This window comes from Verrucomicrobiia bacterium, assembly GCA_035946615.1.
Taxonomy (GTDB): Bacteria; Verrucomicrobiota; Verrucomicrobiia; order Limisphaerales; family UBA8199; genus DASYZB01.
Genome location: DASYZB010000036.1, coordinates 1 through 51,512, shown reverse-complemented (window position 1 = coordinate 51,512; position 51,512 = coordinate 1). Strand labels below are relative to the sequence as shown.

Genomic DNA, 51,512 nt, shown 5'->3' with positions numbered 1-51,512 from the left:
CCGACAGATCCGCATCGACTTTGGTCACCACTTGCGGTAGCAGTTGATCCGCCAGGTAGCACTGGCACAAGTTCTCTAGCTTCTGAGTTTTCACACCTTACGAAGCAGAGAAAACCCCCGCGAAGGCAAGCCTTCACGGGGCTTCCTGTTTAAAGCATCAGCGCGGTTTCAGGAATTTCGAGGGGTATTTCCGCTTTCCGTCACAATCTACGACCGCTATCCGCCACCTGAGCCTCGCTTTGCGAGGCCACGCTCAATTCCGTTACGCGGGCGTCTATCCAGTCGCGGCACTTGGGCGCCAGGCCGCATTTGTCGGCAAAATCGTATTTGTCCTGGAAACTATATTGGGGATGTGTAGCGCAGTACGCCCGCGCTTCCTTCTGCAACATCTCGATGACCGGTCCGGCGTTCCATTCCTCGTCGAATGCGCGCGCCCGGTTATAGGCGCGCATCACGGACGGAAGCAACAGGGAGGCCAGGATGCAAAGGATGGCCAGCACACAAAGCAACTCGATCAGGGTCACACCACTTTTGGCGCCCCTCTGGCTTTCGCATCTTAGCGGCTCAGAGGTTTCGGGCTGCAATGTTCTGAGGCTCACACTTCCTTTGACAATGCGGAGCGGGACTCGTCACGTTTTATTCGGTTGAACATCGACGGGATGGACACTGCGCCCGGGATGGGCCCACTCCTGGCTCCCGCACTTCTTTGCACCTGCCCATTGCCACCAAAGCCAAAACCGGCTACCTAATCACGCGATGATACAAGAGTTCTCCGCCTTGGATGGGGCAATCCTGCTGGACAAACCGGCGGGTCCGACTTCCCACGATGTAGTCGATGCCATCCGAAGACAGTTCCGCATTAAAAAGGTCGGCCATTGCGGCACACTCGACCCGGCCGCTACCGGCCTGCTGGTCATCGTCCTGGGACGTGGCACAAAGCTTTCCGAGCGCTTGATGGCCGACGATAAAGTTTATGAGGGCACAATGAAATTTGGCGAAGCCACCGATTCCTATGACGCGGACGGTGAGCTGGTTTCATCACTCCCCGTGCCGCCGCTGACGGTTGAAGACCTCAACAAGTTGGCGGCGGAGTTTGTCGGCGACCTGATGCAGACCCCGCCTATGGTTTCGGCAATCAAAATCGGCGGTGTCCCCCTCTACAAACTGGCCCGCAAAGGGCTGGATGTTCCGCGTGAGCCGCGCCTGGTGCACATTTACCAGTTTCGTTTCAGCTCATATCAGGAGCCGGTGGGCTCTTTCAGGCTGGCTTGCACCAAGGGAACTTACGTGCGCACCGTGGCGCATGAGATGGGCCAAAAAATCGGATGCGGCGCTCATTTGGCCGCTCTTCGGCGCATTACCTCTGGCAAATTCGATGTGGCCTCGGCGCTTCCGTTGGAGGAAGTGCTCAAGCTCTCACCACGCCAGCTTGAAGAACGTGTGATCCCGTTCCTCAAATTGGCTGCCGCCTGACGCGATGCCCATGCGCATCCTCCATGCGGCTAATGAACTGGGACAGGGCCCGCGCAAAGTTTGCCTGGCTATCGGCTTTTTTGACGGCGTGCACCTGGGACATCAGCAGATTCTTCGGCAGACCCTTACCGACGCGCGCCAGCATAATGGGCTGGCGGTGGTCATCACCTTCGATCAGCACCCAAACACGGTCGTTGCTCCCCACCGTGTGCCGCCGCTTATCTATTCCCTCCCCAAAAAATTGCGGGTCATTGAGTCCCTGGGAACGGATGCCTTGCTTCTCATACATTTCGATAAAGTCTTCAGCCGGTTAAGCGCCGAGGAATTCATCCGCACTCTCACACGCGAGTTCGCGCCGACCCGCTGTATATGCGTCGGCGCCAATTTCCTCTTTGGCCACCGGCGGACTGGCAACGTGGACTTGCTGCGCGCGCTGGGAAAGGAGCTGGGTTTTACCGTGCATGGGCTGGCCTCGGTATCATTGGATGGCAAGGCCGTGAGCAGCACCCGGATTCGCGAAAGGATCCTTGCCGGCGACCTGGACGCCGTCAGCCAAATGCTTGGCCGCAGTTATGCCTTGTGCGGAAAAGTGGTGCATGGAGAGGGGCTGGGGAGACAGCTTGGGTTTCCTACGGCCAATATCGATTGCGCCCGCCTGGCCCTGCCGCCCGGGGGCGTTTATGCCGTCCAGGTCCAGGTTGAAGGCAGAATCTATCCCGGAGTGCTCAATATTGGCACCCGGCCTACGATACAGCAGCCGGTCCCGCAACTCCGCGTGGAAGCGCATCTGTTGGATTTCTCAGGGGACTTGTATGACCAGGAGGTCGAGATCGCCTTCGTCGAAAAGCTCAGAGACGAACAAAAATTTGCCTCGACCCTCGAACTGCGCGCTCAGATTGCCCGGGATATTCTTGAGGCAAAGGCAAAGCTGTGAAGAGTGCTCATTGAACAGATTTTCTGGTTTTCGTGTCCATCGGTGGGTAGAGTGTTAGTCCAATGAATACTGGAATCAGTGCCATTAACGATGCAGTGCAGGAGGCCGGCGCGTTTGTCAGGCCGCTCTTCGGGGAGTTGAGCAAAGTTATTGTGGGACAAACCTATCTGGTCGAGCGGCTGGTCATCGGGCTGTTGGCCAATGGGCATGTCCTGCTCGAAGGCGTTCCCGGCCTGGCCAAGACCCTCTCGGTCAAATCGCTGGCCAATTGCCTGCGCGTCAAATTCTCCCGCCTGCAGTTCACGCCGGACATGCTCCCCGCCGATGTCATCGGCACGCAAATCTATAATCCCCAATCGGGCGCGTTCACCACCCGCAAAGGCCCCATCTTTGCCAACCTCGTGCTGGCCGACGAAATCAACCGCGCGCCGGCCAAGGTACAAAGCGCCTTGCTCGAAGCCATGCAGGAAAAGCAGGTGACGATCGGCGAACAGACCTTCCGGCTCGAAGAGCCTTTCCTGGTGCTGGCAACCCAGAACCCGATCGAGCAGGAGGGCACCTATCCGCTCCCTGAAGCCCAGGTCGATCGCTTCATGCTCAAGCTCAAAATCGGCTACCCCTCCCGCGCCGAGGAGCGGCAAATTCTCGACCTGATGGCGCGCACCTCGGGCGCCCCCCAAGCCCAGCCCGTGGTCGATCCGCAGCAAATCCTTCATGCCCGCGAGGTCATCAACGACATTTACGTGGATGATAAGGTGAAGGATTACATTGTGGACCTGGTCTGCGCCACCCGTGAACCCGAGGCGCACAAAATCGACGTGAAGGACTTCATCCAGCTTGGGGCCTCGCCCCGCGCCACCATCTCACTGACCCTGGCCGCCAAGGCCTTTGCCTTCCTGCGCGGTCGCGGTTACGTCACGCCTCAGGATGTCAAGAGCATCGGCATGGATGTGCTGCGCCATCGCGTCGCCATTACCTACGAGGCCGAGGCGGAGGAAAAGACCAGCGAGACAGTGATTCAAAAGATTTTTGACGAGTTGCCCGTGCCGTGATCCCGCGTGAGATTCTTAAAAAAATAAGGCAGATCGAGCTCCGAACCAACCGGCTCGTTACCGAGACCCTGGCCGGGCAGTACCACAGCGTATTCAAGGGCCAGGGGATGAATTTCGAGGAGGTCCGCGAATACCAGCCCGGCGACGAGGTCCGCTCGATTGACTGGAACGTCACCGCGCGGATGAACCATCCGTTCGTGAAGAAATTCGTCGAGGAGCGCGAGCTGACCCTGATGCTGATGGTGGACGTGAGCGGCTCGGGTTTGTTCGGCTCGCGCGCCCAATCCAAGCGCGAGCTGGCGGCGGAGATCGCTTCGGTGCTGGCCTTTTCTGCCATTCGCAACAACGACAAGGTCGGCCTGATCCTCTTCAGCGACGAAGTCGAGAAGTTCATTCCGCCGCGAAAGGGCCGCCGGCATGTCTTGCGGGTCATTCGCGAAGTGCTTTTCTTCCAACCCCGCCGGCAGGGAACAAACCTCAATGGAGCGCTTGAGTTCCTTTTGCGGGTCACGCCGCACAAGGCAATTGTGGTGGTAGTCTCGGATTTCATCGGGTCACCGGCCAGCGCTGACAGCCGAAGCGGCAAGTTGCGCCCGCAAATCATGCTGCTGGAATCATTGGCCCAGGCCTCCTACCCGATGCTGCGCCATGCCAATCGCCGGCACGACCTGGTGGCCGTTCAGATCGCCGACCCGTATGAATTGGAACTGCCACAACTGGGGCGATTAGTCCTTCAGGACGCCGAGACGGGCGAGATCGTCGAGGTGAACACCGGTGACCCGCGCAAACGGGCGGCCTTTGCCCAGCGGCAAACCCGCGCCCAGGCCGACCTGGGGCGCCTGTTCCGTTCAGCCGGGATCGATGCGATCCAGTTGCGCACCGATCAACCCTATGCCGCCGAGTTGGGCCGGTTTTTTGAAAAACGCGAGAAACGCCGCCTGCGAGGGTAACCCGATGACTCCGATGACCAGATCCATTCCAAACCTCTATAAGACAGTCTGTAGGAGACGACGTAAGGAGTCTCTGATCAGAAATTTCCCCGCGCAGCAGAGGCAGGTGGCAAACAGTTGTTATCAGAGACTCCTTACGTCGTCTCCTACAGCGGGAAATGAGCAGTTCAAAGTATGACCAACGTCTCTCCCCTCATTTTTCCTGGCTTGCAAAGGACTGGCACCAACGACCTGCGCGATATCCGCCCGCCGGTGCCCATCCCCAATTTCTGGCTCTGGGTTTGGGCGGCCCTTGGGGCGCTGGCCTTGGCGGCCGCCGTATTTCTTCTTTGGCGATACTGGCAGAAACGGCGCGCCATGATTCCACCCATCCCGATCATCCCACCCCACGTGCGCGCGCGGCAAAAGCTCGAGCAAGCACTGGCGCTGCTCGGCCAGCCCCGCGAGTTCTGTATCCTGGTCGCCGACACCATCCGTGGTTACTTGGAAGAGCGCTTTCAGTTTCACGCCCCCGAACGCACGACGGAAGAATTCCTGTGTGAATTGCAAGGAACCAATCTCTTGACACCCGATCAGAAGAGCTCGCTTGGCGAGTTTTTGAACCGATGTGACCTTGTCAAATTCGCCCGATATGAGCCGGGCGAGCCCGAGTTGCGCGGCCTCCATGCTTCCGCGTTGCGGCTGGTCGAGGAGACTGAACCGGCGCCCAATGTCCCGGATGTGGAGGTCCGGTCTGCACCGGCCAATGCTGGCGCAGAGCTCGGCGCGCCAAACACTGCGCTGAAATGACATTTGGCCATCCTTATTTTCTAGCGCTGCTGTTGCTGCTGCCTTTGCTGGCCTGGCTGAAGGGCAGGCGGGGCGATCCGCCCGCTTTTGTCTATTCCTCGGTTCAGTTGGTCCGAGGCATTGTCAACATCACCCGCACACGCGCCGGTGGTTTCCTGTCTGCCTTGCGCTGGGTGGCCCTGGCCCTGTTCGTGGTCGCCATGGCCCAGCCGCGCCTCACCAAGAGCGAGACGAAAGTGACAGCCAGCGGCGTCGATATCGTCGTTGCCCTGGACATGTCGGGCAGCATGATCTCCGAGGATTTCGAAGTGCGCGGCCAACGAGTTAACCGGTTCGATATGGCCCGGGCGGTGTTGAAGCAGTTTATCGACAAACGCCCCAACGACCGCATCGGCCTTGTGGTCTTTGCGGCCCAGGCCTTCATTGCCACACCCCTGACACTCGACCATGATTTCCTTCAGGAAAATATCGACCGCCTGAAGATCGGCGACATCGACGAGAACCGGACCGCAATCGGGTCCGCCCTCAGCACCGCCCTGAACCGCCTGCGCGAGGTCAAATCCAAGAGCAAGATCGTCATCCTCATGACCGACGGCCAGAACAATGCCGGCAAAATTGCGCCGCTGACCGCCGCGGAGGCGGCCGAGGCGCTGGGGGTCAAGGTCTATACCATCGGCGTGGGAATGCGCGGGATGGCCCCAATGCCCGTTTACTTCGGCGGCCAGCGGGTCGGCACGCGCACGGAGCCGGTCGATATCGATGAGGATACGCTGCAAAAAATCGCCCAGCGCACCAACGGGCGGTACTATCGAGCCGACAACGCCGAGAAGTTTCTAGCCATCTACAGCGAGATCGATAAGCTGGAAAAAACGGAAAAAGAGGTAAAAAAGTTTTCCCAACATCGGGAGCTGTTTGCCTGGGTGATAACCCCGGGATTAGGCCTGGTCTTGCTCGAGATGCTGCTGCGCCACACCCTCTGGAGGAGGCTGCCATGAACAAAGCAAGTGCGCTCCGGGATGGGAACAAAATCTTACTGCAGGTCTCTGAAATTGGTGACTTGGCATTCGATTAGCCCCTATGCGCTTTGCTCATCCACAAGTTCTTTGGCTGCTGCTGGTCTTTCCTCCGGCGCTGCTCCTGTTTTTTTGGTGGTCCTGGCGCCAGCGCCAGCGGCTGATGACTCAATTTATCCAATCCCGTCTGTTGCCGGGCCTGTTAATGGGCATCTCTGCTGCGCGGCAAAAGATTCGGCTGGCCTGCATTGTCCTGGCAGTGGCTTGTGTGATTGTCGCCCTGGCACGGCCACAATGGGGGTTCACATGGCAGGAAGTCACCCAACGGGGAGTCGATATCGTGGTCGCCATTGATACCTCCAAAAGCATGCTGGCCCAGGACATCGCCCCCAACCGGCTCGAACGCGCGAAACTCGCCGCGCTCGATCTGATGCAACAGGCAAAATCCGATCGGCTCGGCCTGGTGGCCTTTGCCGGAAATGCGTTCCTCGAATGCCCGCTGACGATCGACGACTCAGCCTTTCGCCAGAGTGTCGAGGCGCTCGATGTCGGCGCTATCCCTCAAGGCGGCACCGCCATTGCCGAGGCCATCGACACGGCATCAGCCGCGTTCAAAGAAGGGGATAATCACAAGGTGCTGGTCCTGATGACCGACGGCGAGGACCACGATTCGGGCGCGCTTGAAGCGGCCCAAAAAGCGGCCCAGGCCGGCTTGCGAATTTATACAATCGGCATCGGCACCGCTGAAGGAGAATTGCTCCGCGTTGCCGACGCCCAGGGCCACACCGATTACGTTCGCGACGAACAGGGCAACGTCGTTAAATCGCACCTCAACGAGCGCCTGTTACAGGAAATCGCCGGCGCTTCCCAAGGAGGTTTTTATTTGCCGCTGCGCGGCGCAAAGACCATTGACGCCCTTTACGAGCAGGGGCTATCAAAACTGCCTAAAGGCGAAAATCAGGAGCGGCTTGTGAAACAATACAATGAACGTTACCAATGGCCCTTAGGAGTGGCGGTTCTTCTGTTGGTGGTGGAAGTGCTGCTTCCAGAGCGCAAGCGGGAGGCGCAAACCGCCGGTGGGGCGGCGGTCGCAGCCAGGCCGCTGACTGCCGGGGCGCTGGCTCTTATCCTGTTTCTTGTCTTGCCTCGAGCGGCCCTTGGCTCGCCCGCCAGCGCGTTGCGTGAATATAAATCCGAGAATTATGACCAGGCCCTCAAACAGTACGAGCAGTTGCTCCAACGCCATCCGGATGACCCGCGCCTGCATTTTAATGCCGGCGCCGCCGCTTACAAAAACCACCGGTTCGATCAAGCCGTCAAACAGTTCGACGCGGCAGCGGCATCACCCGATTTAAAGCTCCAGGAATTGGCCTTTTACAATCGCGGCAACTCCCTGTTCCGCCTCGGCGAGCAGAACCCAGACCCCAGCAAGAGGACCGAGGCATGGGAAAAATCGCTCGACGACTACAAACTAAGCCTCGGCCTTAATCCGCAGGACACCGACGCAAAGTTCAATCAGGAGTATGTGAAGAAAAAGCTCGAGGAACTCAAGAAACAGCAACAACAGCAGAACAATTCCAAGCAGAATAAATCGGATAAGCAGGACAAGAATCAGCAGCAGCAACAGAACCAGCAACAGCAGCAGGATCAGAAACAGCAGCAGGATCAGAAACAGCAGCAGGATCAGAAACAGCAGCAGGATCAGAAACAGCAACAGGATCAGAAACAGCAACAGGATCAGAAACAGCAACAGGATCAGAAACAAAACCAACAACAGCAGCAGCAATCAAAGCAGGATCAGTCGCAGCAACAACAGAATTCTCAGCAGAAACAGCAGGAAAAGCAGGCCCAGCACCAGGGAGCCCGGCCCAAGGACCAGAAACAGCAGCAGCCCCAGCCAGGCCAGGAGAAGAATCAGGACGAGAAGGATAAGGACGCCGCCGCCTATGCGGCCGGTCAAATGACTCCCGAACAGGCCCAGCAACTATTGGACTCACAAAAGGGTGAAGAAAAATTGCTCCCCGCCAAGCCCGAGGGCAAACCACTCGATCCAAACCGCCCGATCAAGGACTGGTAGCTCCGCCATGTCTCATCAAGCGGCTTGCCAAATCATTATTCCTATTAACCCCGCCCCGCAGCGCCGGCTGGCGTCGGCGCTACAGAATTAGTCCGGCACCTGCGGGTTGTTTGCTGGCGCACCGCTGAGAGTTAACGCCCCTTGCAAAACCATCCGCCCATTGACCCACGCGGTTGCATTGGCCTGGATGAGGTTGCCGAGCCGGCCACTGACTGCGGCTTCCAGACGAATGACTTCGCCGGGGCCGGCTGTTCCAACGATCTTCATACCACGCAAGGCCGTGAGCTTGAGGTCCGGCAAGGGCTCGATGCTCGGATCGGATTGTGCGACCACTCCGGCCAGTTGCGCGGCGGCCTCGATGAGCAACACCCCGGGAAAGAGCGGGTGGCCGGGGAAATGGCCGCGCAAAAATGGCTCGTCACCACGCACTCGGTATTCACCGGCCCCGCTTCGTCCCGGTTCGAGGCTCACGAGCCGATCGAGAAAGCGGAATTCCGCCCCATGCGGCAGGAAGGTCAAGGCATCTTGCAGAGGATCACGCACGCACTGTGGTTACCGGTTTTTGAGGGGCTCGACCACTTTATAATCAGAGGGGATTTCAGGGGAAAACAGTTGCGGGTCCAACTTGGGATTCAAAACGGGGTTTTTAAAGTCATTGCGCATGGTTGAGCCGTCGGCAAATTGCAGTTCGGTGCCTTTCAAGGAAAAGTCCTGAGTATCAAAATCGATTTTGATTTGGGGCATCATGCGCCGGGCGGCGGCTGATTTGGGCTGCAGGGTTAGCTCGAAAGTGCGGCCCTGCACGCGTTGGCCCAGAATATTATATTGGGATTCCAGTTGAGCCTGGCTCCGGGGAAACCCGGCTTCGAGCAGCGAGAGGGCATCGCGCCAGGGTCCGGTCTGCTGGCCGGTGAGGGGAAATTTTTCAACCCGTTTGAGCCGAGGGTAAATGATCAAGAGTTCCTGCGGCGCGCGCACCGCGACGGTCTGGGCCGGATGCCCCAACTCCCAGCGGAACCGGTTGGGGGCCTCAAACCAGACATGGCCGGTGGCCGTGAGCGGTTGCGTCAGCGATTTTAATGCGCGGGTTTGAACAAAATCAGCCGACCAGGATTGGATATTCGTTTGCGCCGCCAGCCAGGAAGAGAGCAAGGCATTCAAGTCGGCGCCGCGCGCGCCAGCGGCGCCGAAAATCAGAATGAGTGATATAAGGATCGGAGCGTGTTTAGAGAATGATGGCAGACGGCGCCTAAGGGCGCGCGACCTGCAAGACCCGCCCGGAATCCACAAGCCCTGCAGGGCCGGTTCCCTGACCGGGCGCTTTTTAAAAAAGCTTCTGAAAGAACGGAATTGCTTCATAAAAATTCTCCTTGCTGAAGTGTTCCCCGATTTTGCAGGGTCTGCAATGTGTTTTGATGGATACCGCGGCTCCCCTCTCCTCCACGGGAGGAGAGGGGTTGGGGGAGAGGAGGCCGTCTCGCTGGCAGCCGCCAGTCACGGACGCGGCAATGCAAAAACTGCACGGTGCCGCCCCTGACCCTTGTTTTCGAAAGCCCTGAAACATCGAGGACGACGGACGAGGACGAAAACGAGGAGGAAGGGGAACTGGCCATTTTCAAAAAGCGTTTTTGGGCCAAACGGGCACGAAATGGTACCACTGGTCGGCATGCTTTTGGATGAGGGGTTCAAAGGCGCGCATAATTTCCTGGGTGAGTTGCTGGCGCGCCTGGCGGTCTCGGAGTGCCTGGCGCGTGTAAGGAATTTCCGGCAGGATATGCGCCTGGTACTGGCTGCCCGTGCGAGGCAGATAAACGGGCAGCAACGCGCAGCCGGAGGCGCGGGCCAGTTCGGCGGCGGCAACTGACGCCGCAAAGGGTTGTCCGAAAAGGCTCACCTCAATGGCGCTTGGGGTGGGTGGCCGGTCCATCAGCAAGGCCACCGTGGCGCCATTTTCCAGGCGTCGTATGATGTCCACAAACGCCAGAGGATTATCGCCAATCACCAGCGTCTCGATGTTCCAGCGGGCGCGTGAGTCCTGCCGCAGTTTGGTAAAACCGCGTCCGGGCTCGGCGAGTGTCAGGACTTGGAGGGCCACGCCGCGGCGCGTCAGGAGCGGCCCGCCGAATTCCCAATTGCCCAGATGCACCGTCACGACCAGCACACCGCCATGATGGCTCTTGGCCTGGACGAAGTGCTCCCAACCGGTGGTCTCGCCGAAGAGGTCGTCGATTGAAAGGCCCGATTCATAGCGCCACAAATCGGTCACCTTCAGGGCGAATTGTTGAAACAGTCTCTGAGCCGTTCGCTGCGCGGCAGCCCGGTTTCCTTCCAGCACAGGCAGAAGGTTTTGAAGAACTACTTCGCGCCGGCGCCTGGCCAGCATCCAGTAAAGGCCGGCACAGAATCGGCCCAGCCCGGCGCAGGCATTGCGGGGCAAAACCCGAGCGAGTCGCAAACCGAGCCGCCAGATTTCCGGACGATAAAGCGAGGAGGGGGTCGAGACGAGCGGAGTAGCCGAACGAGTTTTGATCGAGACGGCTTCGGGCTGGGCTGTTGTTAAGGCTGGCTTCATCTGCCAGTTTTGGCGATGCGCCACCAGGTTGGGAGCAAAAAGATTGCAATCAGCATATTACTGGCGATGCCAATGGCGCAGACCTGGCCCAGACTGGCCATCCCGGCGTTGCTGGACCAGGCCAGCGAGCCAAAGCCGGCGATAGCCGTGCCGCCGCACAGCAAAAGAGCCCGGCCCACGGCACGATAGGCCAGGACAAGATCGCCCTGATGACGTCGCAACGCCAGTTGCATGAAAATGCTGTAATCCACCCCGGTCCCCAACACCAGCGGAATGGCCATCAGATTGAGCAGGTTCCACGACCAACCCACCAATCGCATCACCGTCAGCAAACATAACCCGCACACCAGCAATACCGCCAGACTGAACGCGATTTCCAAAGCCCGGCGGAAAGCTAGAAGCAGTGAGAGCAACACCAGGACAATCATCGGGGCCAGCACTTTCCACATGTTGGCCTTCACCCGGCCAAAAATGGCGCTGCCCAGCAGTTCCCATCCTGAAAGCCACACATCCTTGTGTGGCAACTCGGATTCCAACGCCTCCATTCGCGCCTGCGGCCCGGTTGGACCTGCATTGGAAATGGGAGTAACCAACCCGAGCACAAAGAAATTCGTGGGAGCGCGAGCGGCGAACTTTTCGAAAATCCATTGGCTCATTGGATTGGTGGGCCAAAATACGCCGGCACTTCGTCCCGCTCGATTCCAAACGTCGAGCATTCTTTCCGTTAAACCGAGCGAACTGGGCGCAAACCCGTTCGTTTCCGCCACGGTGCGCAGCAGTTCACGTTCGCCCGCCAACTTCAGTGCGATTGACCGATTCGCGGCCTGGAATTGGGGTTGTGGCCAGAGCGGAGCCGGGAGCTTGAAATCGGCGATTAAATGGTTCGACACGGCGTTGGCCAGCACGGTTTGGGTTTGATCCAACCTTTGCGCGACGGCTTCGACGCTTGGCCCACCGATAATCAACCAAAGCGCCTCTCGCTTTTGATTGAGCTGGGCCTGGATTTCGGCCACTGCTGCGTAGGCGGCGCTCCCGCGCGGGCGCAACGAATTGGCGGTTGAGTCAATTGCGGGGAGCCCGAACGCCAGGACGATGAGCGTGCAGGTGACGACCGCCCCGGTAATCGTCAGGATCAGCCAAACTCGACTCCGGCTCAGCCGATAGCTGCCCAGGGTATCATCCCCCTCAGTATCCATTCCGGTGTGCTCGCCTTCGGACGGCTGAGGTCCGGCTGTTCGGACCACCGGCTCGTTCCTGGGCTCGTTGCGGCCAGGAAAAAGGGGTGGGAGGAATTCAAAAATCATAATGGTGGCTGCCAGCGCCACGCCCAGTCCGACCAGGGTGCCTAACTGGCCCAACCCAGGCAACCCGCCGAAGTTCAGAACCAGGAAGGCAGTTATGGTGGTGGTGGCCGCCCAGAAAATGCTGGGAGCAATGGCGTGGCGAATTTGGGGAATGGTAAGGTTCGGGTGAGCGAGGGCTTCCTGGTAATGCACGACCGCGTAATCGACAGCCAGCCCCAGCAGGATAGCGGCGAATCCCATGCTGATGACGTTAATCTTGCCGAAGATCAAGCCGCCCAGCGCCAAGGTGCTGCCTAGAATCAGCGCCAATAACGCCAGCAACCATAGCATCGGTTTGACCCTTCTATGGGCCAGCCAAAAGAGCACCGCGATAATGGCTGCCGTTCCGCCAACCGATACCGTAATATCGTGCTGCATCCCGCTGGCTGTTTCCGCCACAAATGCTGGCCGGCCAGTGTAGCCCAGAGTCACAACCCCTGGACCAGGCTGGCGCGCGGCTTGGTTGGCCAACTCGCGCACCGACTCCAGCCATTGCTCGCACTGGCTGTATGTTCGCAACTCAGGACGGGCCTGCACGAAAATGATCCGAAATGTCCCGTCCTTGGAACTGAACATCTCTTCGCCCTGGCCGAACGAGGGGGCCGCGCCCGCGGCGCTTTCGGGCAGCCGGGTCAGGCCAAAGGGGTCGTAGCTCAACCGCGCAATGGTGTCCGGCGAGAGGGAGGTGGCCAACTCGGAACGGGCATCGGCCAGGGTTTCGGCCAATTTGTCCGGAGCCAGCCGGTTTGTCAGCTCATTGAATCTGGCTGGAGGTTGGTTGAACCAGAGATATGCGAGCAACTCGGCCGCTTGCTCCGGGTGCTCCAGCCAGGGCGGCTCCCAGGTGACCGATTCAATCAAATTAGTGTGAGGCCGCAAGCCATCGGCGATCGAACGGGCTGCGCTTTGAGCCTGGTCTGCAGTGGGCGCTTTCACCGTGACAATGAGCTCGCGCGCGTTCGCAAAATATTCCTGGTACAATTTCAACCCCTGCACAACCGCCAGGTTGCTCGGAAGCAAATCGAATACCTCGATGTCAAAGCGGAGCCGCGCCAAACCGAGAGCGATGGGGACCAGGAGAAACAGCCAGAGCCAACGGCCCGGGTGTTTCAGGCTGGGGTGGGGCAAATCAGAGCGGCGCGGGGCGGCGGGGTTCATTGGTTGAAGTACCCCTCGAGAGACTCCTGTGCGGCTGCATTTTCCAAACGCCACCCGTTGGTGTCCTGGCGCCAAATCCAGTTTTCCGGCGGCACTTTGCCCGCAAGGACTCGCGGCAGGTACAGCCAGATTAACCGTTGCGGCGGCTGGCCTTTGCCCGAGTAATGCCGGTTTTGAGGCGGGAACTCCACCTGCCATTGCTTGGGCGTTTCCTGTCCGATGACCAGTGTGAACGGGGCCTTGCTGAACTGCACAAAACCGCTGCCATCAGCCCGGTAGGCCGCCAAAACATCCCCGGCTATCTCTCGCTGGTTGTGCGCCAAATGCCAGACGGCTTGTCCCTGAAGGACCGTCCAGCCGGGCGTCTTCAAGTTGACGGGGGGCAACGGTTCAGGCCGGTTCAGCGTCGCACAACCTGCAGCGCCCAAAAGCAGAAAAGAAACGGAAGCGGCCATAATCCTCATTTTTCCCATAGCTACATCTCCTTACACGGCAGCCGCTTTGCGCTGGTGGTTTTCCTCCGGCCTCTCTTTGGGTGTTGCTTTTTTCACCCTGGCCGGCGGCGCTGACCGGCTGCCCTTCAAAAAAATTTTTGAACACCATCGCCTTATTCTAATCCAAAATTCCCGAAACTGCGTTGCAAAGTTTAGAACAATGCGGTGACAAACACAACGGGCCGAAATTCTGATTTGCAACCGTGTTGAGACCAGATACTCTGCTTGTTTGTTTCGAGCCGGAAACGGAGCAACACCTTTTATGATAAAAGTTCAAAATTTGGCGAAGGTCTTTGGCACCAAACGCGCCGTCGATGGGGTTTCATTCTCCGTGGACCGTGGCGAAGTGCTGGGCTTTCTTGGACCGAACGGGGCTGGCAAATCCACCACCATGCGGATGATTACCGGGTTTATTCCGCCATCGGCGGGCACGGTATCGGTTGGGGGTTTCGATGTCGTCGAGCAACCCATCCCGGCGCGGCGCCTTATCGGGTACCTGCCGGAAAACGCCCCCGCCTACACTGATATGACTGTTCACGGGTTCCTGAACTTTGCGGCCGAAATCCGGGGCTTGCGCGGCGAGGCCAAGCGCAAGGCCATCCAGCGCGTCGTGGAAATGTGTTTCCTGGAGCCGGTACTGCACCAGAGTGTCGAGACACTGTCCAAAGGCTTTCGCCATCGGACGTGCTTCGCCCAATCTATCATTCACGACCCCGATGTGCTGGTTCTGGACGAACCCACCGATGGGTTGGACCCCAATCAAAAACACGAGGTCCGCCAGTTGATTCGCACCATGGGCCAGAAGAAGGCGATTATCTTTTCCACACACATTCTTGAAGAAGTCGATGCGGTTTGCTCGCGCGCAATCATCATTGATCGCGGGCGCATCGTCGCCAACGGCACCCCGCACGATCTGCGCCAGAAATCCGAATGGGCGGGGGCGGTCACCCTGCGGGTCACCGGCGTTAATGGAGCGCTGCTCAACCAGCGGCTGGTGCAATTGCCGATTGTAAAACGGGCCTCCATTTTGAAGGAGGACGCCTCTGGGGTCACGGCGCGGATTTTCCCAAAAAACGGAGTCAACGGCGCATTGGCTCATCACATTGCCGATGCGACGCAGGGGTGGCGCATCGAAGAGTTGCACACCGAGGAAGGCCGGCTTGATGAAGTCTTCCGCAATATCACCATGCCGGATACGGCAACGGAGGAGAAGAAATGAATAATGCTTTAGCGAACATAAAAACCATTACCAAACGCGAGTTGGGCGCGTATTTTTCATCACCGCTCGCCTACATATTTATCGTCATTTTCCTGCTGCTATGCGGGTTTTTCACCTTCATGGTCAGCGACTTTTTCAGGCAAGGCGAGGCCTCCCTCTCGGGGAGTTTCTTTTTTTGGCATCCCTGGTTCTACCTGTTTCTGGTCCCGGCAGTCGGCATGCGGCTGTGGGCTGAGGAGCGGCGTGTGGGAACCATCGAGTTGCTTTTGACCATGCCGATTACAGCGTGGCAAGCCATCGTCGGGAAGTTCCTGGCCTCCTGGCTTTTCCTGGCGCTGGCTTTGGTGCTCACGTTTCCGATTGTCCTGACCGTGAATTACCTGGGCTCGCCCGATAACGGGGTGATTCTAGGGGGTTACCTGGGCAGTTGGCTGATGGCGGGGGCGTATCTGGCGGTGAGTTGCATCACTTCGGCCATGACCCGCAACCAGGTTGTCAGCTTCATTATTTCGGTCGTGCTCTGCCTGTTCCTCATCCTGGCGGGATTCACCCCGGTCGTCCGGCTTATGGACGGCTTGGGCCATTCCTGGCAGTGGCTGGTCGATACCATTACCTCGTTCAGTGTTGTCACCCATTTCGACGGGTTCCAGAAGGGCGTGCTCGATTCCCGCGACGTGCTCTTCTTCCTGTCGATTATCATATTCTCGCTCTTCTCCACCAGCGTCATTTTGCGCGGGCACCGGGCGGGTTGATTTGAAAGTACGCGATGAAAAAGAAAACGTTGGAAACCATCCTTTACTCGACGGTCGGCATTGTTGCCATGGCCCTCATCCTGATAGCCTTCAATGTCATTGCCGCCACCGTCAAACAGCGCATCGACCTCACTAAAGACAAGGCCTTCACGCTCTCCTCGGGCACCAAGGCCATTTTGAAGAAGTTGGACGGGCCGGTGACGCTTCGGTTCTATTGCACGCAGGGCCAAACCACTCCCGAGACCGTCTATCTCAAAGGCTACGCCAAACGAGTTGAGGATTTGCTCGATGAGTACCGGCAGGCGGCGGGGGGCAAATTGATAATCGAAAAATACGATCCCGAACCCGATTCCGACGCGGAAGATTCAGCCCGGATGGCGGGCATTGAAGGCCAAACGTTGCGCAACGGGGATCGGTTTTATCTGGGAGTTTCCGTAAGCCGGCTCGATGAAAACCAAAGCATCCCTTTCCTGGACCCCAGCCGCGAGCGCCTGCTCGAATATGACCTCTCCCGCGCCATCTCCCGTGTGATCACACCGGATAAACCGGTCGTCGGCATCATGAGCGCCATGCCCATCTTTGGCATGCAGGCCAATCCGATGATGGCGCGCATGGGCCAGCAGGCCCAGCAGCCCTGGGTCATCGTTAACGAGTTAAAAGAGGACTATACGGTCAAGCAGGTCCCCATGGACTCGGACAAAATCGACGACGATGTCAAAGTCCTCATGGTAGTCCATCCTCGCGAAATTTCAGATAAGGCCCAATTCGCCATTGACCAATTTGTCCTGCGCGGTGGCAAACTGATTGCCTTTCTGGACCCGTTGCCCATGGTCGATTCCCGCGAGCAGAACGAAATGCTCGGGAGCATCCCCAATAGCGGTTCGAGTCTGGACAAACTTCTCAAGGCCTGGGGTCTTTCCTTTGATACAACCAAAGTCGTTGCCGACATGAATTACAAAATGCAACTGGGCGGTCGTAATGGCCAACCCCAGGACGCCCCGGCGGTGCTCTCGGTCGCCAGCGATGGCATCAACAAAGACGACGTGGTAACCAGCCAGATTGACAATCTCTGGCTCCCCTACGCCGGGGCCTTTGTCGGCACGCCCATGCCGGGCATAAAGGAAACCGTCTTGCTCAAGAGCACCAAGGACTCCCAGCTTGTCGATGGGTTCATGGCCAATCTTTCCGGCGAAAACGTCATGAAAGACTTTAAGCCTTCCGGGACCGAATACGCGCTGGCTGTGAGGCTGACTGGAAAATTCAAAACGGCTTTTCCTAACGGCAAACCCGAGGACAAGAAGGATGACGAAAAAAAGGATGCCGGCACGAAGGCCAACGATGCCAAAGTGGCCGAGAAAGCACCGGACAATTCGCTCAAAGAAAGTTCCCAGAACACTACTGTTATTCTGGTAGGCGACGCCGATATGCTCTATGACCGGGTGGCCCTGCAGCCCATTTCGACCCTCTTTGGCACCGCTTACGCCGCCGCCAACGGCAACCTGAGTTTCGCCCAGAACGCCGTCGAACAATTGACTGGAGACAACAACCTCATCGCCGTCCGCAGCCGCGCCACGCTCAACCGGCCCTTCACAAAAATCCGCGCGATGGAAGCAGCGGCCAACGAGAAGTTTCAGAGTGAGATCAAACAGCTCGAAGACTCCGCCTCCCAGGCCCAGACCAAGATTAACGAACTGCAACAGCAGAAGAAGGACAAGGACCAGCGCTTTATCCTTTCCCCTGAGCAGAGCGCCGAACTCGCCAAGCTCCGCAAGGAGGAGCTCGATACGCGCAAACACCTCAAGCAAGTCCAGAAAGACCTTCGCCGCGAGGTCGTCGCGCTGCAGACCCGGGTCACCTGGCTCAACATAGCCGCTATGCCCCTGCTGGTCAGCGTCTCCGGGCTTTCTCTCGCATTTTTGAAACGCAAACGCACTTCGGCAAAATGAATCGCAAACAATTAACTCTTCTCCTGTTCTTACTGATCGTTGTGGGTATCGGTGGGTTGCTGGTCTATACCCGGCAGAATGATTTCGCCAATACCGGCGACTCCGCCCTGGGCAAAAAGCTGGTCGGCAATCTACCGGTCAACGACATCGCCCATATCTCCCTGAGCCAGGACACCAATGAATTGAATCTTGTCAAAAAGGATGGCCTGTGGCGCGTGCGCGAGCGCAACGATTACCCCGCCAATTACTCCCAGATCACCGAGTTCCTGCTGAAGCTGGCCGATTTAAAGATCGTTCAAAGCGAGGAGGTCGGCCCCTCACAGTTGCCCAGGCTCGCCCTGGTGCCGGGACATGGAACCAACGCCGCCCTGGTGGTCGAGTTCAAAGACCAGAATGAGAAGCCCATTCAGTCGCTGTTGCTGGGCAAGCAACATATGCAGAAGTCCAGCCGGCCATCCCCAATGGGCGACATGGGCGAGGGCGGCTGGCCCGATGGCCGCTATGTCAAAGTCGGCGCCAAATCCGGTACGGTGGACCTGGTCTCCGAACCCTTCTCCAACATCGAGCCCAAACCCGACCAGTGGCTCAACAAGGACTTTTTCAAAGTCGATAAAATCCGCGCCATTAGCGTGAATTACCCGGTCGCAACAAACTCCTGGAAGGTAACGCGCGACGCCGAGACTGCTGAATGGAAGCTGGCTGACGCCAAACCGGGCGAGCAACTCGACAGCTCGAAAACCTCCGGGCTGGCCAATCCGCTCAGTTCGCCGAGCTTTTCGGATGTCGATAGCGCGTTGAAACCGAATCAACTCGATAAACCCACCGTGATCACGCTCAACACCTTCGATAACTTCACCTACACCCTCGACGTGGGCCAGAAAACCAATGACAATTATCCTCTGGCTGTCTCTGTGGCGGCCGACCTCCCCAAAGAACGAACACCCGGCAAGGATGAAAAGCCCGCCGATAAGGCTCGACTGGACAAGGAATTTAAGGACAACCAAACCAAGCTCGAAGACAAACTGGCGCAGGAAAAGGCCTATGGCAATTGGGTCTATCTGGTCTCAAGCTGGACCCTCGATCCACTCCTCAAGGAACGCTCTCAGCTCCTGGTCGAAAAGAAAGACGAGCCTAAGAAAGAGAACAAGGTCGCCGGCCCTTCGACTGCTCTCAAACCTCTGGGCTCTCTTTCCGACGCCGCTACCAACGCGGGCCCAACCGCTGCCAGGGCAAACTAAGCCTTGGTGCTACGGTCCAGATAAGCCCGAACCAGAGGCGTCACGAGCGAAGGGGGCTCATCTCCGCCTGAGCCGCGCCCACCGCTCAGCCAAAAGCGCCTCAACCGTCGGTCTATATTTTTTCGATTACTGCAAGGAGCCTTGGAAACGCAAAATCACCGGGGGGATAGCCATACTCTGGATTTAGATTTAGCCTCCACCTTTGTTTGCATTCCCATGTTGTTGCTGGTTACATTGCTGCGTCTTGAATAATGAGCTTTTACGACCAACTCAAGTTTGATCCCGCCGGCTTGATCCCGGCTATCATCCAGGACCACGCCTCAGGCCGCGTTTTGATGATGGCCTGGATGAACCGGGCTTCGCTGGAAAAAACCATCCAGACAGGCAAGACGCATTTCTGGAGCCGTTCGAGGCAAAAATTCTGGATGAAAGGCGAGAGCAGCGGGCACACCCAGGCCGTTAAGGACATTGCGTTCGATTGCGACGGAGACACGCTTCTGATCCAGGTCGAGCAGGTCGGCGCCGCCTGTCATGAAGGCTATCGCTCCTGCTTCTTCCGCTCAGCCCGAAACGGCGCAGAGGAACTCCAGGTCACCGAATCACGGCTCCAGACACCTGAACAGATTTATGGCAAGAAATAATGGATGATCTCGTTCCATTCGCTGGCCGCGCTTATTGGCTGATGTTGCTGCTGCTCCTGAGCGCGCGGGCCATGGACTTTCTCAGCACGTGGGTCGCCACGCCCAACCTGGTCCTGGAAGGCAATCCCCTGGCTAAAAAACTGGGTTGGAGATGGGGCATCCCCCTGAACCTGGCCATGTGCCTGGTGTTGGCCTTCTGGCCGCTGCCGGCCATTGTGATTAGCACCACCAGCGTCCTGGTTGCGGCGCGCAACTTTCAATCGGCCTGGCTCATGCGCTCGCTGGGCGAGCACGGCTACCGCGAGTGGCACGTAGAACGGGTTCAGGACGCCAGCATCACTCTTTACTTGTTTTGTCTTTTTGCCCAAACAGCCCTGACCGGCGCGGTGGGCGGCGCGATAATTTACTTCAGCAGCGCTCAACCCCAGCCGTCGCCGGTCCTGCAGGCGATTGGCTTGGGCATTGTGGCCTATGCTCTGGCGGTCGCTTTCTACACCTTGCTGGGCATGATTCGCCTGCGTCGCTCGGCAAAAGCCAGCCTCCGCAGCCTGGTCGCTGGCCGCCTGCCTGAGAGTGCCTCGGCCGCCCCACTGGTGGCCAAAAGGGTACCCGATGAGTTACTCTCCTAACCTGGTCGAGTTCCTGAAACTCAAAGAGCGGGGCAATGTCCTTCCCGTCACCCGGCGGCTACTGGCCGACACCGAAACCCCTCTTTCTGCTTACCGCAAAATCCGCGGGCCGGGGGAATCATTCCTCTTCGAGTCCGTCGAAGGCGGCGAGCACCTGGGGCGCTATTCGTTTGTGGGCTGCAATCCGCGGGCTGTGGTGCGCCAAATGAAAAACCGCGTCGATGTGCTCAAGAATGGAAAAGTGGTGTCGAGCCACGAAATTTCCTCCGGGAGGAAGCCGGATTCTGGCGCGGCGGCTCTTGCGCTCGCAACCGGCGATGGGGCGGCGCCCGCTCAGGTCAGAGACGGATTGGAAGTTGTCCAGCGCCTGATGCAGGCCTACCGCCCCGTCACGCTGCCCGGTCTGCCCCGTTTTACCGGAGGGGCTGTCGGGTTTATTGGCTACGAGTTTATCCATGATGTCGAGCCGGTTGTGCCACGACCGGCAAGGGATGAGGTCCAAACTCCCGTCCTGTACTTTTTGATTGCAGACCAACTCCTCATTTTCGATCGCGTGGCCCAGACCATCACCGTGCTCGTCAACGCCATCCTCGAAGACGCCCCCACCGCCGAAGAAGCTTACGAAAACGCGGTCGCCGAAATCGAACGCCTGATTGCCCTGCTCGAACAACCTATCGAACACCGGCCCGTCAGTGTGCCTGATGATGTGCCCTCGTTGCCTGTTGAATCGAATGTGCCGAAAGAAAAGTTTTTGGCAAACGTCCTCAAGGCCAAGGAATACATCACCTCGGGTGACATCATCCAGGTGGTGGGCTCGCAGCGCCTTTCCATCCCTCTCAAAGCCGGCCCCCTGGATGTTTATCGCGCCGCCCGGTCCATTAACCCCTCACCTTACATGTTCCTGCTCGATTTGGAGGGGTTCTCGCTCGTAGGCGCCTCCCCGGAGATTCATGTCCGATGCGAAGAAGGGCGGGTGGAAATACGCCCAATAGCCGGCACCCGCCGGCGGGGCGCGACGGCGGTGGAAGACCAGGCGCTCGAAAAGGAATTGCTGGCGGACCCCAAGGAGCGGGCCGAGCACGTGATGCTGGTGGACCTGGCCCGCAACGACCTGGGGCGGGTTTGCCAATTCGGCAGCGTTCAGGTCAAAGACCTGATGATCATCGAGCACTACAGCCATGTCATGCACATCGTCTCCCAGGTCGAGGGCCGCCTGTCCCCGGACAAAACGCCTTACGACCTCATGCGCGCCACGTTCCCTGCCGGCACCTTGAGCGGGGCACCCAAAATTCGCGCGATGCAGATCATCTCGGAACTCGAACAGACCGCGCGTGGGCCCTATGGGGGATGCGTCGGTTACTTCTCCTTTAGCGGCAACCTGGATTGCTGCATCACCATCCGCACCGCCTTGCTCAAGGACGGCATGGCCTACGTCCAGGCCGGCGGCGGCTGGGTCAACGACTCGACCCCCGAGGGCGAATACCAGGAGACCCTCAATAAAGCCAAGGCTATGCTCAAGGCCGTCGCCATGGCCGAGGGCTTTGCCCCGCAATAAAAGTGTTGTGTTGCGCGGGTAAAATCCTACTTTCGATTCGCAGGAAATGAAAACGTTCGCCGAACTGAATTTCCCCGGGCGCCTGGTTGCGGTGGAAGGTCTGGATGGCTCGGGCAAATCGACCCAAATCTACTTGCTCAAGCGCTGGTTGGAATTGCAGGGACTAAGGGTTTATCTAAGCGAATGGAATTCGTCGGAGTTGGTCAAGGCCGCCACCAGCAAAGGCAAGAAACGCGAGTTGCTGACCCCAACCACCTTTAGTCTCATTCATGCCACCGATTTCGCCGACCGCTACGAACGCCACCTGGTCCCCCTCCTGCGCGCCGGCTACCTGGTTCTGTGCGATCGTTACATCTTTACCGCCTTCGCCCGCGATGTCGTGCGCGGCTGTCCCCCCGAGTGGGTGCGCGGCCTCTACAACTTCGCCGCGCTCCCTGACCTGACGTTCTTTTTCAAGGCCGACCTGGATGTCTCGCTCAAACGCATCCTGGATGGCCGGCCGCAGTTAAAATACTTCGAAGCGGGCATGGACCTGCGCCTCTCGACCGATCCCTACGAGAGTTTCCGGATGTTCCAGGGACGCATGCTCGAGCAATACCTGGCCATGAGCACCGAGTTTAACTTCCTGGTAATCGACGCCAACCAAGTCGTCGAAAAGCAACAAACCCTCGTTCGCGAATTGGTCGCTCATAAAATCGACTTGTCCAAGTTCATGCGAGCTGAGCAGTTGCCCCAAAAAACGCAGGTCCCGCCTGCCAAATCCAGAACCACACCCCTTCGCGCGCTGACAACCCAGGAACCAGTCCCGTGAGGCACGGTCCCCAAAACGAGATCATAGTGCCGCGGCAGACCCCGCGCCGCTTTTACGGCCATGGCATTCCCAAAGTCGAACTTGAACTGCTGGCCGGGCGCATGATTGTCGTTGAAGGGGCCGATGGTTCCGGGCGTTCGACCCAAATTGCCCGGCTGGTCGAATGGCTCGAAGGCAGCGGCCATGCAACCGTCCAGGTTGGCCTCAAGCGCTCGACACTCGTCAGCGAGGAACTGGAGCAGGCGCAGCAGGGCAACATCCTGAGCCGGACAACGCTGAGTTTATTCTACGCGACCGATTTTGCCGATCAGCTCGAAAACATCATCCTGCCCTCCCTGAAGGCGGGCTTTATCGTTCTGGCAGACCGTTATATCTACACCTTGATGGCGCGCGATATGGTGCGGGGGATGGACGAGGGTTGGTTGAAAAACCTCTACGGCATCGCCCTCGAACCCGATGCGGTCTTCTACCTCAATGTGGCCCCTGAGGAATTGGTTCAGCGCAACTTTGCTAAAAACACCGCCCTGGATTACTGGGAAAGCGGAATGGACCTGGGCCTTTCGCGAGACATGTTCGACAGCTTTATGAAGTACCAGGGCGCAATGCAAAAGACATTCCGCTACTTGCAGACCACCTACGGCTTTAGCATTATCGATGGCATGCGCTCCGCCGACGCCGTCAATGCCGAATTGAGAAAGAAGATCGGCCCGGTCCTGGCGGGGAATTGATCGCCGGCGGATTGGCGCGGCCAAATCGGGCAAGCTTTACCGTGAAATCAGAAAGCGGATTTTGATGGCCGAAGCAACCTCCAAAGCGGAGTACCTGGTGGGCGTTGACCTGGGGGGGACGAAAATCCTTACCGGCGTTTTCAATCGCTCCCTTGAATGCGTCGGGTTGTCCAAGCTTAGCACCAAATCCCAGCGCGGAGTGGACCGGGTCATCGAGCGGATTGCCCGTTGCGTTCAGGACGCCATAGATGAGGCTGACCTGAGCCTCAAGCAGGTCGCCGGCCTGGGCATCGGCGCGCCCGGCGCCGTCGATTTCGACTCCGGTACCGTCATCTTCGCCCCAAACCTCGATGGCTGGAAGGATGTTCCCTTGAAAAAGGGCCTCGAAAAAATCCTCGAGGTCCCCGTATTCGTGGAGAACGATTGCAACATCGCCGCCTTGGGCGTTTACGTCGCCGAACTCAAATCCAAACCGCGCAGCATGGTGGGCATTTTCGTCGGCACCGGTATTGGCGGGGGCGTTATCATCAATGGGGAGCTCTACAGCGGTTTTGGCCACACGGCGGGCGAGGTCGGCCACATGGTCATCGAGGTCAACGGCCCCAAATGCGGTTGCGGCAACAAAGGGTGTTTCGAGGCCCTGGCCAGCCGGACCGCTATTTTCCAGCAAATCAAAGCCGGCATCAAGGAAGGCCAGAAGACGATCCTCACCGAGATGCTGGGCGAAGGCCTCGAAGACCTCCGCAGCGGCGATCTGCGCAAGGCTATCCGCCGGGGAGATAAATTCGTGGATCGAATTGTGGAAGGGGCCGCCGAGTACATCGGCGTGGCGACGGCCAACTTGGTCAATATCCTCAACCCGGAGGTGCTGGTCCTGGGGGGCGGAGTCATCGAAGCACTCGCTGATGAAATGATGAGCGTCATCATTGAAACCACCAGAGATTACGCCATGCCCGGCGCCATGAAAGGCGTCGAGATTGTCGCCTCCAAATTGGGAGACACCGCCGGCATCACCGGAGCGGCCGTGCTGGCGCGCCGTGAAACAAAATAAAAAAACCGGGCTAGTCAGTCAGGGGGTGACCGAAGAGCCCGGGGAATTTTCGAATTAAGTACAACAGTAGGATTACGGAGAACATCGGCCCTGGTCTGTACCCGGAACCAGGCCCGAAATCACTTTGGGCTGACAAAGAACAATTCAACCATGCCCGAAAAATTCTAAGGCGTATCTGCCTACAATAAATCATTGAGTCTAATTCCTGTCAACGTGTTTCTCATAGGTATTAACCTAAGTAAAGCATCCTATAAGCAACACCGACATAACCCCTCTTTTTCTGGCTTACTATTCATTCTGACAAACCCCGATTCAACTTTATTCAAATAAATAATTGTTGGGAGCTGGTTTCGGGTAGTTTGACCCTTGTTTTGTAAGGGTTTTACCTACTTGACGACTCCGGAGTGAAGCTTTGGAGCTGTATCCCGGCTGGTCTTATTGAGTTTTTGCCGTTTGGGTTCCTTTCTTTTTTATCGCGGGCGGCGCTCGGCTCCCGTAAGGTGAAACCAGTTCAAATTGTTCCAAAGCTGTAAGCGGGGGGGCAGAGCTTGATTCGACGCGATTATATTCTCCGAATGCTCCAGGAGTTTTTTGAGGTCCTGTCCAGGATGAAGGCGCTCAAGAAAGACCAACTCTGGGACGAGGCAGCCGCTGCGCTCGATGCAGAGTTCCGGAGGCTCCTGGAGTCAGATGCCTCGAGCCTGATTCAGTTGAGCCAGACTGAGCTGCTGGCGCTTCTGATTCGCGGTGAAACAACCCAGTCGGCGCGTCAGAAAACCCTCATGGTAACCGCCCTGTTGAAGGAAGCCGGTGACATCGCGACTGGCCAGGAGCGCCCGGCAGAAGCCCGCGCCCTTTATTTGAAGGGCCTGCACCTGTTGCTCAATGACCTGGCGCTGGGCGAGCCGTCCGACCGCGCCGAGTTTGTGCCTGGAGTGGATGTCTTCGCGGGCGCGCTGGCGGATGCACCCTTGCCAATCCCCACACAGGCCCTGCTGATGCAGCACTACGAACGCACCGGCGGATTCGCCAAGGCCGAGGATGCCCTTTTTGCCATCGTCGAAGCGGCTCCGGACCATCCCGGTCTGCTGGACTTTGGGACTGCCTTTTACCAGCGACTGGAGAACCAAAGCGACGCGGCCCTGAGCGCCGGAAATCTGCCGAGGGAAGAGATTCAAACTGGCCTGGCGGAGTTTGAAACCAGGGTGAAGCAACTATCACCAGATGCCCGGAAGGCTCAATGATTTAACGCGGGCGGTCAAAAGCGTCACGGGTGTGGCGGTAGTTGAGGTGGGCGCTTATTCGTAGCGGAGGGCGTCGATCGGATCGAGCCGGGAGGCCTTTCGGGCAGGATAAAAACCGAAGAAAACGCCCACAACAGCGCTGACCAAAAAAGCGGCGACCACCCACATAATCGGGGTGACGACCGGCCACTGCTTCCAGGCCTCGATGATTTTGGAAGTCCCCATCCCGGTTGCGATCCCGACAATCCCGCCAAAAACACTGAGGGTCACGGCCTCAGTTAAAAACTGCAGCAGAATGTCGTTCCCGCGCGCGCCGATGGCCATGCGGATGCCGATTTCACGGGTGCGTTCGGTAACGCTCACCAGCATGATATTCATAATTCCAATACCCCCCACGACCAGCGACACACACGCAATGGCGGCCAGCAAGTAAGTCATCGTCTGGGATTGGGCCGTGGCCATATCGGCAATCTCCTGCTGATTGCGAACCGTGAAATCATCGTCCTTGCCTGGGGTGATGCGATGGCGTTGGCGCAGCAGATCGATAATCTGTTGCTGAACCGGGTTCAGCAGAGAAGGTTTGGCAGCCTGGACGAGAATGGTGCGCACGTTGGTGGCGCGCTGCACCCGTTTCATCGCGCTGGTGTACGGGACAATGATGAGGTCATCCTGGTCCCAGCCCTGGACTGACAGGCCCTTGGGCAAGAGCATCCCGACAATCGTAAAGGGGACGTTGCGGATGCGGATAATCTGACCAATGGGGTCCTCCCCCGGATAAAGTTGGTCGGCGATGGTTTTGCCAATCACAGCAACTTTGCCGGCGACTCGCACGTCCTGCTCGGTGAATGGCGCCCCAGCGACGACCGGCCAGTGGCGAATGTCGAAATATTCCGGAGCCTCGCCGATGATTTGGGTGAACCAATCCTCGTTGCCGGCTGCGACCTGGGTCGATGTGCGCACTTCGGGACTCATTGCGGTCACTCCGGGAATTTCACGCTCGATGGCCTCGGCGTCTTCAACCGTGAGCGTTCCTGCCCCACCCCATCCGCTGTGAACACCGCCGCGGGTGAAATTGCCTGAAAAGATGAGGATTACGTTTTCGCCCATGCTGGCGATTTGGGCTTCGATTTGCGATTTTGCCCCGTTGCCGATTCCGACCATCGCGATGACGGCGCCCACGCCGATGATCATTCCCAGCATCGTCAGCAAGGTGCGCAGTTTATTGCGGCGCAGGGCGCGCGCGGCGATTTTGAGCGTGGCCAGAATCCGTTTCATACGGTTAATTGAACAGCTTGTTGAGCGTCGCGCAAGCGGCGCAGTTCGATTTCGGCGTTGAGTCTATCCGTCACAGCCACATCGCTGACGATTCGCCCATCGCGCATGATCAGGTTGCGCCGGGTGTAGCGGGCAATGTCCAGTTCGTGGGTGACCATCACGATGGTGATTCCCTGTTCGTTGAGTTTTTGGAAGACCCCCATGATCTCGATGCTGGTCTGGCTGTCGAGATTGCCGGTGGGCTCGTCGGCCAGGAGCAGGGAGGGCTGGTTGACCAGCGCCCGCGCAATGGCCACCCGCTGCTGCTGGCCACCCGAGAGCTGGTTGGGGTGATGGTCCGCTCGATCCGCCAGGCCCACCATCTCGAGGGAACTGACCGCCCGTTCCCGTTGCTCACGCCCGGTCAGGTGGCGGTGCGTGTAGAGCATGGGCAATTCGACATTCTCGAGCGCCGAGGTGCGCGAGAGCAGGTTGAACCCCTGGAAGATAAAGCCGATCTTCTGGTTGCGGATATCTGCCAGCTCATCGCGACCCAATTCAGAAATATCGGTGCCATCGAGCAGATACCGGCCTTTGGTCGGGCGGTCCAGGCACCCAATGATGTTCATCAGCGTCGATTTGCCCGAGCCGCTGGCGCCCATAATGGCGACAAACTCACTGGTGTGGATTTCGGTCGAGACGCCGCGCACTGCGTGTACATCCACTTCACCCGTATGATAGACCTTGTAGATTTCTTCCAATTCAATAACGGTGTTCATGCTGTCAAATGCTGGCAAACGGCCTTGGAACGCGCGGCAGCGCCTTGGACTGTGCCAGTCCCGCGGCGATTTTTTGGAGCACTCGACAGACGTTCCGGCAATAAACTAACCGCCTTCTCCGATGGTGCCGCCTGCCGATTCGGGCGAGGGCTGTTGGCGGACAATGAGCCAGACCACCAGCGCAGCCAGCGCGCAAACAATTGCGCCCGTGCCCACGGCCCATTGGACACCCATAGAATTCGAAAGGGCCCCTGCCTCGAGTCCGCCGATGGGTGTCATCCCGCCAAACACCAGCGCCCAAATACCCATCACCCGCCCCCGCATGGCGTCCGAGGAGCTGGTCTGTAAGAGGGTATTGACGGTCGAGAAGAATAGCAACATGCCCCAGCCTCCCACTTCCAGGAAGACCAGTGCGAGGAAGTAGTTCTTCACGAGGGCCAACAACAGCAGCATGCAGGAAAAAACCATCAGACCCCCAAACACCAACAGGCGCCGATTGGTCTGGCTGCCGATGGTCGCCACGGTGAGGGCCCCCAACAATGCGCCGATTCCATTGGCGCTGAGCAGAAATGCGTATTGCGCCTGGCCAACGTGGAGCACATCCGTGGCATACGCCGGCATCAGCACCGAATAGGACCAGCCAAAAATACCCACAATCGCGAAGAGAATCAGTATCGTGCGCATGCGCCGGTCGCGCCAGACATAGAGGAAACCCTCCCCGGCGTGGGCCCAGGCGGAGCTGGCGCGATGGGGCGGCACGAACCGGGGCAGGCGCATCAGCCAAAGCCCGGCGAGGACGGCCAGGAAGCTGACTCCGTTGAGAAAAAAGCACATCGCCATCCCGGCACGGGCCATGAGGAAACCGGCGACTGAAGGGCCAATCACACGGGCGCCATTGACAATCGAGCTGTTGAGCGAGATGGCGTTCATCAAGTCCTCGCGGCTGGTCATCTCGACCATGAATGCCTGGCGCGCCGGCATATCGAAGGCCATCGCCAGACCGCCTGCGCCCGCCAGCACCAGAATCTCCCAAATCCGTATGCGCCCGCTCCAGACCAGGGCGGCGAAAACGAAGGCAGCGAGCATCATGCTCGTCTGGGTCCACAGAACGATATTGCGTTTGGAATGCCGATCGGCAACCGAACCGCCCCAAATCGAGAAAAGCATCATCGGCGCCGAGGCGACCGCCGCCGTCACCCCCAGGAGCATCTTTGAGCCGGTCAGCTCGTACACCAGCCAACCCTGCGCCGTGTTCTGCACCCAGGAGCCGATTAGAGAGATAAGCTGCCCTCCGAAGAACAGGCGAAAATTCCGATGCCGCAATGCCGTGAATGTCTTGCGCCAGAGCAAATGTCCCAAGACCACGCGACGCGGTTGGCCGGTTACCTCTTCGGGCACACTGGCTATTTCCGAGGGCGCATTCCGGCTTTCGAAAGGCATGCTGCTTTAACCTAGAGGCCCGGGAGCGCTTTTCAAATGTCTTCTCACCGCGCACGGCTAGAACCTGCGAACGAATGGGTTGGATGGCCCGCGGCGCGAATCGGCTGACAAAATAACGCCCGTCACGACCTGATCGCCCTCTTTCAAGCCGGCCAGCACTTCGGTGTTGATCCCGTCGTTGATTCCCACCTTTATTTGGACCGGTTTTGGTTTCGCGCCCTCCGGGTCCTTGGGATCGAAATTGGCCGGCAGCACATAGACCGTCCGGGTGAGAGGCCTGTCGGGTTTGGCGTGCCCTGCGCCTCCGCCTGGCTTGCCACCAGGGCCACCCGGGCCGCTTCCACGACGTTCGCCGCCCGGACCGCCTCCACCTCTTCCGGCGCCCTGGCCCGCCCCACCGCGTCCGCCGGTTGCAGGCGCCGCCTGGGCAGCCGTTTGGGCAACCTCGTTGGTCCATCCTTCCACCGCATCGGGCGGGTGGAAGCGCAAAGCAGCGTTTGGAATGCGCAGGGCCTCCTCGCGCCGCGCCGTGATGATCGAGACGTTTGCCGTCATTCCCGGCAGCAATTTCAGATCGGAATTATGAACCCCAATCACGCAGTCGTAATTAATCACGTTCTGGTTGGTAATGGCCCCATAACGAATCTGGCTGACCTTGCCGTGAAACGTGCGATACGGATAGGCATCGACGCTGAAGTCCACATCCTGGTTAGTGACAACACCTCCAATATCCGCCTCCGAAACCAGGGCGTCGATTTGCATTTTGGTCAGGTCGTTGGCGATCACCGCAATAGTGGGTGTATTAAAACTGGCGGCGACGGTCTGGCCCACGTCAACGGCCCGGGAAATAACAACCCCATCCACAGGGGCGTAAATCGTGCAATAGGAAAGCTGGACCTCGGCATTCTTCAAGATGGCCTCGTCGCTCTGGACCTGGGCCGCGGCCTGCTCCATCTGGGCTTGGGCGATATCATTGTCCGATGCCGAGACCAGCTTATTAGTGTAAAGCTCTGCGGAGCGATGCGCCTGGACTGTGGCCAGCGAGAGGTTCGCCTTGGCATTAGCCAGATCGGCCTTCGCCTTCAGCACGTTTATGTTGTAAGTGGACGGATCGATTTCGGCGATGATCTGGTTGGATTTGACCGTCGAATTGTAATCAATAAAGAGGTGTTTCACTATTCCAGAAATCTGGCTGCCGACCGAAACGTTAATGACCGGAGCCAACTGGCCGGTAGCCGTCACGACCTGCGTCAGGTCGCCCCGTGTGACTGGAGTGCTCTGGTATTGCGCCGGCGCATCGCGCTTGGTTTTAACATACCACCCCACACCGGCCGCTGCTGCCAGCAGCAGCACCACCAACGCCCATCTACCCCAATGAAATCGCTTTGCATTAGCCATATCTATCGCCTGTCTTTTAGCGCCTCTCCAATATGAGACCACGCCACCTGCCCCGAGGTTACCCTATTTCGGGATTCTGTCGATACTTGCGCGCCCCAATCGCCCAATCGACAAAATCGTTAGCGATTTGAGGCGGACCACACTAGGTTGACCAATGTTTATCGCCGGATTGGGGACGGCTGCCCCGCCCCAACGCTACACGCAACTCGAGTGCTGGGAAACCGCCCAGCGCGCCGCCCATTTCCAGCAGTTGAGCCCGCGCTCGCGCGCTATCCTCAGAAAAGTTTTGACTGCCAACAACGGGATTACCACCCGGCACCTGGCTCTCGCCGACCTCACGGAGGCCTTTGACCTAAATCCTGACGCGCTCCAGGCGCGTTTTGTTCAAAATGCCCCGCTTTTGGCGGCCCAGGCCGCCCAGCGCGCTCTCCAGAATGCCGGCGCATCAGCCCGGGACATTGACGCACTGCTCATTAGCACCTGCACAGGGTACTTGTGCCCGGGCTTGACCAGTTATGTCGGCGAGTTGTTGGGATTGCTACCCGAGGTGCTGGCGCTCGATTTGGTGGGCCAGGGTTGCGGGGCCGCGCTCCCCAATCTTCGCGCCGCTGAGGCCCTCCTTGCCGCAGGCCGTTGCCGGCGCGTTTTGTCGATCTGCGTCGAGGTTTGCAGCGCCGCCTTTTTCTGGGATAACGATCCCGGCGTGCTCATCAGCGCCTGTCTGTTCGGCGATGGGGCAGGCGCGGCAGTGCTGGCTAACGAATCCAATGGCCACCGCCGCCTCGAATGGAAAATGGGCGGCTCATTGATTAACCCGGCCGACCGTGACCTCCTGCGTTTTGAGCAACGCGGGGGAATGCTTCGCAATGTCCTTTCTCCCCAGGTGCCCGGCTTGGCAGCGGCCCAGGCGGAACGGGTGTTGGCCTCCGTGTTGGGCCAAGGCCCCTGTCCGCGCGAGGGAATTAATCAATGGTTATTACACCCTGGCGGACGGGACGTTCTGGTGGCGCTTCGGCAGCGCCTCGGCTTGTCAGAGCAGGACACCCGCTGGAGCGCCGCCGTTTTGGCCGAATATGGCAACTTAAGTAGCGCCTCACTCTTTTTCGTGCTGGAAGCCGCTCTGGCCGGGCGGGCGCCGGGCGGCTACTGGTGGATGGCCTCCTTTGGCGCAGGCTTCAGCGGGCATGGGGCACTGCTTCAAGTGGATTGAGCAAGCGAACTGGATTGAGGGGTATTTGTGAAACGCGAGGTCGCACCGGAATTGCTCGATGAACTCCCGCCACAGGATTTGCGGGCCAGGGGTTCGCGAAACGATTTATTGCGAATCAATGCCTGGATGGGAAATGCCAGGACCATTGCAACGGCCTTGTCAACGGCCTTTGATGGAACCAAGCCAGCCACCCTCATCGACCTTGGAGGCGGTGATGGCCGGTTCCTCCTGCAAGTGGCTCGCCGCCTGGGGCCTCAATGGCAAGGCACCATGGCATCATTGGTGGACCGCCAAGGATTGGTCTCGACTGACACGTTCTGCCAATTCAAAAGACTCGGCTGGATACTCGAATTGCGCCAGGCCGATATCTTTGATTGGCTTGGCGAGCATTCTGCATACCCCAACGCCATCATTCTGGCCAACCTGTTCCTTCACCATTTCAGCCCTCATCAGTTGGCCCAACTACTTCGCCTCTCGGCCCGGCGCGCTTCTTTGTTTGCCGCCGTTGAACCGCGACGTTCGCTGATGGGCGTCTTTTTCAGCCGGTTGGTTTTGCTCATCGGATGCAATGCCGTCACTCGTCATGACGCGCCCGTGAGCGTCCGCGCTGGATTTAAGGGACGAGAGCTATCAGCACTCTGGACTTCGGCGACCGCGACCCGCCAGGAGCAGTTCGATACCGCCGGCATACAAATTCATTCCGGCAGTGGCGGTTTTGCCGCCCAACCTAATTTACGGGAGCATTGGACATTCATCGAGCGGTCTGCAGGCTTTTTCTCTCATCTCTTCTTGGCCCGAGCTTCCACGCCACGCGCAGCCAACTTCTCTGCGCATGCCGTCCCCGCGCTGAAATGAAGTCACTCACCATCATTGGTGGAGGGCTGGCCGGCGTGACCCTTGGCATCGGCCTGCGCCAACGGGACGTTCCGGTCACCATCTGGGAAGCAGGCCGCTATCCACGACGTAGAGTTTGCGGCGAATTCGTCAGTGGCCGCGGCCAACAAGTCCTCGAACGCCTTGGTTTGCTCGATTTATTCCAAAAAGCAGGCGCGATTCAGGCCGGCATGGCCGCCTTCTTCCTGGGAAACTCAAGCTCTGCGCCCCGCGCGGTGAGTCCTCCGGCTTTGTGCTTGTCGCGTCTGACCATGGACGCCTTGCTGGCTGGGCACTTTCAAAGCGGTTGCCAGGGCCTGCTGCGCCAAAACGCGCGATGGACCGGGAACACTTCCCAGGAGGGCCTGGTTTGGGCTGCGGGGCGCCGCGCCCAGCCGATCGAAAACGGATGGCGCTGGTTCGGGTTGAAAGCTCACGCCCGAAATGTCCGGTTGCTGGCAGACCTCGAAATGCATGGCCAGGACCACTCTTACGTCGGGTTATGCCGCTTGCCAGGTGGAGAAACCAATGTTTGCGGCCTGTTTCGACGAGCTGCCGGTTCGGATGGACCATCTCCAAGCTGGCAGGATGCCCTGCGTGGGCCGCCTGGCAGCCTGTTGCATGAGCGAATGGCTGGAGCCCTTTTCGACGAAGGCTCCTTCTGCTCGGTGGCAGGGCTCCCTTTGCGCCCTGCCCGTGCCACTGGCCGCCCTGAGTGCCGAATCGGCGACGCCCTGACCATGATCCCGCCTGTCACCGGCAATGGCATGTCCATGGCCTTCGAGGCAGCGGGCCTGGCCATCGAGCCGCTTTGCGCCTACAGCCGCGCGGAACTTTCCTGGTCAGAAGCCAGGCAGGCCCTCGCCCGTGCTTGTGATAACGCCTTCGCCAAACGCCTTGCATGGGCTAAAGTGCTTCAATGGCTCATGTTCTGCCCCGTATTCAAGGGAAGACTTGGCCGCGCGGCCCTCAATTCGGATTGCCTCTGGCGGTTCCTCTTTTCCAGGACCAGATGAGCCAGTTCGACGTTCGATGTTCGACGTTCGGGACCCCAGGAAAGCCAATGACGCTGATGCCTCCGCCTGCTCAGATTGCTCCGCCCGCTCCCCCGCCCCTACTCCGCTTCTCCCTCGAACATGGCGTCCATCGTCACAAACTCCGGCCCGTTCTCCGTGCAGACCGCATACTGCACCGGCTTTTTGCCCCCCATCGAGTAGAGCGTCGCCCCGGCATAATCGCCGTTCCGGTTCATGGCGTAATAGCTAATGTTGAAATTGGGCTTGCCGTCACTGCGCAGCAACCGCTTCTCGATCGTGTTGGCCACCACCCGTTTCAATGCGGCCATGCACGCGTCCTTCGGCGAGGTCCCCGCGCGCATCAACTCCACTACCCAAAATGAATTCAGCGAATACAGATTGGCCTCGCCTCGCCCCGTGGACCCTGCCGCTCCCACATCGCCATCGACGTACAATCCCGCACCAAAAATAGGCGAGTCCCCGACGCGCCCTGGGATTTTCCAGGCCAGCCCGCTGGTCGTCGTGACCCCAGCCAACTCGCCTTTGGCGTTCAGGCCGTTGCAATTGATTGTCCCGTAGAAATGGTTCGGGTCGATCAACCCCTCGGCCACCATCTGCAGGCCCGCCCTGTGCCCGGCCTCGGCCCGCTCCTTTGGGTCCGGGTAATGTTCCGGGTCGGTTCGATGCTTCCAATCGAGCCAGAGCTTGCGGGACTTGTCCGTGTTCAAGTCCTCTTCGATCTTGAACCCGAGATTGCGCGCGAACTGCTGCGCCCCGGCGCCCACCAGCAGCAGGTGGTCCGTCTCTTCCATCACCTTCTTGGCTACCAGCGACGGAGTCCGCACCCCCTCGATGCAGGCAACGGCGCCGGCCTTTTTTGTTGGCCCATGCATGACGGACGCATCCAGTTGCACGACCCCATCGGCATTGGGCAATCCGCCGTAACCGACGCTGGTGTCTTCCGGGTCCAACTCCACGATATTCACCCCCGCCACCACCGCATCGAGCACATCCCCGCCGCGCGTTATCATTTCAAAAGCCTTGGTCACACAGGTCTGCCCGGCGCTATCTTTCGAAATATTCCCGTTGGCGGACGACATCACTAAAGGCCGCGCGCTCTTGCGGACCAGCACCTGCGGCGCCTGGCCTAGAGCCAGTAAAGAGGGGCTGGCCAGCGCTCCAATGCCAGCCGTTGTTACAAAATTACGGCGGTTCATTTGCATATGATTTCCAAGAGCCTGAACCGGAGCCGCCTGGCTTGCAAGAGTCGAATGATTCAATAGTTCAAAAGTTCAAAAGTAGGGACAAACCCGATGGATTGCATGGGAAGGGTGACAGAGGTTTAACCATGTTAGGATGGGCATTAACATTCTTGGTAATCGCCATTATCGCGGCGATCTTTGGTTTCGGTGGCATCGCAGGAACAGCAGCCGGCATTGCGCAGGTGCTATTCTATATCTTCCTGGCCGTCTTTTTGATCTCCGTGATCATGGGCCTGGCCAGGGGACGGCGACCCTAGCCGAAGGTTTTCCTCCCGGCTGAGCCGGAACGATGCATTTGGTTTCCGCGGCGAGCGGGCCGGATTCCCCCTCTCCTCCTTTGGAGGAGAGGGGGCGTGAGCGTCTACCGGCCGCCGCACACTGAAACCGCGCACTGCGCCAGGTTCCCTCTCCCCGTCTGCGAGGAGAGGGTTAGGGAGAGGGGCTGTTCGCTGCTGACGCTTAAGACTTTCCTTGTCGGGCCCAACGGTTCAATGACTCTAATTGGGCTGCGCCGCTCGGGCCACCTTGGCGCTCGTGTCCAGGTGATAGCGCTGATGCATGTAAAGGTCATCAGCCACCTGAAAGATGGCTATGGCATTGTTCTCCAGCTCCCGGTCTGAATCCCCTGGCCGCGTGAGCGGTTTCATTTGCACCCGCTTCGGATCGCCGGAGTAGAATTCAACGGTCTTCATGAGACCCAGCACAACCATTCTCTCACCGCTCAGCATCCCAATGTCCCGATTGTGATTCAGAAACGCGCGCCCATCGCCTAGCCCGCATTTGAGGAGGTCATGCCCAAAAAAGAGCGTCTCATAAGGCCGCCCGATGAGGCCCAGCACCGTGGGCGCCACGTCCAGCGAACAGCCTAACTCCGGAATGCGCGCCGGCTGTTTGACTACCGCAGGGCCGGTAATCACCAGGGGAATTTCATACGAGAAAATAGGTATGCTCTGCTCCCCATACACTCGCGCCCCGTGGTCCGCCACCACGACAAAAATGGTGTTGGTCCAGAACGCCTCATGCCTGGCCTCGCGAAAGAATCTGCCCAGGGCAAAGTCGGCGTATTTGACAGCGTTTTCGCGCCGGCGCTCTTCGGGGTCTTCGGGGATTCGCCCTTTGGGATACGTGTAAGGCTTATGATTCGAAACCGACAGAATCGTTGCAAAAAATGGCCGGCCAGTCTGGGCCAGGGCCCGGAACTCCTCAATCGAGCGGGCGTAGAGGTCTTCATCGCACACACCCCAAATGGTGGTGAACGTGGGATGTTCGAAATGCTTCTCTTCGATAAAGCGGTCGTAGCCGTTGCGCACGGCGAAAGAGCGCATGTCATCAAATAAACCTCGCCCACCGTAAAGAAACAGTGTCGAGTAGCCGTCCCGCTTCAGGATTCGCGCGATGGTTTCGACGTTGTCCGAGAGGTTTCGTTTGACAATCGAATCCCCCGGCAAGGGCGGAAACGATGAAAGAACACCCTCCATCCCACGCACGGTGCGGTTGCCGGAGGCATAAATGTTGGTAAACAAAAGGCTCTCCTGGGTGGCAAGCTTGTCCATCTCCGGGGTGAGGCTCTGATTGGTCCGCCCCAGGCACCCCCAAAACTCCGAGCCGAGGCTCTCTTCGAGGAAAATAACCACATTCAATCGCGGGCGGGTCGAGGCCCCGGCAACACGACGCCGAATGGAATCGCCGGCCTCGACGAACTCCGCGCCTTTTTCAGCCAGCAACTTGCGCGCGCGCTCGTAGGCCTCGCCGCGGCCCATAGTTTTGTAAAAAGCCGAGTAGTCCAGATTATGCGTCCAGGCGGCGTCCACGAGGGACAGCAGATCGTTATTGGCGATCTCATTCAGGCTCCTGTCATTGCTCACCCGAACGCCATTGATGTGAACGGTCGGTAGAAGCAGGGCCGCCACTGCCAGGCCGGCGCCCAAGTGGAGCAAGCGGCCCCTGGCGCTAAACGGGCGTTCCCACAGGCGCGGAAAGAGCTTGCGCGCAACCATCAGCCAAACCAGGGCCAACACCTCGCAAACCCCTAAAACCACGGCCACGTGATACGATTCCCAGATGTTCACGAACACCTCGCGCGGAAACAACACGTAATCGATCGCCACCGTGTTGAACCGCGACCTGAATTCCTCAAAAAAGAAATACTCAACAAACAACAGGAAGATGCCGCCAAACCAGAATACAAACGAAGTTGCCCAGAAGAGCGCCCGATAAAATCTCGATTTTAGGCGCGTCTCGGACCTCACAGCGAGCCAAAACAAAAGCGGCAACGTGAGCAACAGCGCCGTCAGAAAATCGCGCTCCAGTCCAACCAGAAAAGCCAGGGCGTCCTCCGATACCGACAGCCCTGCCGGACGGAAGGCAAAGAACAGGACAAGCCGCAAGGCCAGCCAGCCCACGACCATGGACAGCAGCCAAAAGGCCGCAAATCCGTAGCGCGAGTGCCTCCAGGCAGGAGGCCGGTTCGAGGAATAATCGTTTAAATTCTGCTGCATGAGTGCGGCATAAACTTTATGCGCGAGAGATGATCAAAGAAAGAAGCAACTTTGCGGCACTGCCCTCCGTGCACTCCCTAACGCCGGCTGGCTGTGCTGGAAGTCGGCTGTACCGCTTGCGCGAGCCCGCAGCTTTTCCAACATAATCCTTTTTCTTCCCGCCTCCCGCCCTATCCTATCCCCATGAACGCGGTTGCCCTCGTCACAGGCGCTTCCCGTGGTATCGGACGCGGCGTCGCCCTCGAATTGGCCAGACTCGGCTGCGATTTGGCCATCAATTACGTTGCCAACGCCACCGCCGCCCAGCAAACACGGTCGGACTGCCTCCGCATTGCCAAGGCTGAGGGCAAAATCATCCGGGCCGAAACCTGCCAGGCCGATATTTCAACCGCAGCCGACCGCCTTAAACTGGTCGAGTTTGTCAAAACAGCCTTTGGCCGGATCGACCTTCTCGTTAACAACGCCGGTGTCGCGCCCGAAACCCGCAGCGACATCCTCGATGCCGGTGAAGACAGCTTCGATCGCTTGATGAATGTTAACGTCAAAGGCCCTTATTTCCTCACCCAACTCGTCGCGCGCTGGATGATCGAACAGCGCCGGCCCGGCAGCCCGCCTGCCCCATGCCGGCCCTCTATTGTCACCATCTCCTCTATCAGCGCCTACGCACCCTCGACCAATCGCGGCGACTACTGCATCGCCAAAGCCGCCCTCTCCATGCTCACACCCCTCTACGCCGCGCGCCTCGCCGAGCACGGCATCCATGTGTACGAAATCCGGCCCGGTCTCATTGCCACCGACATGACGGCGCCGGTCAGGGAAAGGTACGACCGCTTGATTGCCGAGGGTCTCACTCCCATTAAGCGGTGGGGTTCCCCCGAAGATGTTGGCAAAGCCGTCGCCGCTATCGCTCAAGGCCTCCTCCCCTTCAGCACCGGCGAGGTCATCAATGTCGATGGCGGCTTCCACCTCAAACGCCTCTAAAACCGAACTTGTTCGGCGACGCTTCCAGACTATTTAAAACGCAGCGGAACCCGCAATGATGTCGATCAGTTGCTCGTCAGTACCGCCGGCGCCAAGAAAGAGCGAGTAAGCGTTCACTTCGGCAACGGTGGGCGCCCGCTGCAGGAAGCGCCAGTAGAAAGTGGCGACCAGGTCCTGCCGGTATTCGGCAGAGCCCAACACCTCGGTGGCAACCTGGGCGGTTGTTGTCCCCGAGTTGAGCTGTTGAAGGAAGAACTGCTGCCCTACAGCGTCCAGTGGCCGGGCAAGGAGATCGATATAGAGCGCTTCGAGAAAACCCGCGTTGCTCCCGTTGCCGCGATTGGTGAAGTACTCCGGTGAACCGGTCAAAAAGGCAATGAGTTTTTCGTCAGTACCTCCATTCTGGAGGAAGTTCACCCCATAACTCAGGTCGTTTGGCTGAGCCGCCCGGTGCAGGAGCTGTTGATACAAGTTCTTAACCAGGTTCTGCAGGTACTCGTCTGTGGTTGTGAGATTGGCCACGACGTTGCTCCGGCTGCCGCCTGTCGCGAGATAATTCAACCAATAGGACTGTGAACCGGCATCCAAAGAACGCCCCAGCAGGTTTTGGTACAGTTGCCCGAGGAAACTGAGATTATCAATCCCCGGCGGGGGCGGGACCGCCACGCGATAGAATGTTTGTCCGTTCGACAATGTGTCTGAGAGTTGGAGGTAGCCCTCGTCGTCGGATTGAGTGGTGGCGAGCGTTCTCCAGGCCGTCAGCATGCCGAGAGTGCCCGCGCTTTCGAGCCTGTAATTCTGGCCGGCAGCGCCCTGGCCGGTGAGCACGAGGGTCCCGGCTCCCACGACATTCAGACCGCCCATCAAGGGCGTCACCTGTTCGCCCACGATGCCAATCTGACCGGTGTTACAACTGCGAATGCCGACCTGGTTCAATCCACCGAGCCGGTTTGTTGGGTCTGCGGCCAAGATGTGAATTTCGTCCCCCGTCAGATTCAGGTTGCCGCCGGTGAAAATAAAGCCGGAACCGCCCGCTCCCGCCGGAGAATCGAACCGCGCAAAAAAGCCGGTTCCCCCGGCCAGCGTGCCGGCGCCAATCAGGTTTCCGGTGAGCGTCAAGCTGCCCGCCCCACCGACAGCGAATGTTCCTGCACCCTGGAATTGAGAATTCAGATAAACCTCGACCCGCACCTGGCTGGCGCCCAGGCCGCTGAAATCCCCGTCCAACGTCAGGGTCCCGCCACTCCCGCCAAGCGACAGCGAGCCCGCCTGGACCCCCAGCACACCATTCACGTCGCCAACGGCATTGAAGGTAAGGCACACATTGGGGGCAAGGAGCCGCAACGGGGTGAACGCAAGGCTTATTCCGCCAACATGGTTAAGGTTTAGATCAACGCCGTCATTGCCACTCGAGCCGATCCCGTTGACCACCAACAGGCCACCATCGGTCTGGAGAGTGCCGTCACCGATGACAACGTGCCGGTTACCAAACATCCCCACCTCCGTGTCTTGGATGATCAGCGCCGAAGGCGGGCTCGAGCTTTGCGCCGTGAAATCGATGGCCGAGATAGCCAGAGGCCTAGGGGCCAATTCGAATAAGCATACGACCCGTTCAATGGTGCAGTTGGTCCCCTGGCAAGTGCAACCGTAGCGGCAAAAGCGCCAGCAGGTCAACCCCGGCCCCATGGTGATAGTGCATACGGTCGAAGTGGGGTTGGTGCAGCCCGGCGGGAAGAGGTCATTGACGTTAAACCAGGAACCGTTTGGAATTTGCTCAGAACTGATGGTGTTGTGATTTTCGTCCGTCACCCGCGCCACGACCGACGTCGCGCCTATCGCGGAGAAATCAACCATAACCATCGCGTTGGGTCCACCCTGATAGGTGCTGGTGCCCAGGAGATGATTGGGGTCGCCCGCGTACGGACCGGTGACGGTGCTGACCATCCCGGTGATGTCATAGTTTGGAAACGGGTCGAAATTCAGCACCAAGGAATCGGCTGCGCCCAGGTTGACATGGAAACCATCCTGACCACTCGGGCCAATATTGGATACCACCATCGAGATAGGGCCGTTGGTGCCGTGAGAGAGATTAAGGTCAGCATTACCCAAAGGCGCCGCAACGACGCCATCCACTATCGACCCCGGCAGCACGGTCACATTAAAGGAACAGGAGGGATTCTCATTGCAGCCGTCGTGGCCCTGGCACAAGACGGTGGTAGTGCCGATCGGAAAGAGACTGCCACTGGGCGGAGTGCAGGTGGTTTGGAAGCAACACAACGGGCAATCTGGAAATACCGTCATTGGCGGAAGAGAGTAATTGACCACCGCGCCGCCCGGGCTGGTGGCATAGACGGTAATGTCAGCCGGGCAAGTCACGCCGTACGGGGCGAAGCCTGGCGGCCAATTGAGCACCAACCAGGTGGGGCCTTCTACTGCCGGATTCCAGCTCTGGCCGCCATTCTGGCTTAATTCCTGTGAAAAGTTATAGAAGCTCTCCACCCGGGAGCTGCCGGTGGCATCCGTTGAGATTCCGGTGCGTCCCAGCGAAGGTTGTGTGAGACTCTGCCTCAAAACCAGGCCCTGAGGCAGAGTGCCTCCCGCGACGGTCCACTGGATGATTTGTGTGTCCAGAAACTGGCGGTCTCCCCAGTCGATGTTGCCATCACCGATAAGCTGGACCACCGCCGCAGCCGGGGCATTATACGAACTAAACGTGTTGCCGCCATCAAGCGAAAGCTGAAGGGACACTTGGCTGCGAAAATCGATTCTATTGGTTTGGCCGGAGGCCGGTGGCTGGATGGACCCGGTGAAGCCGAACCAGGTTTCATTGGAAATAACGAGGATTGCCCCCGTTGGAAGCATAAAGGTCTGTTTCGCGCCTGTGGGTATGACGTACTGGCCGCCACTGGGCGGCTGGTTCGGCGAGGCGACCGAGAGCACCTGGCTGGCGCCCTTCAGGTCAAAATGCAGGGACCCATTGCTGGCTGGTTGCCAGGTCTGGCCCCCATCGCCGCTCACTTCGAGAAACACGTCGAAAAAGCTGGTTATCTGGAACGACCCGTCAGCCAATCCTTGCAATGCAACTTGTCCGTCCGAACTCAGCGTCGGGCTGACCCGTAGGCGCACATTCTGAGACAAATCGCCTCCAGCGATGTCCATTTGTGTAACCTGCGCATCGAACATCTGAGTGGCTCCTTGCCGGATGCCTTGCATGAGCAGTCCAATGAGAGCCGGCACACGCGCCACATTGAAGGTCTGACCTCCATCCTGAGACCATTTCAATTGAACGACACTGTTGAATCGCTGCACTATCGGGAGCGAACTCGGGTCCAACAATGTCAGGTCGATCAGCCCTAAAAAGAAGCCCTGTTGCACATCCTTCACGACAATACCCCCGGGGAAAAGAGCGGACGCTCCGGGTGGACTGGCAAGCTGATCGGCAGGCGGCGGCCACAAAGGCGTAAACTCCGGCACAGGGGTCTGGACAGCCGGGTCCGCGCGCAGTTCCAGATGCACGCTCCCATCACCAGGGGTCCATGTCTGGCCGCCATCAGTGCTCACGTCAAAAAACACGTCCAGCAAACCGATCAGCAGGTTGCCGCCAATGCCGGTTCCCGGCGCGGTTCGAATGGCCGCCTGGCCGCTCGATGGCTGGGTGAGGCTGGCGCGCAACATCACGGCGGGAGGCAGATTGCTTCCCGCAATGTCCAAACGCACTACGCTCAGAGAATAAACCTCCTGGCCCGGAAGCTGGCCGGAGCCATTGTCCTGGATGTTCAGGACGAGTTTGGCCGGAACGCTCGCATGGGGGAACGTCGCTCCGTAGTCTGGAGACCAATCCAATTCGGCCGTGGCAGGCGTTTCGAGTGTCTCACTGCTGCCCGCCGGTGGAGGCACGATGCCGTTGGCAAAGTTGCGGAGGGTAAAATTGCTCACAATAATTCCTCCAACAGTTACGGGACTAAACTGAGCCGGTTCGAGGAACATTGCGCCCGGTGGCGGCAACAAGGGGCGGATGGAGAGAGTTTCCCGTGCCAGCGCCAGGTTGGGCCGCACCTGGACGTTGAAAGAGCAGGTCGAGTGCTCGCCGCATTCGTTGTCGGCGGTCACCGTCACGGTCGTGAGGCCTATCGGAAGCAGGGACCCAGAGGGCGGCGAGTACGCGATGCCAACCGTGCTTGGGGTGAACGGACAATCCCCATATTGGATAAGAAGCGGTGGATAGGTGACCACCGCCCCTTGAGCGCTGGTGGCTAGCACGCTCATATCGCCGGGACAGGTAATCCTTAGCGGCGCTCCGATTGGTGAGGGGGTAAGGGCTGCGGCCGCGGCGCTCGAGGCCGCCGTCCATGTCTGGCCGCCATCCAGGCTCAACTCGGTAAAGACGTCGAAGAAACTGTCCACCTTAAACCCACCACTATTGGGCTGCGGCGTAATACTGAGCCGGCCAGTCGAGGTGAGGGTGGGGCTTTGTCGCAGCATGATTCCCTGGGGCAGGCCGGTTACATTCAACTGCTGCAGGACTGCGTTGTAATAGGAAGTATCACCCCAGTTGATACCGCTTGGAGTGACCAGCATGGTCACGGCCGCCGTGCCGGCGGCATCTGTGTACGAGGCCCCGCCATCCAGCGAGATGCTCAGGTTGACTTGGGCTGTGAAACTTTGGACCAGGGGCTGGCCTGCCGCGGGCGGCGGGGAAGAAGCTGAAAAACCGCCTATGGTGTTGCCTGCTATCAGGACACCGGCCCTTGGACCGGTCTGATAAGCCAACGCCGGCAGGACGTATTGGCCCCCGGGCGTAGGCAGATTCGAGGAGGCAAATTGGCCACGTGGGCTGTTCGGTTGCAGTTGAAGATGGAGTGGACCGTTGTTTGCGGGCGCCCATGTCTGGCCGCCATCGGTGCTCAATTCGAGGAATACATCGAAGAAGCTGCTGAACTGAAAGCTTCCATCGCCGAAGCTCCGCAGCTCGGCCCCGCCATAGGAAGACAAGCTGGGGCTTTCGCGGAACATCAAGGCGGTCCCCGCCACAGTGGCGGAAAAATCCATTTGCGTGATTTCAGCATCGAACAGCCGTGAGGCCGATTCACTGATCTTGGCAAAAGAAAGGCTCATGTTTGCCGTGGTTCGGGTTTGAGTGAAAGTCTTTCCACCATCCACTGAGAGAGCGAAATTGAGAGTTGCGGTGTACGGCAGTATGGTCGGTGTTGTGCCCAGGGCAAGCGCTGTGCCATCGGTGACGGCTGAAAACAGGGTTTGCCGCAACCCTTGGATTACGATTCCGCCTCCAAAGGAAGCACGTTGCACCGCCGGCACCAGAAACCCATCATCGGGAGCAGGAAATAATGGCGTCGATTCGGAGACCAGTGTGCCTTCAGAAGGATTCGCCGGGTCCACCCTCAAATCCAAGTGCTGCGCGGGGGACATCGCCTGCCAAGTCTGGCCTCCATCGGCGCTGAAATCCAGGGAGACATTGAAAAAACTGCTTATCAGAAATCCGGCCGATCCTCCTGGCGCCGGTGTTAAGTTTACTTGGCCCGTGGAGGCCTGGCTGCCGCTTTGGCGGAGCATCAGGTTCCCGGGCAGCGGACCCAGCGGTTTGAACTCCCCAAGCACGGTCGAGTAGCCGTTGCCCGCCCCGGGAATGCCAATGGCCGTAAGGCTCACCGTCAACTCCACCGGAACAGCCACGTGACTGAACGTGCCGCCGCCATTAACGGACAGGTCAAAATCCGCCTGAGCATCGAGCGTTAGCGTCACGCTGGTCCCGGGCGGTGGAGCGGGAACGCTTTCGCTGAATTTCCCCAGCAGCAGGTTGCTCACAATGAGGCCCCCTGCAGGGGTGCCGATCCAGCTCCCAGGCGGCGCCACGTACAACCCTGGTCCGGGCGGCCACTGGTTCGAGGGAAAAAACAGAGCGCGAGAAGGCTGCGATTGGGCATCCGCTTCCACCACCCATACGCCCCAGGCGACCGCGGTAAGAAACAATACCATCGTTGTTTTCATATGCATTAGAAATCGTGGTTGGAACCCTGCGCAAAAGTGGAACCTGTCCTTCTGGGACAGACTCCCGCAGGGCGTTGAAGTGCTCTCAATCATGGCCGCTGCCCCGTCTGCGACAAACCCCCTAGCAAGGCGCGGCTAACGGTGGCGCCACTGCATGTCTAACGACGGGAAAACTGCCTAATAGGTACTATTCGTGGAGCTTAGTGTCAACTGAAACTGATAGATAGAGAGATACGAAGATGTGGGCAAAGAGAAGGCGCTTTGCCTCGCTTTGCCGGCCTTGCCAGGGCCACTCCAAAAGGCACTGCCCACCGGGCTGCGCTAGTTCCCTGCGCCTTTCTTTTGAGCCTGATCAAGCAGGGCTTGGGCGCGTTTGGCGAGGTCAGCATTGGGATTGCCTCGAGCGACTTTCTGCAACGGTTCGATCAGTTTGGGAGCGAGTTTGGCGGCGTCTTTGCCTTTGAGAATGTTTTCGGCAACGGTCACTACAGCATTGCCGGCCTCTTGTGCCGTTTCAGGCTGGTCGATAAACGGATTGATGAGCGCGAGCGACTCCGGCAGGTGAATCCCACCCAGGGCCGCCAGGAGCAGCCTCTTTTCTTCTGCCTTTTCCACCAACTTTGAGACCTCGCGGCACATCACCAGGCGTTGGGCAGCCGGCACATCGGGCTGGGAGGCGAACCGCAGATAGCCGCGCAGGGCTAAAACGTTATCGCCTGCCAAGCCGCCGGACTTGCGGGCCAGGGCCAGCAAGTCAGGGGCGGCATCCGGGGTGGGCCAAAGACTCAGGCTGCGCACGGCGGCCTCATGCACATCCAAATCAGGGTTATTGAGAGATTTGCGAACGGTTCTGAGCGCCTCCGAGCCGCCGATGGAGGTCAATACGCGCAGCAGGGCGCATTGTTTTGCAGAGTTCACCCGCGGCAGCCACGAGACGACGCTGTCAGCGCAGGCATTGGGGTTGGGCGCTTTTGCCGCCAGAGCAATGAGGGCGTGCTCAGCCCCATCGATATCTTCCGCTGAAGCCGTGCGCTCCAGAATCCGAAGAACGGATGGGATTTGGGCCGGCCCGGCCAGCTCGCCCAATTTCTGGAAAGCGGCAACTCGGACTCGCGGTTCGAGGTCCTCGGCCGCCAGAAGGACCTTTGGAATAGCTCCGGTGAGGCGGCGGCGCACGATCAGGTCCATCGCCAGAATGCGGCGGTCGGTCCCCTCGCGGGAAAACATCGCCAGAACGGCGGCATCGGCTTCTTTGCCGGGCAGACCACCCAGGGCCTCCACGGCGGTTTTGGCAACCGCCTCATCGTGGTCGCGAGTCAGCTCGACCAACACAGGCACCGCCAGCGGGTCCGCAATCTCCGGCAGCGCCCGGATAGCAGCCAGCCGCGCGTTCTGTTGGCCCTTCCTGGCCAGATCAAACAGGAACGGCAGCGCCTCGGCGCCGGCGCGTTTGCCCAGGGCCTGACTCAGGACGATTTGCCTGTCGGCGGGCATCTTTCCGAGCTCGGCCCCGAGTGCGGAGGTAATCTCGTGTCCAGGCATTTCCTGCGAGGTGCGGACCGCGGCATCGAACAGGGAAAAATCGTCGCTGCGCAAGGCTTCCAGGAGGAGCGGCAGCCCTTGCTCGCCCCGGGTGAGAATAGCGCCACGCCAGGCGCCGGTGCGGACCTGGTGCGGGGCCGAGGTGGCGCGGAGCCGGTCGTAAATGGCGAGAGCCTGTTTTCTGTGGCCAGTTGCCTCGAAGTTTTCGGCACAACGGAACAGACCTTCACAAATAGCGAGCTGATTCGGAGAGGGGCCCCCTGTCAGCGCTCGTTCCAATGCCTCTGCGGCAGATGAATTGCCGATACTCCCCAGGGCCCGGGCTGCAGCCTGCGCGACATCCGTATCCGAATTGGCCAGCAGTTTGGTGAGCGCCGGCACGGCTTTGGCATCGCGGCGCGCTCCCAAACTTCCTATAACACCGACCAATGGCCTGCCCTGGAGCGTCCCCATGGCCTCACGCAAGACTTTGTCCACGCGCGAGCTGGGAATCGTCTCGAGGCCGTAGCGGGCCATGTGGGACAGCTCCTCATTGGGCAGAAGCGACGCCAAAGAATCAACCGCGTCGCTTGTCCCGATACGAGCCAACTCGCGGCAGGCATCGGCCTTTTCCTTTCGGGACGCATCAGATTTGAGGAGGGCGCTCAGTCGCTTGACCTCCTCCTTGACGGATGGTTCGGCGGAATTGGCCGGCGCCGGAGTCCACGAGGCAAGCAACAAGACGGCTGCCAGCGTCAGATTTAGTCGGATGTTTATCATAACCATTTCCTGCGTTCAGATGATCCACGGTTCCCGCATGGCGCGTGACCTCAGCCGGTTGGCTTCCGCATCGTTCACGAATTCGGCTTTCGCCGGATTGAATTTCAAATCGCGTTTCAGCCACATGCAAATGTTAGCGGCGTGAACGGTGGACATCGAGCGGTACATCACCTCGGGATGGGCTACTGTTAGGCGGCGCGATTTAATGCAGTCGAAGAAATTGCGCACGTGGCTCATGGGCCGCTCCGTACGCGCCATGTAATCCTTGACCAATTTCGAAGAATCCTGCAACAGCGCTGGCGAGGAGACTTCCGGTTTAGGGTAGCCGTCGGCGATGGCGACCCAGCCCTCCTCGCCTTCGTAGCGGACACCACAAGAGCCGTGCCACCACTTGTCTCCGCGGGAAAGGATCATCTCGACGCCATTAGCGAACCGGGTGACCATGCCGTCACCGGTCGGGTTGTTCACATACCCGTATTCGACCGCTGAGGTATTGGCGGCGGAGATGGCGACCTGGCATTGGGCGAACGTGTGGGCGCCCCATTCCCCGATGCAACTCGTGTGGAAATCATAGTAGCCGCGCCACCCACCGCGGGTATAGGCGCTGTTATAGGGGCGCCAGGGGCAGGGACCGAGCCATTGGTCCCAATCCACTTCCTCACGCGGCGGCTCCGGTTCAGCCGCGAGCCAGTCGTACTTCATCTCCGCCGCGTCCCAAGGCGCGATATGGGCGCGCACGGTGTGGACCTTGCCCAATCGGCCAGTGCGCAGGAGTTCATTGGCGACGGTGAAGTTATCTTCACTAAGCCGCTGGGTGCCGGTTTGGTAAACGCGCCCATAGCGTTGCGCTGTTGCCACCACAGCCTGTCCTTCGGCTATTGTCATGCATGAGGGTTTCTCTGAATAGACATCCTTTCCTGCGCGCATCGCCATGATGGAAGCCGAGGCATGCCACCGATCACCCGTGGCTATCAGCAGCGCGTCGATATCCCGCCGTTCGGCCAGGAACTCACGCATATCGCGGTAAGTCGCGCAGTCCTTATTGCCATAGTGTCCGTCGATAATGCGCTTGACGGCTTCGCGTTGCGCGCGTTTGGCGTCGCAAACTGCCACAAACTGAATGTCGCGCTCGGGCAGCATCCAACGAAGGTCGTCGCTTCCGCGGTTGCCAATACCCAAGCCGCCCATCACGATGCGTTCGCTGGGGCGCACAGCCCCGTTGAGGCCAAGCGCCGAGCCCGGGATGATTGCGGGCACAGCCACCACACCGGCAGCCAGCGCCGAGCGCCTCAGAAACTGCCGCCGATTCAAAACGGAGCGGCTCAAGGGCGGCTGGCTGGGATGGGAATGCAATGGGAGTCTCGGCTTAGAGGTCATAGGCCTGAAGAGTTGTGACCGGTCGAACACAGGCTTCACATAGGGATTCAACTCCAAACCCAAGGCCAAGGACAAGCCTTTTGTCGTAATGTTCTGTTCTTGCGTCGCCTAATGCCTCAGTGACTGCGGGGCTGCCGGCTGAAGCCGGCGTTCCGGACGCGCGGAACGCCGCCTTTAGGCGGCAGCGCCCCGCCGTCACTAACCGATTACTGCGTCGCTTAAATTGGCGTTGCGCCTGCCGGTACAGCAACGTATTGTCTTGCCCGAAATCCGTTATTCTCCCGGCAGAGCGATAGTTGTAGGGGCATGAAATCGAAAAGAGCGCGTGATGGACAAAGGAAAGCGGCCAAAGGGGCGCTGCCATCGGGCTCCCCCCCAACTGCTCCAGCACCCAAGTTAAAGTTGAGGATACCCCCGATACTGCTCGAAGGAGATGAACCGAACGTGGCCACTTTGAGCGGTCCTGGACAAAAGTTCAGCCTCAGCCCAAATCCACTGATGGCAGCGCCGGGGGCGGAGACCGAGGAGCTGCCGGATGCCTATGGAACTGGCAGACTGACCCTGATGGCGCGGGACCCGCGGTGCCTGTATGCGCATTGGGACCTCACGTGGGAACAGCAACAGCGCTTTAACGGGCTTTCGGCGCACCGGCATCTGGTGATTCGCCTTTATCTCGAGCGCCGGGAGCTGCCGCCCATTTCCGAGCTCCATGTTCACCCTGAATCACGCCACTGGTTCATCCATATCGAAAAGCCAGGTGCAGGATACCTCGCTGAACTTGGCTTTTACCAGCCGGACGGAATGTGGCGGAGCATCGCGGTCTCGGCACCGGTGCAGGCGCCCCGAGATAGAGTTTCCGAGCAAACAACAGTCCAGTTTGCCGTTGTGGATACCGGTCCGTCTTCTGCCGAGACGAGACCCGCAGTGATCCAGTCGAAGCCCGCTGAAACGCCCGTGGGGCCTGCAGCGGTCCCAATCAACCCACCTCAACGAGAAGAACGCGCTGAGCCGATTAGAGAACTGCCGCCAGAAAGACCTTTCCCACTGCCGGAACAAGGGGGCGCCGAGGCGTGGCTCCTGGCCGCTCAGCCCTTCGCAATGGACCGCTTTGAACCGAGCCAGACCGAGCGTGTTGAGGAAAAGAGCCGGGAAGTATTTCCCGCAGTGTCGGAAGCATGGTCCGAGGAACAAGAACGGGCGTTGGCTGAACTGATCGGTTGGAGCCTGGTTCGCCGGGGGTGGCCCAACTCGGCTGAGCTGGTGGAGATGGCCCGAGGGCAACCAGAGATTCCCTCGCTCCAACTGGCCTTGCTGGGGATGTCCGCGCCGGGTGGCGGTTTGGGCCTCTCGATCCTCGAGGCCCTTGGCGCGCTGGGCATTTCCAGCCCGGCAGGCATTGCGCCAGGGCCGGAAAAGAGTTTTTGGTTCAACGTGAATGCCGAACTGGTGATTTATGGGGCCACGAAAGCGGATGCGCAGGTAACAATTGGCGGTCGAGTCATCCGATTGCGCCCGGATGGCACGTTCAGCTACCGGTTTTCGCTCCCGGACGGAGATTATCAATTGCTCATCCAGGCCACCGCCAGTCATGGCGAAGAGCGGCGGGCCGCCCTCGAGTTTCATCGCAGCACAAGCTATTCAGGAACGGTGGAGGCGCATCCGCAAGACCCGGCGCTGAAGCCCCCTGCCGCCGAACATCTCGACTGATGCAAGGCTATCTCTGCCTGGTGCTGCACGCCCACCTGCCTTTCGTGCGGCATCCGGAATGCGACAAATTCCTCGAAGAGACCTGGCTGTTCGAGACCATCACAGAATCCTACATCCCGCTAATGCAATTAATCGAGGGCTGGCGAAAAGATGGCATCGGCGCCCGGCTGACCTTTACTCTGACCCCCACCCTCTGCGCGATGTTGCAGGATTCCCTGCTCCAAACCCGTTACCGGCGTCACTTGGATGAGCTGATCGAATTGGCCGAAAAGGAAATCCATCGGACACTTTGGGAAAAGGACTACCACCAACTGGCCCAGTTGTATCATGAGCGGCTCGTTGCGACCCGCGATTTTTATCAGCAACAGGGGGGTGACCTCGTGGCATCCTTCCGGCGGGCTCAGGAACGGGGCCAATTGGAGATCATCACCAGCGCCGCTACCCACGCCCTCTTGCCGCTGTTAGCGGGGCACTTGCCCTCGTTGCGAGGCCAAATCCTTACCGCCCGCGATCAGTACCAGAGCTGCTTCGGCCAGGCGCCTCGAGGGATTTGGCTTCCGGAATGCGCCTATGCTGAGGGACTGGAAGGAGTCTTGAGCGAGGCGGGGATTGAGTGGTTCATTGTGGATTCCCACGGTCTCCTGCACGCCACACCACGCCCACGATACGGCATGTTCGCGCCTGTTCTGAGTCACAAGGGCATCGCCGCCTTTGGACGTGACCTGGCTTCCGCCAAACAGGTTTGGAGCAGGCAGGAGGGCTATCCAGGCAACCCGCGTTACCGTGATTTTTATCGCGACATCGGATTCGACCTGGATTTGGATTACCTCAAGCCCTATTGGGCTGCTCCCGATTGGCGCACTTTTACCGGAATCAAGTACCACCGGATTACCGAGAGCGGCCCGCATAAGGCAATCTATGAACGAGCTGCCGCGCTCCAAACTGCCGCTGAGCACGCCGCCCATTTCCTTACCGTCCGCATCGAACAGATTCAGCGTTTGAGAGCTATCCTGAACCGCCCGCCGGTTGTTGTGTCCCCATACGACGCTGAATTGTTCGGCCATTGGTGGTACGAGGGGCCTGAGTTTCTCGATTTCTTTGTCCGCAAGGCCTGGTTCGATCAGAAGATTTTGGAGCTGATCACCCCGTCGGATTACTTGCGCCGCCACGACCGACACCAGGTGGCTGCGCCTGCCTCATCGAGTTGGGGTGAAGAAGGCTACTGGCGCGTCTGGCTCAACGAAACCAACCAATGGATTTATCCCCACCTCCACGCGGCGCAGGAACGCATGACCCAATTGGCCCGCCGCTTTGGCGCACATGGCCAATCCGAAAGCGGCTTGCCAGACCCGCTCCAGGCCCGCGCCTTGAAGCAAGCCGGACGCGAACTTCTTCTGGCCCAGGCCAGCGATTGGCCGTTCATTCTCCGAACGGGTACCAATCCTGACTATGCTCGCAAACGAGTCAAAGACCATCTGCTGCGCTTCACGCGAATCTATCAACAGCTCGCCAATAACCATATCGCCGAGGCGTGGCTGAATGGCATTGAACAAACCGACAACATCTTTCCGCACCTGGATTACAGCTATTGGAAGTGACCGTACCAATCCGCGCGAAACGTCTTGGACTGCGCCAGTCCTCTGGCGCTTTTAGGCCGGGAGGTAGGGCCAAGCTGTGTCCGGGGGGCGTTTCGGTTACCGTGGGTTACCGTGGGTTACCGTAAGCGACCGTACGGTTACCG

At 59.0% G+C, this 51,512-nt stretch carries 40 protein-coding genes; 25 read left to right on the top strand and 15 right to left on the bottom strand.

The window, feature by feature from the left end:
- Positions 1 to 200 precede the first annotated feature (200 nt).
- Positions 201 to 599, bottom strand: a complete 399-nt coding sequence (locus VG146_05795; protein ID HEV2391861.1) for a type II secretion system protein — start codon at positions 597 to 599, stop codon at positions 201 to 203.
- Between the two features lie 157 nt (positions 600 to 756).
- Between VG146_05795 and truB the strand changes: the two genes are divergently transcribed.
- The 7 genes from truB (at position 757) to VG146_05760 (ending at position 8,288) form a co-directional block, all read left to right on the top strand.
- A complete protein-coding gene (gene truB / locus VG146_05790; protein ID HEV2391860.1) occupies positions 757 to 1,473 on the top strand; it encodes a tRNA pseudouridine(55) synthase TruB in 717 nt (238 codons plus the stop codon).
- A 10-nt stretch (positions 1,474 to 1,483) separates the two neighbouring features.
- Positions 1,484 to 2,407, top strand: coding sequence for a bifunctional riboflavin kinase/FAD synthetase (locus VG146_05785; protein ID HEV2391859.1), 924 nt, complete (start codon positions 1,484 to 1,486; stop codon positions 2,405 to 2,407).
- A 62-nt stretch (positions 2,408 to 2,469) separates the two neighbouring features.
- Positions 2,470 to 3,459, top strand: coding sequence for a MoxR family ATPase (locus VG146_05780; GenBank protein ID HEV2391858.1), 990 nt, complete (start codon positions 2,470 to 2,472; stop codon positions 3,457 to 3,459).
- Positions 3,456 to 4,409, top strand: coding sequence for a DUF58 domain-containing protein (locus VG146_05775; GenBank protein HEV2391857.1), 954 nt, complete (start codon positions 3,456 to 3,458; stop codon positions 4,407 to 4,409). Before VG146_05780 ends, VG146_05775 begins: the two co-directional genes overlap by 4 nt.
- A 174-nt stretch (positions 4,410 to 4,583) precedes the next feature.
- A complete protein-coding gene (locus tag VG146_05770; GenBank protein HEV2391856.1) occupies positions 4,584 to 5,198 on the top strand; it encodes a hypothetical protein in 615 nt (204 codons plus the stop codon).
- Positions 5,195 to 6,193 carry a VWA domain-containing protein gene (locus VG146_05765; protein HEV2391855.1) on the top strand — a complete coding sequence of 333 codons (999 nt, stop codon included), beginning with the start codon at positions 5,195 to 5,197 and terminating at the stop codon, positions 6,191 to 6,193. Before VG146_05770 ends, VG146_05765 begins: the two co-directional genes overlap by 4 nt.
- Positions 6,194 to 6,275: 82 nt before the next feature.
- Positions 6,276 to 8,288 (top strand): VWA domain-containing protein, encoded by a 2,013-nt coding sequence (locus tag VG146_05760; GenBank protein ID HEV2391854.1) that lies wholly within the window; start codon positions 6,276 to 6,278, stop codon positions 8,286 to 8,288.
- An 87-nt stretch (positions 8,289 to 8,375) separates the two neighbouring features.
- Here the strand turns inward: VG146_05760 and VG146_05755 are convergent, their stop codons facing one another.
- The 5 genes from VG146_05755 to VG146_05735 all read right to left on the bottom strand — a co-directional run bounded on the left by VG146_05755 (position 8,376) and on the right by VG146_05735 (position 13,816).
- On the bottom strand, positions 8,376 to 8,831 hold the full coding sequence (locus tag VG146_05755) for a 3-hydroxyacyl-ACP dehydratase FabZ family protein (GenBank protein HEV2391853.1): 456 nt from the start codon (positions 8,829 to 8,831) through the stop codon (positions 8,376 to 8,378).
- Positions 8,832 to 8,840: 9 nt separating this feature from the next.
- Entirely contained in the window at positions 8,841 to 9,449 is a 609-nt protein-coding gene (locus VG146_05750) for an outer membrane lipoprotein carrier protein LolA (GenBank protein HEV2391852.1), read from the bottom strand.
- 454 nt (positions 9,450 to 9,903) lie between these two features.
- On the bottom strand, positions 9,904 to 10,860 hold the full coding sequence (locus VG146_05745) for a lysophospholipid acyltransferase family protein (GenBank protein ID HEV2391851.1): 957 nt from the start codon (positions 10,858 to 10,860) through the stop codon (positions 9,904 to 9,906).
- Positions 10,857 to 13,361: an MMPL family transporter gene (locus VG146_05740; GenBank protein ID HEV2391850.1), complete on the bottom strand. Its 2,505-nt coding sequence runs from the start codon at positions 13,359 to 13,361 to the stop codon at positions 10,857 to 10,859. Before VG146_05740 ends, VG146_05745 begins: the two co-directional genes overlap by 4 nt.
- A complete protein-coding gene (locus VG146_05735; GenBank protein HEV2391849.1) occupies positions 13,358 to 13,816 on the bottom strand; it encodes a hypothetical protein in 459 nt (152 codons plus the stop codon). Before VG146_05735 ends, VG146_05740 begins: the two co-directional genes overlap by 4 nt.
- 301 nt (positions 13,817 to 14,117) lie before the next feature.
- Between VG146_05735 and VG146_05730 the strand changes: the two genes are divergently transcribed.
- The 11 genes from VG146_05730 to VG146_05680 all read left to right on the top strand — a co-directional run bounded on the left by VG146_05730 (position 14,118) and on the right by VG146_05680 (position 25,669).
- Positions 14,118 to 15,074, top strand: a complete 957-nt coding sequence (locus tag VG146_05730) for an ATP-binding cassette domain-containing protein (protein HEV2391848.1) — start codon at positions 14,118 to 14,120, stop codon at positions 15,072 to 15,074.
- Positions 15,071 to 15,826: an ABC transporter permease gene (locus tag VG146_05725; protein HEV2391847.1), complete on the top strand. Its 756-nt coding sequence runs from the start codon at positions 15,071 to 15,073 to the stop codon at positions 15,824 to 15,826. The genes VG146_05730 and VG146_05725 overlap by 4 nt, the downstream gene beginning before the upstream one ends.
- A 14-nt stretch (positions 15,827 to 15,840) precedes the next feature.
- Entirely contained in the window at positions 15,841 to 17,772 is a 1,932-nt protein-coding gene (locus VG146_05720) for a Gldg family protein (protein HEV2391846.1), read from the top strand.
- On the top strand, positions 17,769 to 19,010 hold the full coding sequence (locus VG146_05715; protein HEV2391845.1) for a DUF4340 domain-containing protein: 1,242 nt from the start codon (positions 17,769 to 17,771) through the stop codon (positions 19,008 to 19,010). The genes VG146_05720 and VG146_05715 overlap by 4 nt, the downstream gene beginning before the upstream one ends.
- A gap of 251 nt (positions 19,011 to 19,261) precedes the next feature.
- Positions 19,262 to 19,651 carry a phosphoribosyl-AMP cyclohydrolase gene (gene hisI / locus VG146_05710; protein HEV2391844.1) on the top strand — a complete coding sequence of 130 codons (390 nt, stop codon included), beginning with the start codon at positions 19,262 to 19,264 and terminating at the stop codon, positions 19,649 to 19,651.
- Positions 19,651 to 20,280, top strand: coding sequence for a hypothetical protein (locus VG146_05705; protein ID HEV2391843.1), 630 nt, complete (start codon positions 19,651 to 19,653; stop codon positions 20,278 to 20,280). Before hisI ends, VG146_05705 begins: the two co-directional genes overlap by 1 nt.
- On the top strand, positions 20,264 to 21,835 hold the full coding sequence (gene trpE / locus VG146_05700) for an anthranilate synthase component I (protein ID HEV2391842.1): 1,572 nt from the start codon (positions 20,264 to 20,266) through the stop codon (positions 21,833 to 21,835). Before VG146_05705 ends, trpE begins: the two co-directional genes overlap by 17 nt.
- 46 nt (positions 21,836 to 21,881) lie before the next feature.
- On the top strand, positions 21,882 to 22,646 hold the full coding sequence (locus VG146_05695) for a thymidylate kinase (GenBank protein ID HEV2391841.1): 765 nt from the start codon (positions 21,882 to 21,884) through the stop codon (positions 22,644 to 22,646).
- Positions 22,643 to 23,374, top strand: coding sequence for a thymidylate kinase (locus VG146_05690; GenBank protein ID HEV2391840.1), 732 nt, complete (start codon positions 22,643 to 22,645; stop codon positions 23,372 to 23,374). The genes VG146_05695 and VG146_05690 overlap by 4 nt, the downstream gene beginning before the upstream one ends.
- A gap of 64 nt (positions 23,375 to 23,438) precedes the next feature.
- Positions 23,439 to 24,425 (top strand): ROK family protein, encoded by a 987-nt coding sequence (locus tag VG146_05685; protein HEV2391839.1) that lies wholly within the window; start codon positions 23,439 to 23,441, stop codon positions 24,423 to 24,425.
- Positions 24,426 to 24,973: 548 nt separating this feature from the next.
- Positions 24,974 to 25,669: a DUF6483 family protein gene (locus VG146_05680; GenBank protein HEV2391838.1), complete on the top strand. Its 696-nt coding sequence runs from the start codon at positions 24,974 to 24,976 to the stop codon at positions 25,667 to 25,669.
- A gap of 54 nt (positions 25,670 to 25,723) precedes the next feature.
- Here the strand turns inward: VG146_05680 and VG146_05675 are convergent, their stop codons facing one another.
- The 4 genes from VG146_05675 to VG146_05660 form a co-directional block, all read right to left on the bottom strand.
- Positions 25,724 to 26,944 (bottom strand): ABC transporter permease, encoded by a 1,221-nt coding sequence (locus tag VG146_05675; protein ID HEV2391837.1) that lies wholly within the window; start codon positions 26,942 to 26,944, stop codon positions 25,724 to 25,726.
- Complete coding sequence (locus VG146_05670) at positions 26,941 to 27,702, bottom strand: ABC transporter ATP-binding protein (GenBank protein ID HEV2391836.1); 762 nt, start codon at positions 27,700 to 27,702, stop codon at positions 26,941 to 26,943. Before VG146_05670 ends, VG146_05675 begins: the two co-directional genes overlap by 4 nt.
- Before the next feature lie 105 nt (positions 27,703 to 27,807).
- Positions 27,808 to 29,142 carry an MFS transporter gene (locus tag VG146_05665; GenBank protein ID HEV2391835.1) on the bottom strand — a complete coding sequence of 445 codons (1,335 nt, stop codon included), beginning with the start codon at positions 29,140 to 29,142 and terminating at the stop codon, positions 27,808 to 27,810.
- 57 nt (positions 29,143 to 29,199) lie between these two features.
- Entirely contained in the window at positions 29,200 to 30,540 is a 1,341-nt protein-coding gene (locus VG146_05660; protein HEV2391834.1) for an efflux RND transporter periplasmic adaptor subunit, read from the bottom strand.
- Between the two features lie 154 nt (positions 30,541 to 30,694).
- Here VG146_05660 and VG146_05655 point away from each other — a divergent pair, with 154 nt between their 5' ends.
- Genes VG146_05655 through VG146_05645 form a run of 3 tightly spaced genes read left to right on the top strand, consistent with a single transcriptional unit; the run spans position 30,695 to position 33,639 of the window.
- Positions 30,695 to 31,750, top strand: coding sequence for a 3-oxoacyl-[acyl-carrier-protein] synthase III C-terminal domain-containing protein (locus VG146_05655; protein ID HEV2391833.1), 1,056 nt, complete (start codon positions 30,695 to 30,697; stop codon positions 31,748 to 31,750).
- A gap of 27 nt (positions 31,751 to 31,777) precedes the next feature.
- Complete coding sequence (locus VG146_05650; GenBank protein ID HEV2391832.1) at positions 31,778 to 32,605, top strand: class I SAM-dependent methyltransferase; 828 nt, start codon at positions 31,778 to 31,780, stop codon at positions 32,603 to 32,605.
- Positions 32,602 to 33,639, top strand: coding sequence for an FAD-dependent monooxygenase (locus VG146_05645; protein HEV2391831.1), 1,038 nt, complete (start codon positions 32,602 to 32,604; stop codon positions 33,637 to 33,639). Before VG146_05650 ends, VG146_05645 begins: the two co-directional genes overlap by 4 nt.
- Positions 33,640 to 33,737: 98 nt before the next feature.
- Here VG146_05645 and VG146_05640 read toward each other — a convergent pair whose 3' ends face one another.
- On the bottom strand, positions 33,738 to 34,856 hold the full coding sequence (locus VG146_05640) for a N(4)-(beta-N-acetylglucosaminyl)-L-asparaginase (GenBank protein HEV2391830.1): 1,119 nt from the start codon (positions 34,854 to 34,856) through the stop codon (positions 33,738 to 33,740).
- 131 nt (positions 34,857 to 34,987) lie between these two features.
- Here VG146_05640 and VG146_05635 point away from each other — a divergent pair, with 131 nt between their 5' ends.
- Entirely contained in the window at positions 34,988 to 35,158 is a 171-nt protein-coding gene (locus VG146_05635) for a DUF1328 domain-containing protein (GenBank protein ID HEV2391829.1), read from the top strand.
- Positions 35,159 to 35,398: 240 nt separating this feature from the next.
- Here the strand turns inward: VG146_05635 and VG146_05630 are convergent, their stop codons facing one another.
- Entirely contained in the window at positions 35,399 to 37,399 is a 2,001-nt protein-coding gene (locus tag VG146_05630; GenBank protein ID HEV2391828.1) for an LTA synthase family protein, read from the bottom strand.
- 183 nt (positions 37,400 to 37,582) lie between these two features.
- On the opposite strand from VG146_05630, the gene VG146_05625 reads away from it, so the two are divergent.
- Complete coding sequence (locus tag VG146_05625) at positions 37,583 to 38,380, top strand: 3-ketoacyl-ACP reductase (protein HEV2391827.1); 798 nt, start codon at positions 37,583 to 37,585, stop codon at positions 38,378 to 38,380.
- Positions 38,381 to 38,413: 33 nt separating this feature from the next.
- On the opposite strand, the gene VG146_05620 is transcribed toward VG146_05625, so the two are convergent.
- The 3 genes from VG146_05620 to VG146_05610 all read right to left on the bottom strand — a co-directional run bounded on the left by VG146_05620 (position 38,414) and on the right by VG146_05610 (position 48,064).
- Positions 38,414 to 44,392, bottom strand: coding sequence for a DUF4214 domain-containing protein (locus VG146_05620; GenBank protein ID HEV2391826.1), 5,979 nt, complete (start codon positions 44,390 to 44,392; stop codon positions 38,414 to 38,416).
- Between the two features lie 315 nt (positions 44,393 to 44,707).
- A complete protein-coding gene (locus VG146_05615) occupies positions 44,708 to 46,687 on the bottom strand; it encodes a HEAT repeat domain-containing protein (protein HEV2391825.1) in 1,980 nt (659 codons plus the stop codon).
- A 15-nt stretch (positions 46,688 to 46,702) separates the two neighbouring features.
- Positions 46,703 to 48,064 (bottom strand): Gfo/Idh/MocA family oxidoreductase, encoded by a 1,362-nt coding sequence (locus VG146_05610; GenBank protein ID HEV2391824.1) that lies wholly within the window; start codon positions 48,062 to 48,064, stop codon positions 46,703 to 46,705.
- 306 nt (positions 48,065 to 48,370) lie between these two features.
- On the opposite strand from VG146_05610, the gene VG146_05605 reads away from it, so the two are divergent.
- Both VG146_05605 and VG146_05600 read left to right on the top strand, forming a co-directional pair.
- Positions 48,371 to 49,771 carry a DUF4912 domain-containing protein gene (locus VG146_05605; GenBank protein ID HEV2391823.1) on the top strand — a complete coding sequence of 467 codons (1,401 nt, stop codon included), beginning with the start codon at positions 48,371 to 48,373 and terminating at the stop codon, positions 49,769 to 49,771.
- Positions 49,771 to 51,369 (top strand): 1,4-alpha-glucan branching protein domain-containing protein, encoded by a 1,599-nt coding sequence (locus VG146_05600; GenBank protein HEV2391822.1) that lies wholly within the window; start codon positions 49,771 to 49,773, stop codon positions 51,367 to 51,369. The genes VG146_05605 and VG146_05600 overlap by 1 nt, the downstream gene beginning before the upstream one ends.
- Positions 51,370 to 51,512 lie beyond the last annotated feature (143 nt).

Coding starts and splice junctions, on each gene's coding strand:
- VG146_05605 (HEV2391823.1), top strand. CDS start 48,371: ATGAAATCGAAAAGAGCGCGTGATGGACAAAGGAAAGCGGCCAAAGGG.
- VG146_05630 (HEV2391828.1), bottom strand. CDS start 37,399: ATGCAGCAGAATTTAAACGATTATTCCTCGAACCGGCCTCCTGCCTGG.
- VG146_05770 (HEV2391856.1), top strand. CDS start 4,584: ATGACCAACGTCTCTCCCCTCATTTTTCCTGGCTTGCAAAGGACTGGC.
- VG146_05600 (HEV2391822.1), top strand. CDS start 49,771: ATGCAAGGCTATCTCTGCCTGGTGCTGCACGCCCACCTGCCTTTCGTG.
- VG146_05730 (HEV2391848.1), top strand. CDS start 14,118: ATGATAAAAGTTCAAAATTTGGCGAAGGTCTTTGGCACCAAACGCGCC.
- VG146_05705 (HEV2391843.1), top strand. CDS start 19,651: ATGGATGATCTCGTTCCATTCGCTGGCCGCGCTTATTGGCTGATGTTG.
- VG146_05675 (HEV2391837.1), bottom strand. CDS start 26,944: ATGAAACGGATTCTGGCCACGCTCAAAATCGCCGCGCGCGCCCTGCGC.
- VG146_05655 (HEV2391833.1), top strand. CDS start 30,695: ATGTTTATCGCCGGATTGGGGACGGCTGCCCCGCCCCAACGCTACACG.
- VG146_05765 (HEV2391855.1), top strand. CDS start 5,195: ATGACATTTGGCCATCCTTATTTTCTAGCGCTGCTGTTGCTGCTGCCT.
- VG146_05640 (HEV2391830.1), bottom strand. CDS start 34,856: ATGAACCGCCGTAATTTTGTAACAACGGCTGGCATTGGAGCGCTGGCC.
- VG146_05635 (HEV2391829.1), top strand. CDS start 34,988: ATGTTAGGATGGGCATTAACATTCTTGGTAATCGCCATTATCGCGGCG.
- VG146_05625 (HEV2391827.1), top strand. CDS start 37,583: ATGAACGCGGTTGCCCTCGTCACAGGCGCTTCCCGTGGTATCGGACGC.
- VG146_05785 (HEV2391859.1), top strand. CDS start 1,484: ATGCGCATCCTCCATGCGGCTAATGAACTGGGACAGGGCCCGCGCAAA.
- trpE (HEV2391842.1), top strand. CDS start 20,264: ATGAGTTACTCTCCTAACCTGGTCGAGTTCCTGAAACTCAAAGAGCGG.
- VG146_05740 (HEV2391850.1), bottom strand. CDS start 13,361: ATGAACCCCGCCGCCCCGCGCCGCTCTGATTTGCCCCACCCCAGCCTG.
- VG146_05615 (HEV2391825.1), bottom strand. CDS start 46,687: ATGATAAACATCCGACTAAATCTGACGCTGGCAGCCGTCTTGTTGCTT.
- VG146_05645 (HEV2391831.1), top strand. CDS start 32,602: ATGAAGTCACTCACCATCATTGGTGGAGGGCTGGCCGGCGTGACCCTT.
- VG146_05725 (HEV2391847.1), top strand. CDS start 15,071: ATGAATAATGCTTTAGCGAACATAAAAACCATTACCAAACGCGAGTTG.
- VG146_05665 (HEV2391835.1), bottom strand. CDS start 29,142: ATGCCTTTCGAAAGCCGGAATGCGCCCTCGGAAATAGCCAGTGTGCCC.
- VG146_05685 (HEV2391839.1), top strand. CDS start 23,439: ATGGCCGAAGCAACCTCCAAAGCGGAGTACCTGGTGGGCGTTGACCTG.
- VG146_05745 (HEV2391851.1), bottom strand. CDS start 10,860: ATGAAGCCAGCCTTAACAACAGCCCAGCCCGAAGCCGTCTCGATCAAA.
- VG146_05715 (HEV2391845.1), top strand. CDS start 17,769: ATGAATCGCAAACAATTAACTCTTCTCCTGTTCTTACTGATCGTTGTG.
- VG146_05620 (HEV2391826.1), bottom strand. CDS start 44,392: ATGCATATGAAAACAACGATGGTATTGTTTCTTACCGCGGTCGCCTGG.
- hisI (HEV2391844.1), top strand. CDS start 19,262: ATGAGCTTTTACGACCAACTCAAGTTTGATCCCGCCGGCTTGATCCCG.
- VG146_05695 (HEV2391841.1), top strand. CDS start 21,882: ATGAAAACGTTCGCCGAACTGAATTTCCCCGGGCGCCTGGTTGCGGTG.
- VG146_05670 (HEV2391836.1), bottom strand. CDS start 27,702: ATGAACACCGTTATTGAATTGGAAGAAATCTACAAGGTCTATCATACG.
- VG146_05735 (HEV2391849.1), bottom strand. CDS start 13,816: ATGGCCGCTTCCGTTTCTTTTCTGCTTTTGGGCGCTGCAGGTTGTGCG.
- VG146_05720 (HEV2391846.1), top strand. CDS start 15,841: ATGAAAAAGAAAACGTTGGAAACCATCCTTTACTCGACGGTCGGCATT.
- VG146_05660 (HEV2391834.1), bottom strand. CDS start 30,540: ATGGCTAATGCAAAGCGATTTCATTGGGGTAGATGGGCGTTGGTGGTG.
- VG146_05610 (HEV2391824.1), bottom strand. CDS start 48,064: ATGACCTCTAAGCCGAGACTCCCATTGCATTCCCATCCCAGCCAGCCG.
- VG146_05760 (HEV2391854.1), top strand. CDS start 6,276: ATGCGCTTTGCTCATCCACAAGTTCTTTGGCTGCTGCTGGTCTTTCCT.
- VG146_05780 (HEV2391858.1), top strand. CDS start 2,470: ATGAATACTGGAATCAGTGCCATTAACGATGCAGTGCAGGAGGCCGGC.
- truB (HEV2391860.1), top strand. CDS start 757: ATGATACAAGAGTTCTCCGCCTTGGATGGGGCAATCCTGCTGGACAAA.